This is a genomic window from Corallibacter sp. (genome assembly GCF_048381695.1).
Lineage (GTDB): Bacteria > Bacteroidota > Bacteroidia > Flavobacteriales > Flavobacteriaceae > Corallibacter > Corallibacter vietnamensis.
Genome location: NZ_JBLXHI010000008.1, coordinates 57,672 through 115,342, shown reverse-complemented (window position 1 = coordinate 115,342; position 57,671 = coordinate 57,672). Strand labels below are relative to the sequence as shown.

General features: G+C 34.7%; 57 protein-coding genes (2 of these 57 cut by a window edge). 37 read left to right on the top strand and 20 right to left on the bottom strand.

Annotation, left to right across the window (positions count from 1 at the left end):
* The 7 genes from alaS to ACN5J3_RS11375 all read left to right on the top strand — a co-directional run.
* On the top strand, positions 1-1,295 hold the 3' end of the coding sequence (gene alaS / locus ACN5J3_RS11405; protein WP_418511829.1) for an alanine--tRNA ligase. 1,318 nt of this gene lie to the left of the window's left edge; the window shows 1,295 of its 2,613 coding nt (coding positions 1,319-2,613); its start codon lies beyond the left edge, outside the window; its stop codon occupies positions 1,293-1,295.
* Between the two features lie 31 nt (positions 1,296-1,326).
* The gene (locus tag ACN5J3_RS11400) at positions 1,327-2,277 is read left to right on the top strand and encodes a GSCFA domain-containing protein (protein ID WP_418511827.1); all 951 of its coding nucleotides are present in this window, start codon (positions 1,327-1,329) and stop codon (positions 2,275-2,277) included.
* Between the two features lie 81 nt (positions 2,278-2,358).
* A complete protein-coding gene (locus tag ACN5J3_RS11395; protein ID WP_417289875.1) occupies positions 2,359-2,892 on the top strand; it encodes a DUF6252 family protein in 534 nt (177 codons plus the stop codon).
* A 183-nt stretch (positions 2,893-3,075) separates the two neighbouring features.
* On the top strand, positions 3,076-3,351 hold the full coding sequence (locus ACN5J3_RS11390; RefSeq protein WP_418511826.1) for a hypothetical protein: 276 nt from the start codon (positions 3,076-3,078) through the stop codon (positions 3,349-3,351).
* A 35-nt stretch (positions 3,352-3,386) separates the two neighbouring features.
* Positions 3,387-5,261 carry a tetratricopeptide repeat protein gene (locus ACN5J3_RS11385; protein WP_418511825.1) on the top strand — a complete coding sequence of 625 codons (1,875 nt, stop codon included), beginning with the start codon at positions 3,387-3,389 and terminating at the stop codon, positions 5,259-5,261.
* Between the two features lie 56 nt (positions 5,262-5,317).
* The gene (locus tag ACN5J3_RS11380) at positions 5,318-5,968 is read left to right on the top strand and encodes a response regulator (RefSeq protein ID WP_417289872.1); all 651 of its coding nucleotides are present in this window, start codon (positions 5,318-5,320) and stop codon (positions 5,966-5,968) included.
* 143 nt (positions 5,969-6,111) lie between these two features.
* Entirely contained in the window at positions 6,112-6,726 is a 615-nt protein-coding gene (locus ACN5J3_RS11375) for a DUF4230 domain-containing protein (RefSeq protein WP_418509269.1), read from the top strand.
* Here ACN5J3_RS11375 and ACN5J3_RS11370 read toward each other — a convergent pair.
* Positions 6,721-7,026 (bottom strand): rhodanese-like domain-containing protein, encoded by a 306-nt coding sequence (locus tag ACN5J3_RS11370; RefSeq protein WP_417289870.1) that lies wholly within the window; start codon positions 7,024-7,026, stop codon positions 6,721-6,723. The two genes, ACN5J3_RS11375 and ACN5J3_RS11370, sit on opposite strands and share 6 nt — an antisense overlap.
* Before the next feature lie 49 nt (positions 7,027-7,075).
* Between ACN5J3_RS11370 and ACN5J3_RS11365 the strand changes: the two genes are divergently transcribed.
* The 21 genes from ACN5J3_RS11365 to ACN5J3_RS11265 all read left to right on the top strand — a co-directional run bounded on the left by ACN5J3_RS11365 (position 7,076) and on the right by ACN5J3_RS11265 (position 26,279).
* The gene (locus ACN5J3_RS11365) at positions 7,076-7,654 is read left to right on the top strand and encodes a TetR/AcrR family transcriptional regulator (protein ID WP_418511824.1); all 579 of its coding nucleotides are present in this window, start codon (positions 7,076-7,078) and stop codon (positions 7,652-7,654) included.
* 111 nt (positions 7,655-7,765) lie between these two features.
* Positions 7,766-8,839 (top strand): 2Fe-2S iron-sulfur cluster-binding protein, encoded by a 1,074-nt coding sequence (locus ACN5J3_RS11360; RefSeq protein ID WP_418511823.1) that lies wholly within the window; start codon positions 7,766-7,768, stop codon positions 8,837-8,839.
* A gap of 70 nt (positions 8,840-8,909) precedes the next feature.
* The gene (gene paaA / locus ACN5J3_RS11355; RefSeq protein WP_262733796.1) at positions 8,910-9,866 is read left to right on the top strand and encodes a 1,2-phenylacetyl-CoA epoxidase subunit PaaA; all 957 of its coding nucleotides are present in this window, start codon (positions 8,910-8,912) and stop codon (positions 9,864-9,866) included.
* A gap of 76 nt (positions 9,867-9,942) precedes the next feature.
* Positions 9,943-10,233 (top strand): 1,2-phenylacetyl-CoA epoxidase subunit PaaB, encoded by a 291-nt coding sequence (paaB, locus tag ACN5J3_RS11350; protein ID WP_076620128.1) that lies wholly within the window; start codon positions 9,943-9,945, stop codon positions 10,231-10,233.
* A gap of 67 nt (positions 10,234-10,300) precedes the next feature.
* Positions 10,301-10,645: a four helix bundle protein gene (locus ACN5J3_RS11345; RefSeq protein WP_418509273.1), complete on the top strand. Its 345-nt coding sequence runs from the start codon at positions 10,301-10,303 to the stop codon at positions 10,643-10,645.
* Between the two features lie 35 nt (positions 10,646-10,680).
* Positions 10,681-11,430, top strand: a complete 750-nt coding sequence (gene paaC, locus ACN5J3_RS11340; RefSeq protein WP_418511822.1) for a 1,2-phenylacetyl-CoA epoxidase subunit PaaC — start codon at positions 10,681-10,683, stop codon at positions 11,428-11,430.
* 35 nt (positions 11,431-11,465) lie between these two features.
* Entirely contained in the window at positions 11,466-11,966 is a 501-nt protein-coding gene (paaD, locus tag ACN5J3_RS11335; protein ID WP_418511821.1) for a 1,2-phenylacetyl-CoA epoxidase subunit PaaD, read from the top strand.
* Between the two features lie 47 nt (positions 11,967-12,013).
* Positions 12,014-12,793: an enoyl-CoA hydratase-related protein gene (locus tag ACN5J3_RS11330; RefSeq protein ID WP_418511820.1), complete on the top strand. Its 780-nt coding sequence runs from the start codon at positions 12,014-12,016 to the stop codon at positions 12,791-12,793.
* 46 nt (positions 12,794-12,839) lie between these two features.
* Positions 12,840-13,205: a four helix bundle protein gene (locus tag ACN5J3_RS11325; RefSeq protein ID WP_418511819.1), complete on the top strand. Its 366-nt coding sequence runs from the start codon at positions 12,840-12,842 to the stop codon at positions 13,203-13,205.
* A gap of 74 nt (positions 13,206-13,279) precedes the next feature.
* Positions 13,280-14,434 carry a 3-hydroxyacyl-CoA dehydrogenase NAD-binding domain-containing protein gene (locus ACN5J3_RS11320; protein WP_418511818.1) on the top strand — a complete coding sequence of 385 codons (1,155 nt, stop codon included), beginning with the start codon at positions 13,280-13,282 and terminating at the stop codon, positions 14,432-14,434.
* Positions 14,434-14,838 carry a hotdog fold thioesterase gene (locus ACN5J3_RS11315; protein WP_418511817.1) on the top strand — a complete coding sequence of 135 codons (405 nt, stop codon included), beginning with the start codon at positions 14,434-14,436 and terminating at the stop codon, positions 14,836-14,838. Before ACN5J3_RS11320 ends, ACN5J3_RS11315 begins: the two co-directional genes overlap by 1 nt.
* 109 nt (positions 14,839-14,947) lie before the next feature.
* Complete coding sequence (pcaF, locus tag ACN5J3_RS11310; RefSeq protein WP_418511816.1) at positions 14,948-16,159, top strand: 3-oxoadipyl-CoA thiolase; 1,212 nt, start codon at positions 14,948-14,950, stop codon at positions 16,157-16,159.
* A 379-nt stretch (positions 16,160-16,538) separates the two neighbouring features.
* Positions 16,539-19,076 carry a phenylacetic acid degradation bifunctional protein PaaZ gene (paaZ, locus tag ACN5J3_RS11305; protein WP_418511815.1) on the top strand — a complete coding sequence of 846 codons (2,538 nt, stop codon included), beginning with the start codon at positions 16,539-16,541 and terminating at the stop codon, positions 19,074-19,076.
* Between the two features lie 2 nt (positions 19,077-19,078).
* A complete protein-coding gene (locus ACN5J3_RS11300) occupies positions 19,079-19,837 on the top strand; it encodes an enoyl-CoA hydratase/isomerase family protein (RefSeq protein ID WP_418511814.1) in 759 nt (252 codons plus the stop codon).
* Entirely contained in the window at positions 19,837-20,460 is a 624-nt protein-coding gene (locus tag ACN5J3_RS11295) for a transferase hexapeptide repeat family protein (RefSeq protein WP_418511813.1), read from the top strand. Before ACN5J3_RS11300 ends, ACN5J3_RS11295 begins: the two co-directional genes overlap by 1 nt.
* Complete coding sequence (locus tag ACN5J3_RS11290; RefSeq protein WP_418511812.1) at positions 20,457-20,777, top strand: GIY-YIG nuclease family protein; 321 nt, start codon at positions 20,457-20,459, stop codon at positions 20,775-20,777. The genes ACN5J3_RS11295 and ACN5J3_RS11290 overlap by 4 nt, the downstream gene beginning before the upstream one ends.
* Positions 20,767-22,104 carry a dihydrolipoamide acetyltransferase family protein gene (locus ACN5J3_RS11285; protein WP_418511811.1) on the top strand — a complete coding sequence of 446 codons (1,338 nt, stop codon included), beginning with the start codon at positions 20,767-20,769 and terminating at the stop codon, positions 22,102-22,104. Before ACN5J3_RS11290 ends, ACN5J3_RS11285 begins: the two co-directional genes overlap by 11 nt.
* 66 nt (positions 22,105-22,170) lie before the next feature.
* Positions 22,171-23,238: a branched-chain amino acid aminotransferase gene (locus ACN5J3_RS11280; RefSeq protein ID WP_418511810.1), complete on the top strand. Its 1,068-nt coding sequence runs from the start codon at positions 22,171-22,173 to the stop codon at positions 23,236-23,238.
* A 112-nt stretch (positions 23,239-23,350) separates the two neighbouring features.
* Positions 23,351-25,426 (top strand): alpha-ketoacid dehydrogenase subunit alpha/beta, encoded by a 2,076-nt coding sequence (locus ACN5J3_RS11275; RefSeq protein WP_418511809.1) that lies wholly within the window; start codon positions 23,351-23,353, stop codon positions 25,424-25,426.
* A gap of 117 nt (positions 25,427-25,543) precedes the next feature.
* Positions 25,544-25,798 carry a hypothetical protein gene (locus ACN5J3_RS11270; RefSeq protein ID WP_417289855.1) on the top strand — a complete coding sequence of 85 codons (255 nt, stop codon included), beginning with the start codon at positions 25,544-25,546 and terminating at the stop codon, positions 25,796-25,798.
* Positions 25,799-25,922: 124 nt separating this feature from the next.
* Positions 25,923-26,279 (top strand): hypothetical protein, encoded by a 357-nt coding sequence (locus ACN5J3_RS11265; RefSeq protein ID WP_417289854.1) that lies wholly within the window; start codon positions 25,923-25,925, stop codon positions 26,277-26,279.
* A 59-nt stretch (positions 26,280-26,338) separates the two neighbouring features.
* Here the strand turns inward: ACN5J3_RS11265 and ACN5J3_RS11260 are convergent, their stop codons facing one another.
* From ACN5J3_RS11260 to ACN5J3_RS11250, 3 genes are read right to left on the bottom strand one after another with little or no spacing between them, the layout of a single operon-like run.
* On the bottom strand, positions 26,339-26,878 hold the full coding sequence (locus tag ACN5J3_RS11260; RefSeq protein WP_418511808.1) for a DUF4136 domain-containing protein: 540 nt from the start codon (positions 26,876-26,878) through the stop codon (positions 26,339-26,341).
* Between the two features lie 18 nt (positions 26,879-26,896).
* On the bottom strand, positions 26,897-28,885 hold the full coding sequence (locus tag ACN5J3_RS11255) for a urocanate hydratase (RefSeq protein ID WP_418511838.1): 1,989 nt from the start codon (positions 28,883-28,885) through the stop codon (positions 26,897-26,899).
* 17 nt (positions 28,886-28,902) lie between these two features.
* Positions 28,903-29,064, bottom strand: a complete 162-nt coding sequence (locus ACN5J3_RS11250; RefSeq protein ID WP_161566758.1) for a DUF5522 domain-containing protein — start codon at positions 29,062-29,064, stop codon at positions 28,903-28,905.
* Positions 29,065-29,114: 50 nt separating this feature from the next.
* Between ACN5J3_RS11250 and ACN5J3_RS11245 the strand changes: the two genes are divergently transcribed.
* Positions 29,115-29,438 carry a hypothetical protein gene (locus tag ACN5J3_RS11245; protein WP_417289851.1) on the top strand — a complete coding sequence of 108 codons (324 nt, stop codon included), beginning with the start codon at positions 29,115-29,117 and terminating at the stop codon, positions 29,436-29,438.
* Here the strand turns inward: ACN5J3_RS11245 and ACN5J3_RS11240 are convergent, their stop codons facing one another.
* Positions 29,439-33,227: a T9SS sorting signal type C domain-containing protein gene (locus tag ACN5J3_RS11240; RefSeq protein WP_418511807.1), complete on the bottom strand. Its 3,789-nt coding sequence runs from the start codon at positions 33,225-33,227 to the stop codon at positions 29,439-29,441.
* A 398-nt stretch (positions 33,228-33,625) separates the two neighbouring features.
* Here ACN5J3_RS11240 and ACN5J3_RS11235 point away from each other — a divergent pair, with 398 nt between their 5' ends.
* The 3 genes from ACN5J3_RS11235 to hemL are packed head-to-tail and all read left to right on the top strand — an operon-like array spanning position 33,626 to position 36,650.
* Positions 33,626-34,546, top strand: coding sequence for a 1-aminocyclopropane-1-carboxylate deaminase/D-cysteine desulfhydrase (locus ACN5J3_RS11235; RefSeq protein ID WP_418511806.1), 921 nt, complete (start codon positions 33,626-33,628; stop codon positions 34,544-34,546).
* Positions 34,547-34,592: 46 nt separating this feature from the next.
* Positions 34,593-35,360 carry a glucosaminidase domain-containing protein gene (locus ACN5J3_RS11230; protein WP_418509291.1) on the top strand — a complete coding sequence of 256 codons (768 nt, stop codon included), beginning with the start codon at positions 34,593-34,595 and terminating at the stop codon, positions 35,358-35,360.
* Positions 35,361-35,363: 3 nt separating this feature from the next.
* On the top strand, positions 35,364-36,650 hold the full coding sequence (gene hemL, locus ACN5J3_RS11225; protein ID WP_418509292.1) for a glutamate-1-semialdehyde 2,1-aminomutase: 1,287 nt from the start codon (positions 35,364-35,366) through the stop codon (positions 36,648-36,650).
* A gap of 59 nt (positions 36,651-36,709) precedes the next feature.
* Here hemL and ACN5J3_RS11220 read toward each other — a convergent pair whose 3' ends face one another.
* The 5 genes from ACN5J3_RS11220 to ACN5J3_RS11200 form a co-directional block, all read right to left on the bottom strand.
* On the bottom strand, positions 36,710-37,162 hold the full coding sequence (locus ACN5J3_RS11220) for a hypothetical protein (RefSeq protein ID WP_418511805.1): 453 nt from the start codon (positions 37,160-37,162) through the stop codon (positions 36,710-36,712).
* 156 nt (positions 37,163-37,318) lie between these two features.
* A complete protein-coding gene (locus ACN5J3_RS11215; protein WP_418511804.1) occupies positions 37,319-38,572 on the bottom strand; it encodes a fibronectin type III domain-containing protein in 1,254 nt (417 codons plus the stop codon).
* Between the two features lie 101 nt (positions 38,573-38,673).
* The gene (locus ACN5J3_RS11210; protein WP_418511803.1) at positions 38,674-40,977 is read right to left on the bottom strand and encodes a TonB-dependent receptor plug domain-containing protein; all 2,304 of its coding nucleotides are present in this window, start codon (positions 40,975-40,977) and stop codon (positions 38,674-38,676) included.
* Positions 40,970-41,863: a FecR domain-containing protein gene (locus ACN5J3_RS11205; protein ID WP_418511802.1), complete on the bottom strand. Its 894-nt coding sequence runs from the start codon at positions 41,861-41,863 to the stop codon at positions 40,970-40,972. Before ACN5J3_RS11205 ends, ACN5J3_RS11210 begins: the two co-directional genes overlap by 8 nt.
* A gap of 71 nt (positions 41,864-41,934) precedes the next feature.
* Complete coding sequence (locus ACN5J3_RS11200; RefSeq protein WP_418509297.1) at positions 41,935-42,450, bottom strand: RNA polymerase sigma factor; 516 nt, start codon at positions 42,448-42,450, stop codon at positions 41,935-41,937.
* 107 nt (positions 42,451-42,557) lie between these two features.
* Here ACN5J3_RS11200 and ACN5J3_RS11195 point away from each other — a divergent pair, with 107 nt between their 5' ends.
* From ACN5J3_RS11195 to ACN5J3_RS11185, 3 genes are all read left to right on the top strand, one after another.
* Positions 42,558-44,888 (top strand): LamG domain-containing protein, encoded by a 2,331-nt coding sequence (locus tag ACN5J3_RS11195; RefSeq protein WP_418511801.1) that lies wholly within the window; start codon positions 42,558-42,560, stop codon positions 44,886-44,888.
* Between the two features lie 139 nt (positions 44,889-45,027).
* Positions 45,028-46,356 carry a signal recognition particle protein gene (gene ffh, locus ACN5J3_RS11190; protein WP_344728436.1) on the top strand — a complete coding sequence of 443 codons (1,329 nt, stop codon included), beginning with the start codon at positions 45,028-45,030 and terminating at the stop codon, positions 46,354-46,356.
* Positions 46,357-46,404: 48 nt separating this feature from the next.
* Entirely contained in the window at positions 46,405-47,280 is an 876-nt protein-coding gene (locus tag ACN5J3_RS11185) for a bifunctional 5,10-methylenetetrahydrofolate dehydrogenase/5,10-methenyltetrahydrofolate cyclohydrolase (protein WP_344728438.1), read from the top strand.
* Positions 47,281-47,341: 61 nt separating this feature from the next.
* Here the strand turns inward: ACN5J3_RS11185 and ACN5J3_RS11180 are convergent, their stop codons facing one another.
* The 8 genes from ACN5J3_RS11180 to ACN5J3_RS11145 all read right to left on the bottom strand — a co-directional run bounded on the left by ACN5J3_RS11180 (position 47,342) and on the right by ACN5J3_RS11145 (position 53,791).
* Complete coding sequence (locus ACN5J3_RS11180) at positions 47,342-47,905, bottom strand: hypothetical protein (protein ID WP_418511800.1); 564 nt, start codon at positions 47,903-47,905, stop codon at positions 47,342-47,344.
* 80 nt (positions 47,906-47,985) lie between these two features.
* Positions 47,986-48,738: a 23S rRNA pseudouridine(2604) synthase RluF gene (gene rluF, locus ACN5J3_RS11175; RefSeq protein ID WP_417289837.1), complete on the bottom strand. Its 753-nt coding sequence runs from the start codon at positions 48,736-48,738 to the stop codon at positions 47,986-47,988.
* An 18-nt stretch (positions 48,739-48,756) separates the two neighbouring features.
* On the bottom strand, positions 48,757-49,578 hold the full coding sequence (locus tag ACN5J3_RS11170; protein WP_418511799.1) for an alpha/beta fold hydrolase: 822 nt from the start codon (positions 49,576-49,578) through the stop codon (positions 48,757-48,759).
* A gap of 5 nt (positions 49,579-49,583) precedes the next feature.
* The gene (locus tag ACN5J3_RS11165) at positions 49,584-49,943 is read right to left on the bottom strand and encodes a cupin domain-containing protein (protein ID WP_417289835.1); all 360 of its coding nucleotides are present in this window, start codon (positions 49,941-49,943) and stop codon (positions 49,584-49,586) included.
* Entirely contained in the window at positions 49,940-50,917 is a 978-nt protein-coding gene (locus ACN5J3_RS11160) for a YitT family protein (RefSeq protein WP_418511798.1), read from the bottom strand. The genes ACN5J3_RS11165 and ACN5J3_RS11160 overlap by 4 nt, the downstream gene beginning before the upstream one ends.
* 4 nt (positions 50,918-50,921) lie before the next feature.
* Positions 50,922-51,473 (bottom strand): hypothetical protein, encoded by a 552-nt coding sequence (locus tag ACN5J3_RS11155; RefSeq protein ID WP_418509301.1) that lies wholly within the window; start codon positions 51,471-51,473, stop codon positions 50,922-50,924.
* Positions 51,474-51,504: 31 nt separating this feature from the next.
* Positions 51,505-53,031: a helicase HerA-like domain-containing protein gene (locus ACN5J3_RS11150; RefSeq protein ID WP_418511797.1), complete on the bottom strand. Its 1,527-nt coding sequence runs from the start codon at positions 53,029-53,031 to the stop codon at positions 51,505-51,507.
* A gap of 70 nt (positions 53,032-53,101) precedes the next feature.
* Positions 53,102-53,791: a hypothetical protein gene (locus ACN5J3_RS11145; RefSeq protein WP_418511796.1), complete on the bottom strand. Its 690-nt coding sequence runs from the start codon at positions 53,789-53,791 to the stop codon at positions 53,102-53,104.
* A gap of 113 nt (positions 53,792-53,904) precedes the next feature.
* Here ACN5J3_RS11145 and ACN5J3_RS11140 point away from each other — a divergent pair, with 113 nt between their 5' ends.
* On the top strand, positions 53,905-54,534 hold the full coding sequence (locus tag ACN5J3_RS11140) for a 7-carboxy-7-deazaguanine synthase QueE (protein WP_417289829.1): 630 nt from the start codon (positions 53,905-53,907) through the stop codon (positions 54,532-54,534).
* Between the two features lie 51 nt (positions 54,535-54,585).
* Here the strand turns inward: ACN5J3_RS11140 and ACN5J3_RS11135 are convergent, their stop codons facing one another.
* A complete protein-coding gene (locus ACN5J3_RS11135; protein ID WP_417289828.1) occupies positions 54,586-55,125 on the bottom strand; it encodes a DUF2911 domain-containing protein in 540 nt (179 codons plus the stop codon).
* 46 nt (positions 55,126-55,171) lie between these two features.
* Positions 55,172-56,443, bottom strand: coding sequence for a YCF48-related protein (locus tag ACN5J3_RS11130; RefSeq protein WP_417289827.1), 1,272 nt, complete (start codon positions 56,441-56,443; stop codon positions 55,172-55,174).
* 163 nt (positions 56,444-56,606) lie between these two features.
* Between ACN5J3_RS11130 and asnB the strand changes: the two genes are divergently transcribed.
* Positions 56,607-57,671, top strand: the 5' portion of a protein-coding gene (asnB, locus tag ACN5J3_RS11125) for an asparagine synthase B (RefSeq protein ID WP_417289826.1). Its footprint extends 597 nt past the window's final position; the window shows 1,065 of its 1,662 coding nt (coding positions 1-1,065); the start codon lies at positions 56,607-56,609; its stop codon lies off the right edge, out of view.

Genomic DNA, 57,671 nt, shown 5'->3' with positions numbered 1-57,671 from the left:
AGCAAGCTTCTCAATTAAAATCAGACGATTGGACAATTGTTCTTGAAGATGATGAGCAAGAGTTTATTGGTTATGATGTTACTGAAGCTAATGTTAAGCTTACCAAATACCGAAAAGTAACTTCAAAAAAGGATGGTGAAATGTACCAGCTGGTGTTTAATTTAACACCGTTTTATGCTGAAGGTGGTGGACAAGTTGGCGATAAAGGCTATCTAGAAGATGCTTCTGGTGATGTTGTATATATTGTTGATACCAAAAAGGAAAACAATGTTATTATTCACTTTGCAAAGAGTCTTCCTAAAAATGTACAAGGCACTTTTAAAGCAACTGTAGATGCAAAACAACGTTACAGAACGGAATGTAATCATACAGCAACACACTTATTACATCAAGCATTACGCGAGATTTTAGGAACACATGTTGAGCAAAAAGGAAGTGCAGTACACAGTAAGTATTTACGTTTTGACTTTTCGCATTTCTCTAAACTAACTGTTGATGAATTGCGTGATGTAGAAAACTTTGTAAATGCCAGAATTGAAGGTAAATTACCATTGCAAGAACAACGTAATATTCCAATGCAACAAGCTATTGACGAAGGTGCAATGGCGTTGTTTGGAGAAAAATATGGCGATACTGTTCGTACTATAAAATTCGGTAAGTCTATCGAGCTTTGTGGTGGAACTCACGTGAAAAACACTGCAGATATTTGGCATTTTAAAATTGTATCTGAAGGTGCAGTTGCTGCTGGAATTCGTCGTATTGAAGCTATCACAAACGATGCTGTAAAAGATTTCTATTTTGAAAACAATCGTGCGTATTTTGAAATGAAAGATTTACTTAATAATGCTAAAGAGCCAGTAAAAGCATTACAGAATCTTCAAGAGGAAAATACAAGCTTAAAAAAGCAAATAGAGCAGCTTTTAAAAGATAAAGCTAAAAACTTAAAAGGTGAGCTTAAAAATGAGTTGACCGAAGTTAATGGTATCACATTTCTAGCAAAACAAGTTGATTTAGATGCAGCAGGAATAAAAGATTTATGCTTTGAGTTAGGAAGTCAATATGATAACCTATTCCTGCTTTTTGGTGCTGAAAACGATGGTAAGGCATTATTGTCTTGTTATATCTCAAAAGAATTGGTTGCTGAAAAAAGCTTGAATGCGGGACAAATTGTTAGAGAATTAGGGAAACACATCCAAGGTGGTGGAGGCGGACAACCGTTTTTTGCAACTGCAGGAGGAAAAAATCCTAGTGGTATAAAAGACGCTTTGGAAGCAGTGAAAAGTTATATCGCATAAATTATCATTCTGTTTTTAAGCAGAATTCATTATGAAACTACAAACCCAAATACCGTTACAATCAGAGCCGCATAATCAAATAGATTATCATTCTAAAATAGCGCTGTTTGGGTCTTGTTTTGTTGAAAATATAGGAGAGAAGTTTAACTATTTTAAGCTTCAGAATTTTCAAAATCCATTTGGTATTTTATTTCATCCGCTAGCCATTGAACGTTTGGTTGCTAATGCGATTAATTCTAAAACGTACACCGAAGAAGATATCTTTTTTCATAACGAACAATGGCATTGTTATGAAGCGCATTCCAAGTTGAGTAGTGATAATAAAGATGATTTGTTATATGCATTGAACAATGCTGTTCAGTCAACAAATCAGCAAATACACCAAGCAACACATGTTATTGTTACATTAGGAACTGCTTGGGTTTATAGACATACAGCATCAGATGTTATTGTTTCCAATTGCCATAAAGTACCACAAAAACAATTTACAAAAGAGCTGCTAACGGTTGATGAAATTTCAGAATCATTACAAGCTATAGTTGCTTTAATAAAAAGCGTTAATCCAAAAGCGTCCGTAATTTTTACAGTATCTCCAGTGCGACATATTAAAGATGGTTTTGTTGAGAATACGCAAAGCAAAGCGCATTTAGTTGCAGCTATTCATCAAGTTGTTGAACCAAGAAAGCAGCAGTATTATTTCCCTTCGTATGAAATTATGTTGGACGAACTTCGCGACTATCGTTTTTATAAAGCCGATATGTTACATCCAAACGATGTAGCAGTAAATTACATTTGGGAAAAATTTAAACAGGTTTGGATTTCAGAAAAGGCTCATAAAACATTAAACGAGGTTGATGTGATACAAAAAGGTCTTCAGCACAGACCGTTTAATCCAAACTCTAATAGCCATAAGGCATTTCTTCAATCATTAAAAGACAAGCAAAACCAGTTGCAGCAGTCTTTTTCGCATATCGTATTTTAAAAATACGTAATTCATCGTATTGTCTACGGCTTTATTTTGTGTCAACTTTGCTTCAAGTTAAAAAGCCTAAAACAATTCAAAATGAAAAAATTAAAAAAAATTATGTTACTGGTAATGACGTTTTCATTATCAATTTTCTCATCATGTTCAAGTGATGATGATGCCACGCCAATTGTTCCAATCGGACCAAACTCAAGTGCAGGACAAGGAATTATAGTAGCTAAAGTTGATGGTGTAGATTTTTCGTCTTTAGAGATTACTTCTTATGCTAGTAAATCAACTGGTGGCGGACAAACAACATTGGTTATGCAGGGAAATACGCAATCTCAAGCTATTAATATGATTATTAATGCTTATGATGGTGTAGGAACTTACGAGCTTTCTGATGATAATGTTTTTAGATCAGCTAGTTACATTGAGCCAAACATTAGTGATCCTTTTAATTCACAAACTTGGAATGCACCTTACCAAGACTCAGGACTTGTTGGTGAAATTGTAATTACTGAAGATTCTGATACAAAAGTTATTGGTACTTTTTACTTTACATGTAAAAACGCAAATGATGATTCTATTAAGAATATCACAGATGGTGCATTTGATTTAAATTATCAATAATCAAGTCATTTTAAGTAATACGTTTAATCTTTTTTAAATAAGATTATATCGAAAAATTATTTTGTATTACTACATAAATTGTAAGTTTATAACGCTATTAATCAAATTATAAAAAACACCAAACACCTTTATGTTTCTTTGTGAAAATTAGGTTTTGGTGTTTTTTGTTTTTCTTTCTAAATAATGATTTTTTCAATTTTTATATACAGTTTGGTGTTTCTTTTGATAGTTTGCTCTGTAAAGGTTGGAGTAATAACTGTTACTGAAAATAAGTTAGCTGAAGAGAATAATCAGCTTATCAGTCATAAAATAAAAGTAGAGTTAATAGAAGCAGAAACAAATAAGCAACATATTAAATTGGTAAATGATTTAAATAAATCACTTAACTGGCGTATTTTTAAAGTGTTTGAAGAAATGATTTTGTTGCAAGAATTTGTTTTTAAGAAACATTTCAATTAATCTTATACTTCCAATTCACTTTTTAAAATTTACTTATGAGGCATATTTTAACATTGCTTTTATTGTTTGTTTCAGTAGCTGTATTTTCTCAAGCGCAGGCTCTCAAGTTAAATGATTCTGCTATGAGTTTCTATAAAACCGATTCTAAACTAGCAATAGCACTTTTAGAAGAAAGTTTAACTAAAGCAAGTAATGATAAAGATATTGCTATTATTAAAAATAATTTAGGAATTGTTTATAGAGATTTAGGAGAATTTGAGAAATCAAAGGCGCTTTCTAGCGAGGCTATTTTAAAAACGCAAGATTCTATAACATTAGCTTCAGCCTATAATAATATTGGTGTTACAAATAGAAATTTAGGGCTTTATGACACGTCTCTTGAATATTACTTAAAAGCTTTAGCTATTTATGAGGAAAAGCAAATGGCTAAAGAGATTGCTACAACAAGTAATAACATAGGTTTAGTTTACAGTTATAGCGGTATTAATGATAAGGCGATTACATATCATTTGAAAGCTAAAGCTGCGTTTGAAAAGCTGGATGATAAAAAAGGCATTTCTGAAGTTTATAATAACATAGCAATTATATATGCTAACGACGGAAACTTAAAAGAAGCGTTAGATTATTTTAAGCATTCTTTAAATATAGAATATGCTTTACAAGACAAAAAAGGTATAGCAGAATCTACAAATAATGTTGGAGCGGTTTATTATTATTTAGAAGAAATTGATTCAGCTTTGGTGTATTTTCAAAAATCTGTAATAGTAGAAAAATCTATAGGGAATGTTGTTGGAGTAGGAGCATCATACAACAATATAGCACAAGTTTTAATAGAGAAAAACAGAGCCTCTGAAGCCAAAAAATATATAGATAGCGCTTACCAGTATTCAAGAAAATATAAAACGGTTTCAGATATTGAAGCCTCTTTGATGAATTACTCTGAATATTATGAAGCTAAAAGTGACTCTAAAAAAGCATTAGAGTATTATAAAAAATATACTGCTTTCAAGGATAGTATCTTAAATTTAGATACAAATAGTAAAATATCAGAGCTGGAAATTCAATATCAAACAGAAAAGAAAGAAAAAGAGATTTTACAACAGCGAGCAGATTTAGCAGAGAAAGAGCTGCATATAAATACAAAAAACACACAAATTATAGGTTTGACTATTTTAGCGATAGTGCTATCTGTTTTAGGGTATTTGCTATATAAGCAGCAAAAATTAAGAAACAAACAACTGCAAAAAGAAAGCGAGCTAAAAGAAGCTTTAACCAAAATAGAAACCCAGAATCGTTTGCAAGAACAACGATTAACAATAAGTCGAGATTTACATGATAATATTGGAGCTCAACTTACATTTATTATATCGTCTTTAGATAATTTGAAGTACGGTTTTACGCTTCCGGAAAAGCTAGACTCTAAACTAAAAACAATTAGTGAGTTTACCACAGCAACTATTTATGAGTTAAGAGACACAATTTGGGCAATGAATAAAAGTGAAATATCTTTTGAGGATTTACAGTCTCGAATTTCAAATTTTATAGATAAGGCTAATCATGCTTCAGATGTGGTTAATTTTAGTTTTAAGGTAGATGAAAGTCTGTCTAATACATTGGTTTTTTCATCTGTTGAAGGAATGAATATTTACAGAATCATTCAAGAAGCTGTTAATAATGCCTTGAAATATGCGCATGCAAAAAATATTCAAATAAGCTTTCAAAAGGAAAATAAAAATTTAGTGCTTACAGTAAAAGATGATGGCGTTGGTTTTGATCAAAATGCAATAGAATTAGGAAACGGTTTAAACAATATGAAAAAGCGAGCTCACGAAATTCAAGCAAGCTTTACATTAAAAACAAGCCCGCAACAAGGCGCCACCATAGTAATACAAAAAGAAATAAATACGTAATTTGACGTATTTGGTATTTTGGTTTTAATATCTATTTTTAGAAAAAATATTTATAAATGATAGTAAAAATAGCCATTGTAGATGATAATTCTTTTTTAATAAATACAGTAAAAGAGAAGTTATCCTTTTTTGATGATCTTAAATTCAAGTTTTCAGCAACCAATGGGTCTGATTTACTTACTAAAATAGAAGAAGATCGCCATGTAGATTTAATACTAATGGATATTGAAATGCCAGTGCTTAATGGAATAGAAACTACAGAAATCATCAAGCAAAAATATCCGCATATTAAAATCATAATGCTCACAGTTTTTGATAACGACGAAAACATTTTTAATGCTATAAAAGCAGGTGCAGATGGTTATTTGCTTAAAGAAATAAACGCTAAAGATCTTCACGACGGAATTTTAGAAACTCTTAATGGAGGCGCAGCAATGAACCCATCTATTGCTATGAAAACACTTAAGCTGTTAAGAAACCCTATAGAAATTGAAAATAAAAACGACCAAGACGATATCAAGTTAACTCAACGTGAAGTGGAAGTATTAGAGCAATTAAGTAAAGGGTTGAGTTATAATTTAATTGCAGAAAACCTAATTTTATCACCAGGAACTGTTAGGAAGCATATTGAGAACATTTATAAAAAGCTACAAGTTCATAATAAGTTAGAAGCTGTTCAAAAAGCCAAAAAAAACAAGATTATATAAATTTAATATATAGCTAACATGTAATTAAAGTGTGTTTTACTTTAAAACCATACCTTTGATTTGCTGCTAAATATCAAGGAATTTTAAGCATTGGTTAGGCTTCATTGTCGAAGCAACCAGTGCTTTTTTTGTATTTTAGAGGTATGAGAAAAATTTTATTCGGAATCATAGTCACATTAATAGTGCTTTTTACATTTAAGTATTGTGGAGAAAAGCGCGATAACAAACTTGTACTTCAGGAAAATACTGCGCTTATTCAAGAACAGATAAAAAATGTAGGTAAACTAGTCGTTACAGAAGGACATTTTAGTCAAGTATTTACTTATGAAAATTCTAAACGAATTTTCGGTGACCTAATTCAAGTTGATAAAAAAGCGCTAGTTGTTGTTAATGCTGATGTAACAATTGCTTATGATTTGTCAAAAATTGAATATGCCATTGACTCATCAACAAAAACATTACAAATATTAGATATACCTAAAGAAGAAATAAAAATCAATCCAGATTTTGAATATTACGATATACAAGCTGACTACCTCAATCCTTTTGAAGCAAAAGATTATAACGAAATAAAAAAAACAGTAAACAAGCAGTTGATGAAAAAAATAGAAGCTTCAGACTTAAAAACCAATGCACAAAATAGATTGTTAAGTGAGCTTTCAAAGTTTTATATCCTTACTAATTCCCTAGGTTGGACATTAAAGTTTTCAGAAAACCCAATAGAGTCTCAAAAAGCCATGGAAAATATTAAGCTATAATTTTTTGTTCAAAGAAATCCAGCCGCCACCATTGGTCGCATCAATGTTATTAAGGTTTAAAAATTTAGCAGCTTTAGCAGAACGAACACCACTTTTACAGCAAACAACAAGAGGTTTGTTTAATGTTTTTAATTCATCAACATGATTCTTTAAGTCGTCTAAAGGTATGTGTCTTGAACCTTCAATGTGACCAGAATCCCATTCACGTTGTGTTCTTACATCAATAATTTCAGCGCCGTTTTGCATGTAAAGTTGAACTTGTCTTTTTTTTGCTCCAAAAATAAAATCAAAAAAACCCATAGTTTTACTTTTTCATAAATTTACAATAAAATATATAAATACATAAAAATTGAAACAGGAAACCCGTAAAGACGAAATAATAAGAACAGCTGCAAAGCTTTTTAAAGAAAAAGGATATAGCGCTGTTACTATGCGAGATTTGGCTACAGAAATGGGCATGAAAGCAGCGAGTCTTTACAACCATATAAACTCTAAACAAGAAATTCTTAAGGAGATTATAATTTCTTTAGCCGAAGAGTTTACTTCTGGATTGCAGGAAATTCAAAAATCAAACAAATCAAATATAGATAAGCTAAAAGATGCTGTAGAGTTACATGTCAATATAACGTCTAAAAACACTTACGGCATGGCTTCTCTTAATAACGATTGGATGCATCTTGAAGAAAAGTTGGAGTATTACTTGCAACTACGTTCTAATTATGAAGATGAGTTTAGAAATGTTCTTCAACAAGGTGTTAAAAATAACGAGATCATAAATGGTAATATTGAAGTGATGCTCTTTTCAATTTTATCAACCTTACGCTCTTTATATCTCTGGATTCCTAAAAAAGAAGACTTAAACCCTGAAGAGTTGTCTCAACAATTAAGCGAAGTGTTAATTAACGGTATTAACAAAAAAATAGATTAATTTTTTGTAAATTTGTCAAGTAAACTAACGCTTGTTAGTTTTTTTAATTCGTAAAACGAAAACGTTTTCGGTTTAAGATTACTAACAATTTAGAATAGATAATTACTGTTGATGGCAGATTTTCATAAATTAAGAATAAAAGATATTTACAAGGAAACAAAAGATACATCAGTTGTAACTTTTGATATTCCTGAAGCATTGCAAGACGAATTTAAATTCTCGCAAGGGCAACATTTAACGCTTAAGGCATTAATTAATGGCGAAGATGTACGTCGCTCATATTCGTTGTGTTCTAGTCCATTTGATAACGAATGGAAAGTGGCAGTCAAAGAAATTCCAGGAGGGAAGTTTTCAGCCTTTGTCAATAGCACTTTAAAAGTAGGAGACGAGCTAGATGTTATGGCACCTAGCGGAACATTTGGTGTAGATTGTAATGCTGATAATGCTAAAAACTACTTGTTTTTTGCAGCAGGAAGTGGTGTTACGCCAATTCTTTCAATGATTAAAGCACATTTGGCAGCAGAGCCAAAGGCAACTTGTAAGTTGTTTTATGTCAATAGAACAGCAAAATCCATTATCTTTAAGGAAGAGTTAGAGCAGTTAAGAAACACCTATTTCGGTCGTTTGGAAATCTATTATTTCCTAACCAAAGAAAAGCGAGATATTGAGTTGTTCAATGGTCGTTTTGATGATGAAAAAATGAAAGTGCTCACCAAGACATTTATTGATATTCCAGATACAAGCGAAGTGTTTTTGTGCGGACCAGAAGATATGGTCAATTACGTGAGTAATTATCTGGCTGAAGCCGGTTTACCCAAAGATTTAATTCATTTCGAATTATTTGTAAAAGGCCTCACCGAAGAAGATAAAAAACGTGTTGAGCGTTTATCAGAACAAAAAATTGATGGTGTCGAAGTTGTTATTATCGATGGCGGAAAAGAATTTCGTTTCACAATGCAGCAAGACGATGATAATATTCTAGATGGTGCTTTAACTGCCGGAGCAGATTTACCATTTGCATGCAAAGGAGGCGTTTGCAGTACCTGTAAGTGTCAAGTAATGGAAGGCGAAGTTGAAATGAAAATCAACTACGCATTAGAAGAAGATGAAGTCGCACAAAACTATGTGTTAAGCTGTCAAGCCGTTCCAACTACTAAAAAAGTGGTGGTTGATTTCGACGTATAAATAAAATTTGTCATTCCGCACTTGATGCGGAATCCACTAAACATTAAAACTATTCACTAAATACTAAATTATGAGTGAAGAACAAATAAAAAACCTAGAAGAGCAATTTGAAGCGCGTATTGCTCGCGATGAAAAAATTGAACCTAAAGACTGGATGCCAGAAAAATATCGTCAAACGCATATTAGGCAAATCAGTCAGCACGCACATTCCGAAATTGTAGGAATGTTACCAGAAGGTAACTGGATTACTCGTGCGCCATCCTTACGTCGTAAAGTAGCCTTATTGGCAAAAGTGCAAGACGAAGCTGGTCACGGATTATATCTATATAGTGCTTGTGAAACATTAGGAATCTCGCGAGACGAGTTATACGAGCAATTGCATTCTGGTAAAGCAAAATATTCTTCCATATTCAATTACCCAACTGTGACTTGGGCAGATATGGGAGCTATCGGTTGGTTGGTAGATGGTGCAGCCATTATCAATCAAGTGCCACTTTGTAGCACCTCTTTTGGACCTTATGCAAGAGCAATGGTGCGCGTGTGTAAGGAAGAAAGTTTTCATCAGCGTCAAGGTTACGAAATTATGCTAAAGCTTTGTAATGGAACACCAGAACAAAAAGAAATGGCGCAAGATGCACTTAACCGTTGGTGGTGGCCAAGTTTAATGATGTTAGGTCCAACTGATGATATGTCAGTTCACACCGAACAATCAATGAAATGGAAATTGAAGCGAAAAACCAATGACGAGTTACGTCAGCAGTTTATTGACCAAACCGTGCCACAAGCTGATATTTTAGGATTAACAATTCCAGACCCAGATTTAAAATGGAACGAAGAGCGTCAAAGTTATGATTTCGGAGAAATTGATTGGGATGAATTCTGGCAAGTTGTAAAAGGTCACGGACCAATGAACAAAGCAAGAATGAAAGCTAGAGTTGGTGCTTGGGAACGTGGCGAATGGGTTAGAGACGCAGCTATGGCTCACGCAGAAAAACAACAAGAAAGAAAAAACAAACAAGTAGTATAATCAGAAGGTTAGACTCGAGAAATGAGAAATGATAAAAGTACTCTGATAAAGTCTAACATCTAACATCTAATATCTAATGTCTAATAAAAAGAACTGGCCACTTTGGGAGGTTTTCGTAAGAAGTAAAAACGGATTAGAACATCGTCATTTCGGAAGTCTTCACGCAGCAGATGCAGAAATGGCTTTAGAAAATGCAAGAGACGTTTACACAAGACGTAACGAAGGCGTAAGCATTTGGGTTGTGGAAAGTAAGCATATTACAGCATCAAACCCAGAGCATAATGGCGAATTATTTGAACCAGCACAAGACAAGGTGTATCGTCATCCAACATTTTATGATTTACCAGACGACGTAAAACATATGTAGGATGAAAACGAAAATGAAGTTGAAGCCGAATTCGAAGAATTAGAAAAACATAAATAGTATAGATTTTATGAGTAACTACAATTTAGATAGTCGATTCGAAAATTTTGCAGCTTCAATAGTTTTAGTTTTCAGTAATAAACCTATTTCATATGCAGGCGATTATCTAGCTAAACAACTTATTCGGTCAGCCTGTTCTTCTGCGCTTAATTTTGGAGAGTTTGAGGGAGCAGGTACAAATAAGGATAAGATCAATAAACTTAGGTTAACACTTAAAGAGTTAAGAGAATCACAGCGTAACATTAACATTCAATTAAAATCTGATTTGTTAATTAGAGATAATGTTGAGCAAATTGTAAGAGAAAATGATGAGCTCATTAGAATAGTAGTAACACTAATAAAAAAATATAGCTAAATCGATTTCAATTTCGATTTCAGTTTCGATTTTGTATGAAAAACCTATACAACTACATCCTAGGAATCGCAGATAACAGCCTAATTCTCGGTCAGAGATTAGGAGAGCTTTGCGGTCACGGACCAAGTTTAGAAACCGATATTGCGTGCACTAATATGTCACTGGATTTATTAGGACAAGTACGTAGTTATTATCAATATGCAGCAAAGATAGCTGGAGACGGCAGAACTGAAGATGATATCGCGATGCTTCGTAAAGAACGCGAATACTTCAATGTTTTATTGGTAGAACAGCCAAATACCGATTTCGGGTACACAATGGCAAGACAATTCTTATTCGATGTATATCATTTTTTAATGCTAACCGAATTAGAAAAAAGTACCGATTTAAATCTGTCTGCAATTGCAAAAAAATCCATCAAGGAAGTGAGTTATCATAAGCGTTTCTCATCTGATTGGATCAAGCGACTAGGAGACGGAACTGAAGAAAGTCATAATCGTGTACAAACCGCAATAAATGATTTATGGACGTATACCGATGAATTATTTCATCAAACCGAAGCTGATAAAGCTATGGTTGCTGAAGGCGTTGGAGTAGATGTCACTAAATTAAAAGACGCTTATTACGAAGAAGTAAATGAAGTTTTAGAAGAAGCAACGTTAAGCGTTCCAGAAAGCAAATATTTTCAAAAAGGAGGAAAGCAAGGCATTCATACCGAACATATGGGTTACTTGCTAGCCGATTTACAATATATGCAACGTACCTATCCAAATATGGAATGGTAACAAATTCCTGCGAAGGCAGGAATCTCTTTTAAAACATGACAACAACAGACCAACATATCAACCCAAAACTGGTAAAGGTTCTGGAGTCTATTTCAGATCCAGAAATCCCAGTGTTATCCATTATGGATATGGGAGTTGTGCGTTCTGCTGTTATCGAAAATGATATTGTAAAAATCGAAATCACACCAACTTACAGTGGCTGTCCTGCAATGGATGTTATCGGAGACGATATCAAACGCGCAATGCAAAAAGCAGGTTATAAAGCTGAAGTAGATTTGATTTTACATCCAGCTTGGACAACCGATTGGATTACACCAAGAGGCAGAAAAGCACTCGAAGATTATGGTATCGCAGCACCATTAGATGAAGAAGCCGATAAGTCCGTGTTGCTGGAAGGAAAACAATTAGTAAAATGTCCGCAATGCGGAAGCACAAATACAAAAATGATAAGTCAATTTGGTTCAACGGCTTGCAAAGCACAATTTCAGTGTAACGATTGTCAAGAGCCATTTGATTATTTTAAATGTTTGAAGTGATTTGTCATTCCGCACTTGATGCGGAATCCAAAATAAAAGAAAAAAATATGGAAAGCATTCAGCTTAAAATAGAAAACAACATAGCCTACATCTCACTAAATCGACCAGAAGTTTTTAACAGCTTCAACCGTGAAATGGCATTAAACCTACAGCAAGTTTTTGACGATTGCGAAAGTAATTCAGAAGTAAGAGCAATCGTGCTAACCGGAAACGGAAAAGCATTTTGCGCAGGTCAAGACTTAAAAGAAGTGACAAGTCCGGAACTAAACCCAGGATTCAAGAAAATTCTAGAGGAACATTACAACCCAATCATCACCAGAATTAGAAACATTAAAAAACCAATCATTGGTGCGATAAATGGTGTGGCAGCAGGAGCAGGAGCTAACATTGCATTGGCTTGTGATATCGTTGTGGCTCACGAAAAAGTAAGTTTCATTCAAGCGTTTAGTTTAATAGGTTTGATACCAGATAGTGCAGGAACGTTCTTTTTACCTCGCTTAATAGGTTTTCAAAAAGCATCAGCATTAGCGATGTTAGGAGATAAAGTGTCTGCAGATGAAGCTGAAAAAATGGGGATGATTTACAAAGTATTACCATTAGAAAGTTTTGAAGAGGAAGTAAACAAACTAGCCTTGAAACTCGCTAATATGCCAACATTAGCTTTAGGGAAAATAAAGGAAGCGTTTAATCAATCTTTAACCAATAATTTGGAGGAGCAGTTAGCATTAGAATCAAAATTACAAATCGAAGCAGCTCAAACTAAAGATTACGAAGAAGGCGTTTCAGCTTTTGTAGAAAAACGTAAACCAACTTTTAAAGGAAAATAAAGAATAACGAATAGTTAACCGAAGAATGTTGAATAAAGAAGTATTTATGAAAAATTATAAATATGACATAGAAGAAAGATTAATTCAGTTTTCGGTTGATGTTATTATTATATGTGGAAAGATTGATGGTAATTTTGCATCACAACATTTGTCGAAACAGTTAATTCGTTCGGCAACGGCTTCAGCACTTAATTATTGCGAAGCACAAAGCGCAGAATCTTCTCGAGATTTTCTTCATAAGATGAAAAAATGTTTGAAAGAATTGAGAGAGTCTTTAGTGAATTTAAAAATTCAAAAAGGTGCAAACCTGATTTCAGATTTACAAAAGTTAGAACAACTTTTAAAAGAAAATAAAGAACTCATTGCGATTTTTGTATCGAGTATTCGAACATCGCAAAATAAAAATAAATAGATGGATGTTTATCAGATAATAGAAATTCAACACTTCTAAATTCTGTATTTAACATTCAATATTCGATATTAATTATGAACGTAGGAATAATCGGTTCAGGAACAATGGGAAGCGGTATCGCTCAAGTAGCGGCAACTGCAGGTTGTTCCGTAAAATTATACGATACCAACCAAGCGGCTTTAGACAAAGCTAAAGCAAGCCTTGAAAAAATATTAAATAGACTCATTGAAAAAGGTCGAATAGATACTGAAGAAAAAAACAGAATTCAATCAAATATCACGTACGTCGATAGTCTAAAAGCATTAGCAGATTCAAACCTAACGATTGAAGCTATCGTCGAAAATATTGATATTAAAAAGAAGGTTTTTTCAGAATTGGAAAGCTATGTTGCGGAAGATTGTATTATAGCATCAAACACATCGAGTTTATCCATAGCATCCATAGCATCATCATTGCAAAAGCCGGAGCGTTGTATCGGAATTCACTTTTTCAACCCAGCACCATTAATGAAATTGGTTGAGGTTATTCCAGCAGTGCAAACCTCAAAAGCGGTTTTAGACAAATCTGTTGAAACTATAAAAAGTTGGAAAAAAACAGTAGCTGTTGCAAAGGATACACCTGGTTTTATCGTAAACCGTGTAGCGCGACCATTTTATGGAGAAGCCTTAAGAATTTATGAAGAAGGTATTGCTGATTTTGAAACAATCGACCATAGTTTAAAAACATTGGGAGGTTTTAGAATGGGACCATTCGAATTAATGGATTTCATTGGTAACGATGTCAATTACACAGTAACGGAAACCGTATTTACAGCCTTTTATTTCGACCCAAGATACAAACCGAGTTTCACACAAAAGCGTTTAAGTGAAGCAGGTTATTTAGGAAGAAAAACAGGAAAAGGTTACTATGATTATTCTGAAGGTGCTGTAAAGCAAGAACCGAAAGAAGATAGTGAATTAGCACAAACTATTTTCGACCGTGTTCTAGTAATGTTAATCAACGAAGCAGCAGACGCTTTGTTTCTAAACATCGCATCAGCAGAAGATATAGACAACGCAATGACTAAAGGTGTTAATTACCCAAAAGGATTATTAGCTTGGGCAGATGAAAAAGGCATTGATTGGTGTGTAACCAAACTAGATGAATTATACAACGAGTACCACGAAGACCGTTACCGTTGCAGTCCGTTGTTGCGTAAAATGAATAAAGAAAATAAAACATTCTTTTAATGCAAGGAGAACAAATTCCACATAAAATGTTAAGTCAAGATGCATTTAGCAGTTGGCTAGGCATCGAAATTTTAGAATGCGAAATCGGTCGTTGTCGCGTGGCAATGACGGTTCGCAAGGAAATGCTTAATAGTATGGGAAAAGCACATGGAGGAATCAGTTATGCATTAGCAGATACAGCTTTTGGTTTTGCGACAAATACACACGGAAAATTTGCTGTGTCCATAGAAACTAGTATCAATCATATTGAAGCATTAAATGAAGGAGATTATTTAGTGGCAGAATCTGTGATAGAAAACGTAAAAAATAAACTCGGATTCAATATTATAGAAGTAAAACGAGGAGATGAACTGGTAGCACTTTTTAAAGGTGTTGTTTATCGCACTCAAAAAGATTGGGAGTAAAAAAGACTTGTCATCCTGAACTTGATTCAGGATCTAAAAAAGAATAGAGAAAAATAAAAAGTAAGAAGTTCGACTTCAATTTCGATTTCGGCTTCGATTTCAAAATAATATGGAAGCATACATAATAGACGGCATAAGAACACCAATAGGAAATTACAAAGGCACATTATCGGCTGTGAGAACAGACGATTTAGCAGCTTTAGTAATCAAAGAAATAGTAAAACGAAACCCAAATATCCCAAAAGAAGCATACGACGATGTTATTCTGGGTTGTGCTAACCAAGCCGGAGAAGATAATCGTAACGTGGCAAGAATGGCGTCACTTTTAGCAGGATTGCCATTTGCAGTTCCAGGAGAAACCGTGAATAGACTGTGTAGTTCAGGTTTGTCAGCAATTATTCACGCCAACAGAGCGATAAAAGCAGGCGATGGCGATGTATTCATTTCTGGAGGTGTTGAGAATATGACACGCGGACCATACGTTATGGCAAAACCATCAAGCGCTTTTGGAGGCGATTCAAAACTTTACGATTCTACATTCGGATGGAGGTTTGTAAACCCAAAAATGCACGAAATGTATGGCACAGACGGAATGGGAATGACAGCCGAAAACCTTGTCGAGAAATATAATATCTCGCGAGAAGACCAAGATGCATTCGCATACTGGAGTCAGATGAAAGCGTCGCAAGCTCAAGAAAACGGACGATTAGAAAAAGAGATTCTACCTGTCGAAATTCCACAACGCAAAAAAGACCCAATTGTTTTTGTAAAAGACGAATTTGTAAAACCAACAACATCAAAAGAGATTTTAGCCAAATTACGACCAGCCTTTAAAAAAGAAGGAGGAAGCGTAACTGCTGGAAATTCTTCTGGATTAAACGATGGAGCTGCAGCAACTATTATTGCAAGTGAAGATGCAGTAAAAAAATACAATTTAAAACCATTAGCAAGAATTGTAAGTTCTGCAGTGGTTGGAGTAGAGCCAAGAATTATGGGAATTGGTCCCGTTGAAGCCTCTAATAAAGCATTAGAAAAAGCAGGTTTAACTATGGACGATATTGATATCATCGAGCTTAACGAAGCCTTTGCAGCACAAGCTTTGGCGTGCATTCGCGCTTGGGGATTAGAAGATAACGACCCAAGAATTAACCCAAACGGAGGCGCAATTGCAATTGGCCATCCGCTTGGTGTTACTGGAGCTAGAGTTGCGTATTCGGCAGCTTTAGAATTGCACGAACAAAATAAAAAATATGCATTGGTAACTATGTGTATTGGTGTTGGTCAAGGGTATGCAGCGGTTATTGAACGTGTAGATATGTAAAATAATTTGGGCGTTACCACAAGGGTCACGCTTTCGGCAGTCGCTTTTTTTGAGAAAAACAAAAAAGAGCTTCAACAAAGCCTCAATCACTAACGCACCAGCCAGAGATGGTCAGTGATTAATAAATGTATAGTAATTCCTGCGTAGGCAGGAATCTCATAGTAAGAGATAAAAGAAATTTGATAAATAAACATAGCAAGTAAGTGCGTTAGGGATTGAAGTGGCATCCTTTTTTACGTCAGTTCGAGTGTCCCGACAATAAAGGTCGGGATGTATCGAGAACAAGTAAAAAAGATATAACGGAAAGCCCGACCTTTAGGTAACGTCAAAACAAAAAAAAGTTTAATTTAAATAGATACCCACTTTCGTGGGCATTAAGATGAATAAAATTCAACACTACGTCCAAGGACAATGGACTACAGGAAAAGAAGAAGGAGCACCAATTTACGACGCCATAACAGGCGAACACTTCACAAATTGGGCTGTTGAAGGATTAGATATTCCTGAAGTTCTTAACTACGGACGCACAAAAGGAGGTGAAGTGCTTCGTAAAATGACCTTTCAAGAACGAGGTAATATGCTCAAAAAATTAGCACTTTACCTTACAAAACGCAAAGAACAATTTTACGATTTAAGTTACAGAACTGGCGCAACGCGTGTAGATAGTTGGATTGATATTGAAGGTGGTTTTGGTAACCTGTTTGCCAATGCATCATTACGAAAATTGTTTCCAAACAAACCGTTTCACGTAGAAGGCGACCCAATCGATTTGTCTCGTGGTGGACGCTTTATGGCACATCATATAATGGTGCCAAAAAAAGGTGTTGCGGTACATATCAACGCATTTAATTTCCCGGTTTGGGGAATGTTAGAAAAATGTGCTGTCAACTGGATGGCAGGTGTGCCAGCAGTGGTTTTACCAGCACCATCATCATCTTATTTGGCAGAAGCTGTAGCGAGAGAAATTATCAATTCGGGTATTTTACCAGAAGGCGCACTTCAAATCATAAACGGAACCGTAAAAACTGTTTTAGATACCGTTGAGTCTCAAGATGTCGTAACCTTTACAGGTTCGGCAGCAACAGGTCGTTTATTAAAAGCGCATCCAAGATTAATTGAAGAATCTGTGCCTTTCACTATGGAAGCCGATTCACTTAACGCTTCTATTTTAGGGGAAGATGCAGTTCCTGGAACACCAGAATTCAATTTGTTTGTTAAGGAAGTTCGAAAGGAAATGACCGTAAAAGCAGGACAAAAATGTACTGCCATCCGACGCATTATTGTTCCTGAAAATTTAGTTGAAGATGTTCAAATTGCATTAGCAAAAGAACTCGATAAAGTAACCATTGGAGACCCAAGACTTAAGGAAGTGCGAATGGGCTCATTGGTAAGCAAACAACAAGTTGAAGCCGTTAAAAGTTCTATTGCAGATATCAGCAAAGAAGCTGAAATGGTTTATGGCAATCTCGATAATATCGAAACTATTGGAGTAGATGCCAATAAAGGTGCGTTTATAAGTCCTGTGGTGTTTAGAACTGATAATCCTTTCCAGAATAATGTTGTTCACGAGCGCGAAGCGTTTGGACCAGTAAGTACAATTATGCCTTACAAGTCAATGGACGAAGCTGTGCAATTAGCGCAAATGGGTAAAGGATCGTTAGTGTCTTCTATTGCAACTTACGATGATAACATTGCAACCGATTATGTTGTAAATGCAGCAAGTCATCACGGAAGAATTTTGGTGATTAATCGCGAAATGGCAAAACAAAGTACAGGTCACGGTTCGCCGTTGCCTTACTTGGTTCACGGAGGTCCAGGACGTGCTGGAGGTGGAGAAGAAATGGGTGGAATGCGTGGTATTAAACACTATTTGCAACGAACAGCGATTCAAGGAACACCATCAACAATTACTGAAATTACTGGCATTTATCAGCAAAATGCAAAATATAAGGAAGCCGAAGATCATCCGTTTAAGTACCATTGGGAAGATATTCAACCAGGAATGTCCTTAAAAACGCATAAGCGTACACTTACGGATACTGATATTCAGAATTTTGCCAATTTAACTTGGGACCATTTTTACGCGCATACCGATATTACCTCTTTAGACGGAAGTATTTTTGAAAAACGAACAGCGCACGGTTATTTTATAATTTCGGCGGCAGCTGGATTGTTTGTGTATCCTAATAAAGGACCTGTCGCAGCAAATTACGGTTTGGATTCTATCCGATTTTTAAGACCATTATACCACAATGATACCATTTATGTGCGTTTAACCTGTAAAGAAAAAGTGGATCGAGATGTGTCATCAACCGAGCATCCAAGTGGTATTGTAAAATGGCACGTTGAGGTTTTTGATGCTAATTTTGAAAACCGACCAGAAAGCCAAAAAACAGACAAAGACAGTCCGTTGGTTGCAGTGGCTACTATTTTAACAATGGTTCAGAAAAAGCAAGAAACATTTGTTGAAATGACCGAAGAAAAAATCAACGAATGCTTATCAAAGTTAAAAGCAGACGCCAAACCAAAATGGGGAATTATGACACCTCAACATATGATTGAGCATTTAGAATACACTTATAAAATTGCGTCTGCCGAAATTCAAGATTTTGAAATTGCCACACCAGAAAAGATTTTAGACAAGGTGCACGCAAGCTTGTATAACTATAGAAAGTTTCCACAAAACTCTCAATTTCCACAGTTAGAAAAAGACACGCTAGACGATTTAAAACATCAAGATTTAGAAACAGCGATTGAGAAGTTTAAGGAACAACGCAAAAAATATATCGAGTTTTTCAAGGAAAATCCAGATGCTAAATTGAAGAATTTAGTATTTGGCGAGTTGAATCGTTACGAATCTTACTTACTCGAAAGAAAACATTTAAATCATCATTTTGAACAATTTGGATTAATATAATTATGTCAGAACAACAACCATACGTAAAACAAACCATAGAAAACCAAGTAGGATACATCGAATTTTTTCATCCTGCGCATAATTCATTACCAGGAAATATTCTGGCTGAACTAGCACAGACTATCACCGATGCTGGCAATAATGACGATATCAAAGTCATCGTTCTTAAAAGTGGAGGCGATAGAACATTTTGTGCAGGAGCAAGTTTTAACGAGCTTATCAATATCAATGATGAAGCCACAGGAAAAGTCTTCTTTTCAGGATTTGCTAACGTGATTAATGCAATGCGTAAATGTCCAAAATTTATCATTGGTCGCGTGCAAGGAAAAACCGTTGGTGGTGGAGTAGGAGTTGCGTCGGCAACCGATTATTGTATGGCAACAAAATTTGCAGCCATAAAGTTAAGTGAACTAAACGTTGGTATCGGTCCGTTTGTGGTTGGTCCAGCCGTAGAACGTAAGTTAGGTTTAAGCGGAATGTCACAAATCGCAATAGATGCCAATACGTTTTATCCAGCAGAATGGGCAAAACAAAAAGGCTTATTTACGCAGGTTTTTGATACTACAGAAGCTTTAGACAAAGCCATAAAAACCTTTGCCGAAAATCTTTGTAGCTACAATCCAGAAGCAATGAAAGAAATGAAGAAAATCTTCTGGCAAGGTACCGAAGATTGGGACACGCTTCTAGCCGAAAGAGCAGCTATTAGTGGTCGCTTGGTATTAAGTGATTTTACAAAAGAAACATTAAAACGATTTAAATAGTGATTTACGCATTCCAAGGATACACACCAGTCGTACACGAAAGTAGTTTCGTGCATCCGTTGGCAGCAGTCACAGGTAATGTCATCATTGGCAAAAACTGTTACATCGGTCCAGGTGCTGCCATTCGTGGAGATTGGGGACAAATCATTTTAGAGGATGGTGTTAATGTGCAAGAGAACTGTACAGTGCATATGTTTCCGGGTAAATCTATTACCTTAAAAGAAAGTGCGCACGTTGGTCATGGAGCCATCATTCACGGAGCCAATTTGGGTCGTAATTGCCTCATTGGTATGAATACCGTAATTATGGATGATGCCGAAATTGGAGATGAAAGTATCGTTGGAGCCATGGCATTTGTTAAGGCCGAAACTAAAATTCCACCACGTAGTTTAGTGGTTGGTAATCCAGTAAAAGTCATCAAGCAGGTAAGCGATGAGATGATTGCTTGGAAAACTAAAGGGACGCAGTTATATCAGCAGTTACCGAAAGATTGTCATAACAGTCTAAAAGCCGTTGAGCCATTACGCGAAGTTCCAGAAAATATGAAAATCCAAGAAGGTGCTTATGACACCTTAAGGGAATATTTCCTGCGTAGGCAGGAATATCATAACAAAAAGGAATGAAAGTTTGGTATGTTTACATGATGGCTAATAAGCCAAATGGAGTAATTTATATTGGAATTACTGACGATATAGAAGAACGAGTGAAAGAACATAAGTTAAAGGTCAGACCAGAATCTTTTACAGCAAAATATAATTGTGATAAGCTAGTATATTTTGAAGAATGTATTAGTGTTGAAGAAGCCATAATTAGAGAAAGAAGGATGAAAAAATGGAAAAGAGACTGGAAAATAGACTTAATTGAAGAGATGAATCCAAGTTGGATGGACATAAGTATAAATTGGAATTTAAACTTAAATAAGTTTAGAAATGGAAGATAAAGAGATTCCTGCTTTCGCAGGAAGTTATGAACTAAAAATGCCCAAAATGGGCGAGAGTATCACAGAAGGAACCATCATTAATTGGTTAATCAATGAAGGCGATTCTTTTGATGAAGGCGATATCATATTAGAAGTAGCCACAGATAAGGTAGATAACGAAGTGCCTGCACCAGCAGCAGGAACGTTGCTAGAAACCAAATACCAAGCAAAAGATGTGGTAAAAGTTGGTGAGGTTATCGCTCTTCTAGAAATAGAAAAATCGAAATCGAAACCGAAATCGAAAAATGATGTCACGTCGAGCGCAGTCGAGACATCAAAAAAGAAGACCAAAAAGAGTCCTTCAATAGCATCTAGTATTAACAAGGAATCTCATTCGGTTTCAACTTCAGCTTCAACTTCGAATTCAAAGTTCTTCTCACCATTAATCATTTCCATTGCAAAGGAACATCACATTAGTTTTGAAGAACTTGCAAGAATACCAGCAACCGGAAACGAAGGACGATTAAGAAAAAGCGATGTCTTTAATTATATCGAAGATGGCAGACCTTATAAGTTTGCGCAGCCAGTGGTTGAAGATCCAACAGCTTATCGCATTCCGCAATTAACGTTCGATAAAGGCAAAGGAAAGATTGTAGAAATGGATCGTATGCGTCAAATGATTGCCGATCATATGGTGTATTCCAAACACACGTCACCACACGTAACAGCATATGTTGAAGCCGACTTAACCAATATGGTAAACTGGCGAAATGAAAATAAAGTTATTTTTCAGGAAAAATATGGCGAAAAACTAACCTTTACACCATTGTTTGTAGAAGCAGTAGCTAAAGCGGTCAAGGATTTTCCAAATATCAATGCGTCTGTTGATGGTAATAATATCATCGTAAAAGAAGACATCAATATTGGTATGGCAACAGCATTACCAAGTGGAAATTTAATTGTGCCAGTCGTTAAAAACGCTGACACTAAAGACTTAAAAGCGTTAGCCGAAAACGTAAACGAGCTCGCTGGAAAAGCAAGAGAAAACAAGTTGAGTGGCGACGATATCAAAGGAAGCACGTTCACTATTTCTAACGTTGGGACGTTTGGTAGCGTAATGGGAACACCGATTATTAACCAACCGGAAGTTGCCATTTTAGCATTAGGAATTATTAAAAAGCGAGCCGAAGTCATTGAAACTGAAAAAGGCGATGAAATCGCTATTAGAAGTATGATGTACTTATCACTGTCTTTCGATCATCGTGTCGTTGATGGTTTCCTAGGTGGAAGCTTTGTGCGAAGAGTTGCCGATTATTTAGAGCAATTTGATACCAATAGAAAAATATAATTTTTTGAACTGTCCCCTTGAGGGGACTTTAGGGGTGTTTTTTAACCCTCAAAAAAATGTGTAATTATGAAACATAATATATCCATTCAAAAAGTAGAAAAATCAAAAGTCGATACTATCGACTTCAACAACATACCATTAGGAACCTCTTTCACAGATCATATGTTTATCTGCGATTATAAAGATGGCGAATGGCAAAACCCAAGAATAGAACCTTTAGCTTTAATTCCAACGCATCCAGCAGCAATGGCGTTGCATTACGGACAAGCCATTTTCGAAGGAATGAAAGCTAATGTAGATGAAGACGGAACACCAATGCTATTTCGTGCCGATAAAAATGCAGCGCGTTTAAACTTTAGTGCAGACAGAATGGGAATGCCAAATGTTCCAGAAGAGTTGTTTGTAGAAGGTTTAAAACAGCTTGTAGCTATGGACAAAGCGTGGATTCCACCACAAGATGGTAGTGCATTGTACTTACGTCCGTTTATGTATGCCGATGAAGCTTTTATTGGAATGCGTGCAGCCACAAGTTACAAGTTTATCATTATGGCATCACCAGCAGGTCCGTTTTTTAGCAAGCGCATAAAATTGTGGGCTGAAAAGAAATTCGTTCGTGCCGTAGATGGTGGTACAGGCGAAGCAAAAGCGGCTGGAAATTACGCAGCAGCAATTCGTCCAACGGAATTGGCAAAAGCAAAAGGCTACGATCAAGTATTGTGGTTAGATGCTGTTGAGCACGAGTACATTCAAGAGGTTGGAACAATGAATATTTTCTTCAAAATTGATGGAAAATTCATCACACCACGTCGCGATGGCGCCATTCTCGATGGCATTACCAGAATGAGTGTTATCGCTATTTTAAAAGATAAAGGTTTTGAAGTTATTGAGCGTCCAATCACGCTTACCGAAATCCGTGAAGCATCAGAAAAAGGCCTTTTAGAGGAAGCTTTCGGAACAGGAACAGCCGTTGGTATTGCTTACATTCAGAGCATTGGCACAGAAAATGGCGACATTCACGTCTCTGACGAAAGTCCGGTAGGATTAGAGGTTAACGACACGCTAAATGCCATAAAAACAGGAAAAATTGAAGATAAATTCAACTGGATGATAAAGGTTGAAGAAGAGCTAGCTTAAAATAATTTGGGCGTTACCACAAGGGTCGGGCTTTACGCTATATCTTTTTTGCTTTTAATGGCAAAAAAGGATGCCGCTGTAATCCCTAACGCAGAAATAAGTTCAGAAAACAATGAATAAAGACATATTAAAAAAAGGGTTTACCAATTTAGTAACCGCCAAAACAATGGCAGAATTGTATGAAGCCAACTTCAAAGTAGTTTCAAAATACGTGCACGCTACATCACGTGGTCACGAAGCCATTCAGACCGCTTTAGGAATGCAATTGTTACCTCAAGATTATGCATTTCCGTATTATAGAGACGATGCAATGTTGTTAGCTTTTGGCATGACGCCTTACGATTTAATGCTTCAGGTGTTAGCTAAAAAAGACGATCCATTTTCTGGTGGAAGAACCTATTATTCACATCCAAGTTTAAAAGATGCGGACAAGCCAAAAATTCCACATCAGTCTTCTGCTACAGGTATGCAAGCCATTCCTGCAACTGGTGTCGCGATGGGAATGCAATATTTGGAAAAGCAAGGACTTCAAAATTCAAATGTTGTTCAAAATGATAGCAAAGAATCGCAATTAAATCCAATTACGGTTTGTAGTTTAGGCGACGCATCAGTTACCGAAGGTGAAATTGCAGAAGCCTTTCAAATGGCAGCGTTAAAGCAAATGCCAATTCTATATTTGGTGCAAGACAATGGTTGGGATATTTCAGCCAATGAAGCCGAAACCAGAGCTCAAAATGCTGCAGAATATGCAAAAGGTTTTCACGGATTAGAAGCCATTTCTATTGATGGTGCTAACTTTATTGAAAGCTATGAAGCTCTAGAAAAAGTTATAAAAACCATCCGAGAAGAACGTCGTCCGTTTTTAGTACACGCTAAAGTGCCGTTATTAAATCATCATACGTCTGGTGTTCGTATGGAATGGTATCGTGATGATTTGGAAGAAGCTAAATCTCGTGATCCATATCCTGTTTTAAAACAGCAAATGTTAGACAATGGTTTCACTCAAAAGGAACTTATTGAAATCGAATCCGAAATCGAAAGTGAAGTCGAAAAAGCATTTCAAAAAGCCTTAAAAGCAGAAGACCCAACACCAGAAGATTTATTTACGCACGATTTTGCACCAACACCAATTACCGAAGAGAAAGGCGAGCGTTCGCCAGAAGGTGCAGAAAAAGTAGTGATGGTAGATTGTGCCTTATTCGCTGTGGAAGAATTAATGCGCAAGCATCCAGAGTGTTTGCTTTACGGACAAGATGTTGGTGGACGACTTGGTGGTGTATTTAGAGAAGCCGCGACATTAGCACAGAAATTTGGTGACGACCGCGTTTTTAATACACCAATTCAAGAAGCTTTTATCGTGGGTTCTACGGTTGGTATGAGTGCGGTTGGATTAAAACCTATTGTTGAGGTTCAGTTTGCTGATTATATTTGGCCAGGACTCAATCAATTATTTACCGAAGTGAGCCGTAGCTGTTATTTAAGTAACGGAAAATGGCCTGTAAGTATGATTTTGCGTGTGCCAATTGGTGCTTATGGTAGTGGTGGACCATACCATTCATCTTCTGTAGAAAGTGTAGTCACTAACATTAGAGGTGTAAAAATTGCTTACCCAAGTAATGGTGCTGATTTAAAAGGCTTAATGAAATCCGCATATCACGATCCTAATCCAGTAGTTATTTTTGAGCATAAAGGTTTGTATTGGTCTAAGGTTCCAGGCACGCAAGGCGCAACTTCTGTAGAACCTGCTGAAGACTACGTATTGCCTTTTGGAAAAGCTTGGGTATTACAAGAAATTTGGAAGCAAGACGATGTAGAAACCTGCACGATTGTAACCTATGGGATGGGTGTGCATTGGGCAATGAATGCTTCAGAAGAATTGGGTTTAAAAGACCAAATAGAAGTTATCGATTTAAGAACATTGTATCCTCTAGATAAAGCAACGATAATGAAGTCGGTTAAGAAAACAGGTAAGTGTTTAGTGGTAACTGAAGAGCCAAGTAACAACAGTTTTGCAAGAGCATTATCTGGGAAAATTCAGGAAGAATGCTTTAAATATTTAGATGCACCAGTAATGACAATTGGTAGTGAAAATATGCCTGCAATTCCATTGAATTCAACATTAGAGCAGACCATGATTCCTTCAACAGAAAAGTTGAAAGCTAAAATAGAAGTGTTATTGAAATATTAAAATTTACGAATATCTGTATTTTTGTGTTAAAAAACAGCTGATAATTTAACAAAACTAGTTTTTTGATTAATATGTTTTATAGTTTAGAGTATTATTAACCTTTAAAAATTAGAAATCATGAAACGATTAATTTATATAGTAGCCATATTTACTTTAGTAACAGTAGCTTTTACTTCTTGTAGAGATGATAAAAAAACCGAAAAAGAAGAACTTATTGAAGAAATGCAAGAAGAAGGTGCAGATGTTAAAGTAAAAGAAAAAGGAGATAAGACTAAAATTAAAATGGAAACCGAAGAAAAAGAGGTGAAAATTAAAGAAAAGTCAGATGGAGATACAAAAATTAAAGTAGATGACAACTCTACAGAACAGTAATATCGAATTACGTTTACTACAAAAGCGGCATTTTATGTCGCTTTTTATTTTTATTTAAAAAACTATAGATATATTTTGTATATTTAGCCTTTAATCAACATGTAAATATTAATATAAAATTATTATGAAAAAGTATATATCACTTTTTAGCTTTATAGCAATGTTTTTTTTAGGGATGCAATTCTCTAGTGCTCAAGCATCAAGAACTACTCAAAGAACTCCTGAAGCGATTGCAAAACAGAAAACATATGAAATCCATGAGTTGGTTGTTCTTACAGGAGAGCAACAAAGTGGTGTTTTTAGAGCTTTGGTAGATGCTGAAGAAAATATAAAAGCATTAAATGAAAAGAGCGATATTGAAGCTATTCAAAAATATAAAGCAGAGATTTTAAGTCGTTTAAATGATAAGATTAAAGGTATTCTTACTCCAGATCAATACAAGACTTATTTAACGTCTTTAGAGGAAAAAAATAAAAAGTAATTGTTGATATAACAATCACAAAAAAAGCGACTCATTTGAGTCGCTTTTTTTATAAGTAATTATTCTTTTTCTTCAGGAGGATATTTTTCTAGTATTTTAAAAACAAACTCTTTAATGCGTTCATCTTTCTCTTTCATATTATGTGTGAGATATCCAACTCCTTGACCTTGCCATACTAGTTCTTTTCTTTTGGCATCAATAAGATCTATGTATAGAATGCCTTCAGTATTGGTTGAAACAGAGTTAAAGTTATTCCAATACCAAGGGCTCCATCCCCAACCATAACCGTATGGGCCAAAGCCGTTATTGTATACATTTACTTGTTCTCGTTCTTTAGTGAATATACTAACTAACATATCAGGAGTTTCAGATTTTGTCATTCCTTTGGCTAGTAACTCGGCTTCAATAGCTCTTAAAATTCTTCTTTTATCTAAATCACTAATTTCAGCCTTATCAATCCCGGGCTTAAAAAAAGCAAAGGATTTATATTGATTGAAATTTACTTCTTTGTCATAGTCAGCTGCAACCCTAACTGAACTACAAGAAGATAATAGAATAGCGAGAATTAAAACAGGTGATAATTTTAGTAGCTTTTTCATAGTTCTTTTTTTTTATTGTTATTCCAATAGTTTCTCATCTACAAAATTAGGAACCGTAACTTTTAGATTAGGTTCTTGTTCCATAGCGCGTTTTATAGCAAAAACAGCACCTTCATTTCTTGCCCAACTTCTTCTGGAAATACCATTGTTTACATCCCAGAAAAGCATTGATTTTAAGCGTGTTTCTGCTTCATTAGTACCATCAAGAACCATACCAAATCCACCATTTATAACTTCTCCCCAGCCAACGCCACCACCATTGTGGATACTTACCCAAGTGGCTCCTCTGAAGCTATCTCCTATAACATTGTGTATAGCCATATCTGAAGTGAAACGAGAACCATCGTAAATATTACTGGTTTCACGATAAGGTGAATCTGTACCTGATACATCATGGTGATCACGACCTAGAACAACGTAACCTATTTCGCCTTTTGCAATGGCATCGTTGAATGCTTTAGCGATTTTCATTCGACCTTCAGCATCTGCATAAAGAATTCTGGCTTGTGAGCCTACTACTAATTTATTTTCTTGAGCACCTTTAATCCACTGAATATTGTCAGCCATTTGCTGTTGGATTTCTTCAGGTGAGTTTTTCATGATTTCTTCTAAAACTTCACAAGCAATAGCATCTGTTTTTGCTAGATCTTCTGGTTTACCCGAAGTGCAAACCCAACGGAATGGCCCAAATCCATAATCAAAACACATTGGTCCCATAATATCTTGCACGTAACTTGGATACTTAAATTCACGACCTATAGTTGGGTTTTCAGACATAACATCAGCACCAGCACGAGAAGCTTCGAGCAAGAAGGCATTTCCGTAATCAAAGAAATAAGTACCTTTCTTTGTGTGTTTGTTAATAGCAGTTGCATGACGACGTAAACTTTCTTGAACTTTAGTCTTGAATAAATCTGGATTATTTGCCATCATGTCGTTAGCATCTTCAAAAGATAATCCAACAGGATAATAACCACCAGCCCAAGGATTATGCAATGAGGTTTGGTCACTTCCTAAATCGATATGAATATTAGATTCATCAAATTTTTCCCAGACTTCAACAACATTTCCTAGGTATGCTATTGATATTGTTTCTTTGTTTGTTTGCGCTTTTTGTACTCGTGCTACTAATTCATCTAAATCGGTGATTTTTTCATCAATCCAACCTTGATCTAATCGAATTTGAGTGATTTTAGGATTCACTTCTGCACAAATCGTAATACAGCCAGCAATGTTACCTGCTTTTGGTTGCGCACCAGACATTCCGCCTAAACCAGAGGTAACAAAAATGTGCCCTTTAGGTGATTTTTTTATTTTTCTAAAACCGTTTAAAACGGTAATTGTTGTGCCGTGAACAATGCCTTGAGGTCCAATATACATGTAGCTTCCGGCTGTCATTTGTCCGTATTGTGTAACGCCAAGAGCGTTGAATTTTTCCCAATCATCTGGTTTGGAATAATTAGGAATCATCATGCCGTTGGTAACAACTACACGAGGCGCGTTTTTATGCGATGGAAATAAACCCATAGGATGACCAGAGTACATAACAAGCGTTTGCTCATCTGTCATGGTTGCTAAATATTGCATGGTTAATAAATACTGCGCCCAGTTAGAAAACACAGCGCCATTGCCACCATACGTAATTAATTCATGTGGATGTTGTGCAACAGCATAATCCAAATTGTTTTGAATCATTAACATGATAGCTGCAGCTTGCTTTGATTTGGCAGGATATTCATCAATTGGGCGTGCATACATTTTGTAATCTGGACGAAAACGATACATGTAAATGCGTCCATAAGTTTCTAATTCTTCTTTGAATTCAGGAAGAAGTGTTGCGTGGTGTTGTGGTTCAAAATAGCGCAACGCATTTTGAAGTGCTAATTTTTTTTCTTCATCAGAAAGAATCTCCTTACGTTTAGGTGCATGATTAATAGAAGCTTCATAAGGTTTAGTGTTAGGTAATGTGTTTGGTATTCCTTGTAGTATTTGTTCTTTAAAAGATATGTTAGTTGTTGTAGACATTAGTTTCTTTTTAATTGTTTTTTATTGAATCCGTATGGGCAGTGTCTGCATCCACTTTCGCAGCAATAGCCTCGTTTTAGGTGGTATTGCTCTGTGAAACAGCGATAGCCTTCAGGAGTTAAGTAATAATCTCCTTCTTCAATAGGAATGATTTTTTTCATAATCTAACAAAGATAATGTAATTTGGATTGATTTTTGAAGTTTCAAGACGATGATATTGGTTTCAAAATATATAGTGCCAAAAGGTTATGTGGGAATTACAATTTATCCCTTTGTGTTTTTAAAGTATAAAGCTTTGAAGAAAGATGCCGTGCTTTTAAATCATGAAAAAATTCATTTAAAGCAGCAGTTGGAGCTGTTGATTATTCCGTTTTATTTATTGTATCTAATTGAGTTTTTTATAAGATTAGTTCAATATAAGAATATGTATGCTGCGTATAAAAATATCTCTTTTGAGCGTGAGGCTTATGTAAATGAAAAAGACCTCGATTATTTAAAAACGAGGCCTTTTTATACTTTTGTTAGTTATTATTAGTTATTGTCTTAAAACTACTTTTTGAGTTTTTTGTAGTCCATTTTTAAGTGTAGCTTGAACAATATAAGCACCATCAGAGTACGGTAAGTTTTCAATAGTTGTTTCTAATGAATTAATCTCACTTTTGTTTATTAATGTGCGCCCTAATAAATCATATACAATAACAGAGTTTATATTGCTTGTTGCGGATTTTACTTTGATATACTTACTGTTTGGGGCTGATATAGTAAATCCAGTGTTACTATCAAACTCATGAGTAGATAATGAGTTGTTAGTATATCTTAATATAAAGCGATTGTTATGAGTACCATTTTCAATATTAAAAGTATATGGAGAAACTCTTAAATCATGAATAATGTTTAAGTAAGTGTCTTCAAGGTATATGTTTTGATTTGTTGAAAGAAACAAGCCGTCTAAAGTGTTTAAGCCAATAGAATGAGTGCCGCTTTCAGGGGTTTTAAAGCCTAAAGGAACAAGGTCAGTGTCTGTAAAAGGTAAAGTTCTTCCTTGAATAGACATTTTGTCTTCTCCAATAAGCGAGTAAAAGCTTGTTGGGTTTCCTTCAAATTCAAAACCGTCATATAATCTGTCAGTGTCATTTGTGGCACCATCAATATAACCTACTAAAATAGAAGCAGCTGTATTGCTAGGAGTCACAAGGTCTAGCCAAAGTCTGTGGCGCTCAATAGTGTTTCTTGATTCTGAAATGGTACCTCTGTAGAACTGATCATTAGGAATTGTAGCATTTCTCATACTGTTATTGAAGACAACTTGTTCTGATGTTGAAGCATTGTCAAGCATTAGAACAAAGAAAGCTTGCCCTGAAGCTATGCTGCCGTTGAAGCCTGGAGGATTGGACCCAGTGTAATTGTTGTCAATATAATCATCACTGTAATTGTATACAAAATCTTCATAAAAAGGGCTGGCAATTGCGGCAGGAGTATTTTCATGTGTCCATAAATAAATAGTGCCATCAATATAAGGATTAGCAGAAATGAAGTCTGTATACGAAATCCCTGAAGGGTATGGATTACCTATTAGGTTCCAATTATCATCTTGAGGAGTAGTGCCATTAGCAACACCATTATCGCCTTGATAGTTTCCTGTTGTGTGGGTGCCTCGCGTTATATTAACGCTAACATTGCCATTGTTTGGTCTACCTGTAAACTCCGCTGTTGTATAGGGAACAGCCGGTGTGTCTGGATAAGGAGTTGTTCCTGTTAGGTTTCTAACTATGTAGCCTGTGCCTAGACTCATAAGTTCATTAGGGGCTGGATGTCTCCAGTCTCCGTGATTTCCAATACCACCTCCAGTAGCTTGAGTTGGAAGCCATTTCCAGATTAAGTTAGGGTTTGTGTTAGGGGAAATATTTTCAACATCAAAACTTTCTACAGGAGATGACCAATAAATGTAGTCATAAGGATCATCAAGGTTGTTTACACTTCGCTGTGCAGAAATTTCACCAATGTTATTATTTATAGTTTCTGTGGGGTCTTGAATTAAGCTTGCGCTATCACGTAAAAGAAAGAAACCGTCATTGTCTACATTTACCCAATCAGTGATTTCAATTACACTGTTGTTTTCAATCTCTAAAAAGCCATTAGCAAGTATTGTTAAATTTCTTCCTAATGCGGGTGACGGAGGTGTTGGAGGTGTAAAAATAGCATAGTCAGCTATAGGAGACCTATTATTACTAGTTGCAACATCAGGAATAATTACACAGTCTGAAGCCGTTGGAATACCTGTAGGTACCCAGTTGTTATCGTTATACCAGTTAGTATCTACAGAACCGTTCCATACTTTACCAATAATGTAGTCTGCTTGAAATCTGGTTCCTGGCGAGTCAGGGCATGCGCCCCAAAAAGAGTAAATCCCTGGTGTATTGGTATTTGATAAAGGAGAGCCAGTAACTCCGACAGGGTCAAAAGAAGATCCAGAGCCAATAGGAGAACCTCCAGTTGCAGTAGTATACCAATCTATGTCTCTAGGTGGGCCTGAAACGTTCCATGTAAAAGGTCCAGTGTGTGTGGTGCTACTAAAATCAAATATAGTTGTTACCAATGTGTATGTTACTCCGGTAGTTAGGTTTGCTGTGATTAAAGGGTCTAAATTAGGGCCATCATCATCATCACCAGCAATATATCCTGCAGAACAAGTTCCGGGAGTAAAACCAGACGCTGTTTCATAAATATATCCCATAGCGTCAAAATACGGAGTAGGAGTTTCAGCTGCAAAAGTGTAAACTCCAGATGTGTCAACAGTGAAATTAACAGATGTATAATTTGCAGTGTCAGTAGTATCAAATTGACAAGGGTCAGAACTGGATATAAAAATTATAGGTTGTAAAGCAACATTGTCAGTAGCAGCATTTAGGTTTCCATTGATGGTGTTGCCAATACTCAAAGAGCCTTGACAACCTATCGTTGATGTTAAAGGTTGGCTAGGTTCTCCAGGGCAAGGCAAGTATACACCATATACATCAGGAGGTGTTGGTGAGGTAGCACATATTCCAAAGGTGCCTTGGTTGTAGTTTCCATATTCCCAAAAACGAATATAAATGGTTTCACCTGGAGTTCTACCGGTTAAAGTTATTGAAGACATTAAGGCATTAGCGCTATCATCATCATCACATTCAATTAAAGATAAGGATCCGCATGTTCCAGAGTAAGCTGCAATTCCACTATCAGTTAAAGCTGCAGATTGTGTGTCTATAGTTACTTCTCCAGTAGAGCCTATTACTACTGAAAACCAAACATCACCACCAGAATAGCTTGCACAACCAGGAGCAGGAGCTCCAGTGCTAGCTGTAGCAGCTTCATTGGTGTAAAATGAGTAGTTACATATAGAATTAGATGATAAAGGAATAGCTCCTGAACAATCGTCATTAATTGGTGGAGCAGGTGGTTCAGAGACACAAATGCTAAAAGTGCCTTGGTCATCATTTCCATATTCCCAAAAACGGATATATAAGGTTTCGCCAGGCGTTCTTCCTGTTAAATCAATTGAAGACATTAATCCATTATCACTATCATCATCATCGCATTCAATTAAGGTTAAACTAGAACATGTTCCTCCAGAGTAAACAGCCATTCCACTATCTGTAAGACTTCCTGAGTTGGAATCTATGATAATAGCTCCGCTTGTACGAACAATAACTGAAAACCAAACATCACCACCAGAATAGTTTGCGCAGCCAGGAGCCGGAATTCCAGAGCTATTTGTTGCGCCTGCATTGGTAAAACTAGTGTATATGCATCCAGTGTTAACATTTAGGTTTGTTGCGTTGCATGGGTTGTCATTTGGCAATGACGCAACTGAAGAATCAAAAACACAAATAGTTCCGTTCATACTTCCGTTTCCGCCAGCTCGCTGAATGCGTACTCTGTAGCGTTGGCCAACAGTTGTGTTGTAGGTTATAGTTTCCTCATTGTTGGCGTTAGAGCTTCCATTATCATTTGCACATGAAACTGGGGACATATTTGTATTGCAAGCTCCTTCAAAAAGCGTTAAAATTACGTTGCCGTTTTGTATTGGGTTGTACGTAATGGTTGTAGATGTACTGATGGCATCAAACCAACCCCAAGCATCGTCTCTTGGGTTTTCTCCGCAACTAGCACCATTGTAATTCCATGAGTTGTCTGTGTTGCTTGTATTGTTCCAATTTTGTGTATTGCATGTGGTGTTTACAATCAATTCAGCGCTAGCAATATTACCGCAATCATCAGATTGACTAAATCCATAAAAAAAAGAAAGAAAAATACATCCTGAAAAAAGTAGTTTTTTCATCATAAAGTCTATTTTAATCTATTAAGCAGAGTGTCCTTAAATACAACGTGAGCAGGTTAATTTGGGTAGACTTTGGGGTGTCTTTGTGATTTTGAGTATTGTTCAATAAATTATGTTAAAAAAAATGCATAATTTATTTTATTTGGTTTAATGCGTGTTTTATTTCTTAAAAAATCAATTTTATTTGAAAAATAATCAATATAAATTTAATGTTTTTTTTTGTAGGAAAAAGAGGGTGTTAGGTTTTTCGATGAAACACATTGTTTTATAGATGAATAAGTCTGTTTTGTAGTGATACAGTGTGTTAGATGAAAAATAATGATTTGATTAAACGTCTGCTATTCTGTGTGTTATTGATGAGTTTTTTTAATTGTATTTTTGTGCTTCTATAATTATAAAGAATGGCATCAGTATTTAGTCTAAATAATGTTTTAAACGAAGATGTGATATCGTCAAGTTTAAAAAATGTTTCGTTGTCTTTGAAACGAGAAGATGTTATTCATGAATATGTTTCAGGTAACAAATACCGAAAATTAAAATACAACATACAACAAGCGCAAAAAGAAAAAAAAGAGATTCTTTTAACATTTGGAGGAGCTTTTTCTAACCATATTGCTGCAGTTTCAGCTATAGGTAGTTTGTTTGGTTTAAAAACGATAGGAGTTGTTAGAGGAGAAGAACTTAAAGATTCGTATGCTTCAAATGCCACATTGCTATTTGCAAAAAGTCAAGGCATGCAATTTGAATTTGTTTCTAGGAGTGTTTACAGAGAAAAAAATACCGAGTCATTTGTAAGAAAACTAAAGGAAAAGTTTGGTGATTTTTATTTAATTCCAGAAGGAGGAACAAACAATTTAGCTGTTAAGGGTTGTGAGGAGATTCTAACCGATAATGATAATAGTTTTGACTTTATTTGTTGTCCTGTAGGAACAGGAGGAACCATTTCAGGGTTGATTAATTCTAGTTTATCTCATCAAAAAATAATTGGTTTTCCTGCTTTAAAAGGTGATTTTTTACGAAAAGATATTAGTAAATTTGCAAATAAATCAAATTGGGAGCTAATTTCGGATTATCATTTTGGTGGGTATGCTAAAATAAATACCGAATTAATAAGTTTTATTAATCAATTTAAAGTTGAAAATAATATACAGCTAGATCCTGTTTATACAGGAAAAATGATGTTTGGTATTTTTGATTTAATTAAAAAAGAATATTTCCCAAAAGACTCGAAAATTTTGGCAATTCATACAGGTGGATTGCAAGGAATAGAAGGTATGAATGCTAGGCTTAAACGTAAAGGAATGCCATTAATACAATTATAAAATGATATATAGATTATTGATTACATGTTTGTTTATTTTTACTATAATGAGTTGCGGTTCCCGTAAGCGTGTTACCACAAAAAAAACAAGCAAGCCAAGAACAGAGCGTGTTACTAGAACAGTACCTCCTAAAACACATGTGCCAGAAACACCATCTGAACCAACAACACCAACAGTACCTGTAAAAACTTACGCCAATAGTACGGAACAGTATATAGCAAATTATGCTGCTATAGCTCAAGAAGAAATGCAGCTCTATAAAATTCCAGCAAGTATTACTTTGGCTCAAGGGATTTTAGAATCTGGTTCAGGAAAAGGGAGATTGTCAGTAGAGGCTAATAATCATTTTGGAATAAAATGTCATGAATGGACAGGAGCAAGAATTTATCACGATGATGATAAATCACAGGAATGCTTTAGAAAGTATAAAGACCCAAAATATTCATTCAGAGATCACTCATTGTTTTTAAAAGAAAGAAAACGTTATTATAAATTATTCGATTTAAGGATTAGCGACTACAAAGGCTGGGCAAGAGAGTTGAGAGCAGCAGGTTATGCAACCGATAAGAAATATCCAGACAAGTTGATAAGTCTTATAGAACGTTATCAATTATACAAATATGATGATATTGCTTCAGGAAACACTCCACAAGTAACTGTTTCAAACAATATATCACATCAAGTAGTAAAAGGAGATACATTATACTCCATTTCAAAAAGGTACAATACAACTGTTGATGTCTTAAAAAGGCTTAATGGTTTAACAAATAATAATTTAAGCATCGGTCAGGTGCTAATTGTAAAAACAAAATAATACATGCTGTATAAAAGAAGTAGTGCTTTATTTGCAGAGGCAGAAAAGGTCATTCCAGGTGGTGTAAACTCTCCAGTTCGTGCTTTTAAAGCAGTAGGAGGAACTCCTATTTTTGCTAAAAGTGCAAAAGGAGCCTATGTTTATGATGAAGATAACCGTAGATATATAGACTATATAAATTCTTGGGGTCCAATGATTCTTGGCCATGCATTTGAGCCTGTGGTAAATGCGGTTATTGAAAAAACAAAGCTTGGAACCTCCTTTGGAATGCCTACAGAAATAGAGACTAAAATAGCTGAATTAGCTGTTTCTATGGTTCCTAACATAGATAAGATAAGGTTTGTTAATTCTGGTACAGAAGCTTGTATGAGTGCTGTGAGATTAGCTAGAGGATATACTTCAAAAGATAAAATAATTAAATTTTCTGGATGTTATCATGGGCATAGTGATGCATTTTTAATTCAAGCGGGTAGTGGAGCTGTTACATTTGGTAGTCCAAATAGTCCTGGAGTAACATCAGGTACTGCAAAAGATACACTTTTAGCAGTATACAATGATTTGGAAAATGTAAAAGCACTTTTTGAAGCAAACAAAAATGAGATTGCCTGTGTGATTTTAGAGCCAGTAGCAGGAAATATGGGGTGTATTCCTCCTAAAGAAGGCTTTTTAGAAGGGTTAAGAGCACTATGTGATGAACATAATGCACTTTTGGTTTTTGATGAAGTAATGACTGGTTTTAGGCTAGCAAAAGGAGGTGCCCAAGAGTTATTTAATATTAAAGCAGATATTGTTTGTTTTGGTAAAGTTGTTGGTGGCGGATTGCCGGTAGGAGCTTTTGCTTCTCGTAACGAAATAATGAATCACCTAGCACCTTTAGGAGCTGTTTACCAAGCAGGTACTTTAAGTGGAAATCCTCTGGCAATGGCTGCTGGATTGGCAATGCTTTTAGAGTTAAGTACTGATGAAGCTATTTATAAAAGGCTAGAAGAGAAAACGGCTTATTTGCATAAGGGAATAGAGGATGTTTTGGTAAAGCACCATATTGTACATACGATAAATAGAGTAGGCTCAATGATTTCTGTGCATTTTTCAGAAAATAGTGTTCAGGATTTTGATTCAGCTACAAAAGGCAATAATGATACTTTTAAAAAGTTTTTTCATGGCATGTTAGAGCAAGGTGTTTATATAGCACCTAGTGCCTTTGAAACATGGTTTATTTCTGATGCTTTGACTTATGAAGACTTGGATGAAACAATAAAAGCAGTAGAAAAAGTTGCTGTAAATCTTTAAAAAAACAAAAGGGCTTTTGAAATAACTTCAAAAGCCCTTTTTAATTAACAAAAACTAAACTAATTCAATTCTTTTCTGGCCATTTTTCTTTGACCTTTTCTTTTATACATGCTTCGTTTTTCTAAACTTTTTTCCCATTTGCTATATTGTTCTTCGTTTAGAATATCTTTCATTTTTCGTTTTGTAGCTATTTGCTGATCAAGCTTATCGTTTTTATACTTTAGCATAGCTTCTTTAGACGGTCTTTCTGCATTATTTTCTTTCATTTCGCGTCTTTTATCCATGGCTTGTTTGCGTAGTTGGGCGTTTTCTAAATTTATTTTCTGAACATCTTTTTGTTGAGCATCACTTAAATCTAATTCTAAAGTCATTTGTTTAGTTTGTAGTTCAGCAATTTGTTCAGGAGTATATTGTGCCATCTTATCTTGTCTATCTCCGTTTCTGTGTTTTCTGTCTTGAGCCATAGCTTGTACACTTACAAAAGCTAAAGCGATAATTACTAATTTTTTCATATCTGTTTATTTAGGATTATTTGTTATTAGGACTTTATGTGTTACTAAAGGTTTAATTGTAAAATGCTTTTTAACAACATCTTAGTTATAAATGATGAGTAATAAAAAAAAGGCTTTAGTTCTACTAAAGCCTTTGTAATATGGAGTTTTTAAGAATTATAGGGTGTCAACATAATCCTCTATTAATGTGTAGCCTTCAGGATGTAAAATTGTTGTTCCTATCAATGGCATTGAGTAATCTTGAATTAACGATTGTGTTCTTGTTTTTATAGATGGGCCATGCTCTGTAATATTGCTATCTCTAAGGCTTGTTTCGTATCTAAAGTCTAGATTAGATTCTGGGTAGCAGTCGCCGCCAGGTGAATGACAATGTGCGCAATTCACATCAAAATAGGCTCTCGCGCGTTCCTCTAAAGAGTAGCTGGTGTCTTCCCAGTTAGGTAATACAGAAACAGTTGAAGGGTTTGATAGATTAGTTAATAGGTTTTGATCTATCATATTTTGAAGTTGATTACTCATATTCATAGTTCGCAATTTTGGACCAATTGGAGTAGCAACATCATTACTGTTATGGCATTGTAAGCACTGTGTGCTAGTAGGAATTTTGTAATCTAAATTTTGAGTGCTGCCAGAATTGTCAATATAACTGAAAGTGCTGGTGCCTCCATCTCCAGAGCTGTCTAAAGTAGCTTCGGTTTGACTGTCATTCCAAATGTAATTACCAAACTCCCAAGAGCCATTTTTCTTTATTAAAATTCGAGTTTCAATAATCTTTTTTCCTAATGATGCGTCTCGCTCATCATTGTTGTAGTAAAATGTTTTTGATATTAAAGTGTTATCAGGAAAATCAGGTAAACCATCATTTACGTAGGTCATTGAAGTGCTTGGAGGTAAAACAATAAGGCGCTGTTTATGCGCGTAATCTGTAAATAACGGTGTGTTTAGTTCGTATTCAAAAGCATGAACACTAGGTGTTAGGTTTTCTAAATCTCCAGCAAATAAATTGAAATCAGATAGATTTGGTAAAAAATCTGTAGCAACCAAAGGAGCGATTGTTGTGAAGCTTGTAACATCAGAAAAAACACTAACGTTAGTTGGGCTACAAACAGCTTGTATATAAACATCGTAGCTTGTGTTAGATGCTAGGTTTTCAAGTGTTATTGTAGTGTTTGAGTTTGTTATGCTTGTACCATTGCCTTGAGAAAAACCAGAAACACCATATTCTATTGTGTAACTAGCAGATGTGTTTGTGGCTTCCCATGAAATAATTGCACTGTCAGAGGAGATATCACTAACTTGAATATTTTCAGGTGTATTACAAGTTGGAATTGTTATTATACCGCCTTCGTCGTCTTTAGAGCAGGATATGGTTAATAGTAATAAAACAATTGGAAATAGTGTTTTTTTCATAAGATCTAATTATAGCTGAGTGAAAAATAGTAATTTTAATTTGTTAGATGCAAAAAAAATCGATAAAAATCTGATTGTCATATGCTTTTAACGATGCTTTTTTAAAAATGTATTCTTAAACTTACATTTGGTGTTATACCTAAAGAAGTGTTCTCTAGTTTATTTAAACCGCCAGAGGTATTACTTGTGTAATATGTGTTTATGATATTTTTTTTATCTAACAAGTTCCAAACGGATGCGCCTAAAATTGCTTTCTTGTTTTTAAAAATAGTGCAAGTGTAAGTTGCAGAAATATCGGTGCGTAAATAATCATTTAGATTATTACCATTGGGTGATTGATATTGAATTATCGGTTCTTGAGTATTGTGAGATTCATTAGGCGATGTATAAGGTTTTCCAGAATGCCAGTTTACTCCTAAAGCCAGTTTTAAATTATTTATGCTGTAAGATCCAGCAAAAGTTAACTGATGTCTGATGTCGACATTATTAGGGAAACTCTTCTTGTTATTAAGAGTTTTAAAAGTATAATTGTTTTTGCTATAGCTATAACTTAACCAAGTGCTTAAATTGTTGAAGTGCTTGTTTATTAAAAAGTCAATACCGTAGGTTTTGTAGTTGCCTATGGCGTTTATAAATTGAAACTGATTTTGAAACCCTTGACTTCGGGTAGTAATGCCGTCAACCTGTTTTATAAATGCTTCGGTGCTTATTAAAAGCTCATTTTTATTAAAATGAATACCAAGCGAAGCTTGCTTACTTTTTATGATAGGAATGGTGCTATTGTTAGATAAAACCCAACGGCGCTTTTCTATACCTAGAAAATCCTTTTGTAAATCAATGATTTGAGAGGTTGTTTGACTTTTTAATTCCCCTAAAAGTTCTACTTTAAAATTCTTTAAAAATGTTTGATTAAAACGTATTCTTGGTTCAATAAGTAACGTGTTAAATTTTGGAATGTAGTTAGCGCGTGCGCCAATTTTTAAAAGTGTTTGCTCGTTTTTTGATGAAAATTGCCCTTCAATATATCCTGAATGCGTTCTAATAACTTCTTTTATATAACTACTAAATGTTGGGTTATTCACGTCTTCTAAATTGCTAATACCTACTTCAAAAAATTGATAGCCAGATTCTAGTTTTAGACTTTTTGAGATACGGTAATCTGTATGCAGTTTTATGGTGTTTTCAAATACTTCGTTCTCTTGTTTCAGTTGCTGTTCGTTAATTAAATCAACATTATTGGCGTTTAGGTTATAGTGTGAAATGTAGCCTTGAACAGATGTTGTGATTTTGTTGTTCCAGGCTCTGCTATAATGAATGCCTCCTGCAATATTTGCCTGTTTTAAAAAGCTGTTAGAGGCTGATGTTGTTTCGTTTATTATAGCGTGTTCTTTGTAGTTTAGAGAATTCTCTGTAGTTAACCCATAAACTCTAATCTTGTCTTTACTAGATATGTCGTATAAAAATTTGGCTGAAATATCATAAAAGTAAAATGTTTCGTCACTAGCAATACTATTGCTATTAGATAAATCGGAGTCCTGAAAAACACGTTTAAAATATTGATTATAAGTTGGTGTGCTAGCAATGTCTGTAAGAGAACGTCTAGCAGATATTTGAATTTCAGATTTTTTTGAAATAGGTGTTTTTACAAAACCGTCAGCGTTTATTAAATTAACTCCAAAACCATAGTTGGTTTCGTTTTTGACACTATCAGATAGTTGCATATCTATAACGCTTGAAATTCCGTCACCATATTTAGCGCTACTACCATTTTTAGAAACTTGAATATTTTCAGTTAAATAAGGATTGAAGGCAGAGATTAACCCAAAGAAATGTCCGGATTGATACATCTTTATTCCTTCCCAAAGTATTAGATTTTGATCGTGAGTGCCGCCTCTTATGTTTATGTTAGATACGGTTTCATCTACACTTAAAACTCCAGGAAGCGCTTGTATGGTTTGTAGTACGTCAGGTTCAATTAAACCGGGAAGTATTCCGAATTTTTCAGGGTTTATTATAACATCACCTTGTTTTGCAATGGATAATCCAGAGGTTAAATAATTTGTGATAAAAACTTCGTCAAGCTGTTGTAGCGATTCATTGTCTGGTTGTTGTAATGTGTTTTTAATTACAATGAATCTATCGTTTAAAATGTCAAAATTTAATGAAGTGTTTTTTTCTAAAACCGCTAATGATTCTTCAAGAGGTAGTTCTTGATTAGGTACTAAAGAGAATATGTTTTTTATAGTATTGTCAGCATAAGAAAAACTTATGTTGTAGCGAGACTCTAGAGTTTTTAAAATAGAAACAAGCGGTTTCTGTTCTTGTTGAGTGTTTTGAGAAAATCCGCAAAAACTATGCAACAAAAATAGATACGTAAAAAGAAAAAACGCCTTTGCTTTACTCACGTTTTAGCGTAATTGTATCATTGGTTTTACTATAAGATAAATGCATTGGTTGCGTGATAGATTTTAAGGCAATTTCTAAATCGGTATGAGTAAAATTACCTGTAAAAAGAGCATTTACATCTATCTCATTGGTTATTATTTTTACTTGATATTGACGCTCAAATTCTCGAATAACGTTTTTTAAAGGCATGCTTTTAAAAGCACTTTCGTTATTAAGCCATTCAGGAATTTGAGCAGTTTCTTTTTCAGTAGCAATGTAATTCCCATCAAGTATTAAAAAGCGATCACCCGCTTGTAATTTTGTTTGTTTCAATTTATGAGTCACACTAACAGAACCTTCGTAGCAAGTAACTTCAAAATAGTTTTCACGTGCTTTAACATTAAATTGAGTTCCAAGTACGGTTACGGTTCCAGCGCTTGTGATAACGTCAAATTGTGAGCCTTTAGTAACTTTAAAAAAGGCTTCTCCTTCTAGAAAAATATCTCTGTTGTCACTCCAAGAATGCTTGTTGTACTTTACAGAAGAATAGGCGTTTAGTGTGGTTTCAGAATTGTCTGGTAATAGTATTTCTTGTTTTTCAGCAAGGTAAGTATTGTAAGTTTTATCTAATGTTGTTGTATAAAAATATGTGCAAAAACAAATGGCAAGTAATGCAGCTATACGTAATAAAGGCTTTATCCATTGGTTTTTTTGTTTGTGAGTATTTCTGTTTTTTAGAGCTGTTTCTAAAGCTTGATTTGTATTAAATTCAGGAGCTTTAAACTGTTTTAAAGAGTCAGATAAACGTACAAGACTCGTGTAGTCTTCACGCTGTTTAAAAGCCTGAAGTTCTTCTGGAGAAAGCTCGTGATTGAGCCATTTTTTTAATAATTCGTCTTTTTCCATAATCTATCTAACATGTATATAACAGTTAAGGTTTAATATTTCCTACCTTGTTTTTAATTTTTTTTAAAAAATTATAATTCATCAATCTCTTCTCGTAATTTTTTGAGAGCTCCATAAATACGTTTTTCAACAGCTTTTGTTGATATATCTAAAATAGAGGCAATTTCTTTAAATGTTTTTCCTTCAACTCTATTTAATAAAAAAGCAACACGTTGAGCTTCGGTTAAGTTTGATATAGCAGTTTCTAACTTGTTTAAATATTCTTTTTCCTGTAATAAAAATTCAGGAGATTCATTGGTGTGTGTTTTGGGTTTTTCCTGTTGGTGTTTCCAAACAATTTTTTGATGAGCAACTTCATTAAGCATTAAGTTGTTTGCAACTGTAAACAAAAAACTTTTAGCTTTTTGAGGCGGTACTTTTGCACAGTTTTGCCATAGTTTAATAAAAGCTTCCTGTACTTTGTCTTGCGGATTTAATTGTGAGCCATATTTATAAAACAAAAAGTCATGTAAGTTCTTTGCATGCGTTTTAAAGGCTTTAGAAAACAAAGTCTCATTACAAATATTATTGTCTAAATTTTTTGGCATTTTAGCTTTTTAGGAATGTAAATGTAAAAAAAAATGAATACCAAGGTAGGAGTTTTTATCTTTTAGCTGTTTCATTAATAAATCATGTTTAATTAAAATTACCAACTATGAAACCACTTTTTAAATACGCATTCATTATGGCATTTTTTGCACTATTTATGGTGTCTTGTCAAGATGAAGAAGTTCGTATTAATAATCCTTCAACAGATGAAGTTGTAGATTCAAACTCGTCATTAGCAAGTTTAATGCGCTCTACCGTAACTTATGATGGGTCAAGAGATAACATTTTAGATAACTCAAGTTGTATAGGTGTTAATTTACCAGTAACTGTTACTGCAAATGACACAACAATTACTATAGAAACCCTAGATGATTTAGACTTAATTCAAGAAATTTTTGATGCGTTTAATAATGATGAAGATGTTTTAGAATTTCTTTTTCCAATAACAATCACGTTAAGTAATCATACAGAAGTTGTTATTGAAGACGCTGAAGCTTTAGAGACTTTTGTTAATGCCTGTGTTGAAGAACCAAATATAATTGAGTGTGTAGATTTTGTTTACCCAATTGTATTCTCTATTTACAATACAAACTTTCAAATTATAGATACGGTTGAAATAGAAAGTGACCTTGAGATGTATGTGTTTTTAGAAGGTTTAGAAACAGGAAATCAAGGAGCGGTTTTAGCTAGTATAAATTTTCCTATAAGTTTAGTTTATGCAAACGGAAATACGGTTGAAGTATTGAATAATCAAGAACTAGAGGAAGCTATTAATGCAGCAGATGAAGATTGTAATTATATTGAATGTGAAGAAGAAGAGATACATGTTTCTTTAAAGGAGTGTCATTGGACTATTGCAGAGTACACAGCTAATGGTGATTATTTGGGATTTGATTTCTATTTTGATGAAAATAATAATTTGCAAATTATTTATGGTACAGGAGCATTAACAGTAAGTGGTAATTGGGACGTTTCAGAAGTAGATGGACATATCATAGTCGAAATAAGTGAGTTAAGCGATTTTAATGCTTTAGAAGGAAATTGGATTGTGCAAGCTTGTGAAAATGACCGTTTAGTGCTATCTCAAGCGTCTAATTCAAGTGTCGTTGAAATGGTTTTAGAGCAAGACTGTAGTATGCAGCCAAGCCCTTTTAATTGTTTTGAAAACTATGTAATTGAAGCTTGTGAATTAGATACAACAACACCTGTTCAAGATGCCGTATTTAACTTAAACGCAGGAACTGTTGATTTGGTTGATTGTGATGTTGAGTTTACCGCATCATTTTATGTTAGTGTTACAGAAGCCGAAAATCAAACAAACCCTATAACAACTCCAGAGGCTTACCAGTCTGTTTCTACAACAGTTTACTTACGTGTTGATAGTTTAGGTGGAGACTTCCAGATTTATGACGTTCAGTTGCAAGTTCAAGAATGTGTGTCAAATTGTTCAGAGTCTGATATTAATATGTATCTACAGGAATGTGTTTGGAACGTAGTAAGATTTAATAACGATGATCATTTAATATCTTATGATTTTGAATTCACATCAAATACAGATGTTGTTATAACAGGAGCAGGTTTAACTATCAATGCAAATTGGTCTACATCTGTTGTTGCAAACGAAACTGTTTTACAGTTGTATAATGTAGCTGGACCTAACATTCAAGCGGTAAATGATTATTGGTTAATTCAAGAATGTGAGCCAGGACGACTTCAAATGATAAGTGGAAATGACATAACAATGGTTATGGAGCGCATATGTCAAACATGTGATAATCCAGGTTTTTTAACAAACGATTTAGTAATATATATGCCTTTTTCAAATGAAACGGTAAATTTAATGAGCGACACTACTGATATAATTCAAGGCACAGGAGTTTATGTAGAAGATAGAGCTGGAAATGCGTCTTGTGCCACAGCTTTTAATGGTAGTCAATCAGTATCAATACCTGTATCAGTTTCTAACCAAATAGTACAAGGTGATAACTTTTCTGTAAGTCTTTGGTTTAAAATGCAAAATGATAATTTAGGTAACCTAGAAATATTATTTCAAAAAGGCGAAGTAAATTCAGAAGGTTTTCAACTAGCCGTTTATGATGGTAACACGCCGTTGGTGAGTGATACTACAAATGGTTATGGATTATGGGATAATGATTGGAATCAAGAAGTTGATGTTCAGTGGGAGAATACAGATTGGCATCATCTAGTAGTTACAAGAGATTCAAATAATACAATTCGTCTTTATAGAGATGGTCAATTACGTAATACCGAAGAAAACTACAATTTTGATGTAGATTCAGATCCGTTATATAATTACATTTTAGGTCAAGGTTTTACAGGACATCTTGATGACTTAAGAGTTTATAAGCGCACATTAAGTGCAAATGAAGTTGGTGATTTATACCAATTAGAAGCCGACTGCAATACCTGCTTATAATAGCCGATTTCTAGTTTAATTGATAAAAAGAGCTACCATTTTTAAGGTAGCTCTTTTTTAATATGTATTTTATTACATGAAACTTTATAAATAGGTGACAAATCATTAAATTTGCATTTCTTAAAATTCAAAGAATCTTATGTTTAATAATTTAAGTGATAAGTTAGATAAAGCGCTACACGTATTAAAAGGTCATGGTAGTATAACTGAAGTTAACGTTGCTGAAACCCTTAAAGAAGTACGAAGAGCACTTTTAGATGCCGATGTTAATTTTAAAATTGCTAAAGAATTTACAAATAGAGTAAAGGAAAAAGCATTAGGTCAAGACGTATTAACAACGTTACAACCAGGACAGTTAATGGTTAAAATCGTTAAAGACGAATTAACCGAGCTTATGGGTGGAGATGCCGAAGGTATTAACCTTTCAGGAACACCAAGCGTTATATTAATGTCAGGTTTACAGGGTTCAGGTAAAACAACTTTCTCTGGAAAACTTGCCAATTATTTAAAAAACAAAAAAACAAAAAAACCTTTATTAGTAGCCTGTGACGTGTATCGTCCTGCAGCAGTAGATCAGTTGCATGTAGTAGGTGAACAAATAAATGTTGAGGTATATAGTGATAAAGGTAACCAAGATCCTGTAGCTATCGCACAAGCTGGTATTGCTCATGCAAAAGCTAATGGACACAATGTGGTTATTATAGATACTGCTGGTCGTTTAGCTGTAGATGAAGCGATGATGACCGAAATATCAAACATTCACAAAGCCATTCAGCCACAAGAAACATTATTTGTCGTAGATTCTATGACAGGTCAAGATGCTGTTAACACAGCAAAAGCCTTTAATGATGTTTTAAATTTTGATGGTGTAATTCTTACCAAGTTAGATGGTGATACTCGTGGTGGAGCAGCAATTTCAATTAAGTCTGTAGTAAATAAACCAATTAAATTTATTGGTACAGGTGAGAAAATGGAAGCGATTGATGTGTTCTATCCTTCTCGTATGGCAGATCGTATTCTAGGAATGGGAGACGTTGTGTCACTTGTAGAAAGAGCTCAAGAGCAGTATGATGAAGAGGAAGCAAGAAAACTTCAAAAGAAAATTGCAAAAAACCAATTTGGATTTGATGATTTCTTAAAGCAAATTCAACAAATCAAGAAAATGGGTAACATGAAAGACCTTATCGGAATGATTCCTGGAGCAGGAAAAATGATGAAAGGTATTGATATAGATGATGACGCTTTTAAAGGTATTGAAGCTATTATTCACTCTATGACTCCCAAAGAGCGTGCTAACCCGGCAATTATAAACGCCAGTAGAAAAAAACGTATAGGTAAAGGTTCAGGAACTTCTGTTCAGGAAGTGAATCAACTGCTTAAGCAATTTGATCAAATGAGTAAGATGATGAAAATGATGCAAGGCGGCGGCGGAAAACGTATGATGCAAGCTATGAAAAACATGAGGTAACTCATGTTTTTTTATTTCAAATAATAATTCAACATAACTAACAACAACATGACAATTTTAGACGGAAAAAAAATCAGTAATGACATTAAAGATGAGATTGCTGAAGAAGTGAAAAAAATGAAAGACAAAGGCGAAAAAGTACCGCATTTAGCAGCAGTTATTGTTGGTAATGATGGCGCTAGTTTAACTTATGTCGCGAGTAAAGTTAGAGCTTGTGAGCGTGTTGGGTTTGAGTCTACAATGGTTAGAATGTCAAATACCACAAGTGAAATTGAATTGTTAGACAAAATAGAAGAATTAAATGAAAATCCTGAAATAGATGGGTTTATTATTCAGTTGCCATTACCTAAACAAATAGATACTCAAAAGGTATTACTAGCTGTAAACCCAGATAAAGATGTTGATGGTTTTCATCCTATGAATTTTGGTAGAATGGCTTTAGATATGAGTACTTTTATTCCCGCAACCCCATTTGGTATTCTAGAGCTTTTAGATAGATATGGAGTTGATACAAAAGGAAAGCATACTGTGGTAATAGGTCGTAGTCATATAGTTGGTAGGCCAATGAGTATTTTAATGGGGCGTAAAGGTTTTCCAGGTAACTCAACCGTAACATTAACTCACAGTCATACAAAAAACATAACTCAAATAACCTCTCAAGCAGATATTATTATATCGGCACTTGGTGTGCCTAATTTCTTAAAAGCAGAAATGGTAAAAGATGATGCAGTTATTATTGATGTAGGTATTACTAGAGTTCCTGATGATAGTACCGAAAAAGGTTATAGAATTACAGGTGATGTTGATTTTGAAAATGTTAGTAAAAAAGCAAGTTTTATTACACCTGTTCCTGGCGGCGTTGGGCCAATGACTATAGCAATGTTGCTTAAAAACACATTGTTGGCAAGAGAACGTCATATGTAATAAAATATTAATGTATATAAAAAAAGCCCTTAATGAAAGTTAAGGGCTTTTTTGTTATTTATTAGTCTATACCAAAACAGTATATCCTTACATTATTGTTTGTTGCTAAAATATTAGCAGCTTGTTGTCCTTTGTAAATAGGTTGAAAAGCATATTCACCAGGAACTAGTGGCTTTTTAAAAACCATTTCGTAAAGGTTTTCTTGTCCTTCAACAGGTTTTAATTCTGGAATAGTTAAATGTTCACTCAAGTCTTTAGCGCCACCCATATTGTGACCTTGTTGCACAAATCTTCGGTATGTTTTTCTTTTTTTAACAACATCAGCTTTAGATATAATTACTAAATCTAACGGATCAATTCCTGGGTCTAACTTCATTAAGAATTTAGGAAGACTTCCAGATTTAAATCTTGTAGGAGAGTTTTTACTATTAAAAACAGTTAGGTATTGGTTAACGCCACCGTAACCAAACCCAATGGCTTTAGCTTCAATTTTTGAGCTTACTCGTTCAAACTCTTGTATGCCATCTTCAGTTTGATAATATGGTACAAAAGTTTTTTCGATTTCTTGAGACATAGAAACTACAGAGTAGCTTGCCAGTAAGATAAAAAGGAATAAGTTTTTCATGACTATTTAAGATTAGTTATTTAATACACCAAACTTAAATAATAACGAAACTCAATAAAATACCTAATGTAGGGTATTCTTTACTTTTTTGAGTGTTTAGATTTTGGTACGTAGTTTTTGGTAGAGTCCTCTAGAAGGTTATTTAATTCTTCCATTTCGGTTTTTGTAAGCTCTCGGTATTTGCCTATAGGTACATCAAGGTTTATATTCATTATACGAACACGTTTTAGCGTTTGTACTTCGTAATTTAAATACTCACACATTCTGCGTATTTGGCGGTTTAGTCCTTGGGTTAGAACAATTTTAAACTCATAAGTGCTTAATTTTGTAACACGACATTTTTTTGTAACCGTATCTAGAATAGGAATGCCGTTTGACATTCGCTCAATAAAGGTTTGAGATATAGGTTTGTCTACACTTACTATATATTCTTTTTCGTGATTATTGCTGGCGCGCAAAATTTTATTTACAATATCACCATCATCAGTAAGAAGTATGAGTCCTTCACTTGGTTTGTCAAGTCTACCGATTGGGAAAATGCGCTTGTGATACCCAATATAGTCTATAATATTGTCTTTTTCAACGCGTGTATCTGTTGTGCATACAATACCAACAGGCTTATTGAATGCTAAATACGTGAAAGCATTTTTTGTATTAATTACTTCTTTTCCATCTACGCAAACAATATCGGTTTTAGCGATTTTAGTTCCCATTTCAGGAACTTCACCGTTTATAGTAACGCGTCCAGCATCTATAAGTTTGTCTGCTTCACGACGTGAGCAATAACCAACTTCACTTAAGTATTTATTAATACGTTTTAATGTCTCTTCCATGTTGCAAAGATAATAACTTTAGCTGGCTAAAAAGCTATAAATATGATTTGCTACAACGTCGCCTTTTAAAGAGTGACCTAAACCTTTGGTTGTAATTAAGGTGCTGTTTTTGAAATGCCTTTTTATAAGAAGGGCATCATCATAAGGAATGATTTTGTCATCTTCATCATGTATAATGAGGCCTTGTTGCGTAATTTTTTTTATAGATGATGCTGTAGAGAATTTTTCAGGGCTAGCTCCAAAACGTTTTACTATTGTTGAGTTTATTGAGTTAATAGTTCGTTTGTTATAGCCTAGCATGTTAGTGTATCGCTTTAAGACATCTTTAAACTCTGATGGCGCTCCTAATAGAATTAATTTTTTAATGCTGCTATTTTGATATTTATGTTGGTAAAAAACTGAAGACATGCCGCCTACCGAATGACCAATTATGATTTCAGGATTATAGCGCTTGGCAACCACGTTTATAAATTCTGAATACAGCAAGGCATTAAATCTATCTCCACCAGAATACCCATGAGCAGGAGCATCTAATGCAACAACATTATGTCCGACTTTTTTTAAATTTAGTATTAAGTCTTTCCATCTAGCAGAGTTGCTTTCCCAGCCATGAACAAGTAAGATAGTAGGTTTGTTTCCTAGCCATCTATATGTCATTATAGATGAGTTGTTATATGTTAATTCGTCTTTAAAGGCTGTGTCTAAAAAATCGGCTTGTTTTTCAGATACTTTGCCTCGCATAGGTTTTGTAAATAAAAATAAAGCAATACGAGCTGATAGTTTTGGGGAAACCAAACTTAATGTGTTAATGCTTAATCCAATAAGTTTATGTATGATCATGGTATTTATTCTCTGTTTACAGAATCTATTGAAAAAGCAGGCAGGCAAATGGCCAAGTAAACACATGGTTCTGTAAACGGGTTTGAGTATTGAACCCGAGTGTTTTTGTTTATTTTTATAGATTGACCAGCTTCAAGAACAATAGTTTCATTTTCTATAATAAACTGTTTTTTGCCTTTTATTATAAATGTATACTCGTCAAATTCTGGGGTTTGAAAAGGTTCGCTCCAATCTGGAGGCGCTATCATGTGAGCAATACTTATTTCAGAATTGCCATCGCTTGCTAATCCAAAATGCTCTTTAATGGTTTTTCCGTCTGTTGTAGGAACAATAAATGGATTGTCTTGAATTTTATATTTTTTCATTTTTTCTCTAGCGGTTTACGTTTTATCATGCCTCCTTTAAGATCTTTAACAAGCCCCATAACAATGAATGCTTTGTTGTCTATTTTATCAATTTCTGTATGGAGTTTTGCTAGTTCTAAACGGGTAACAATGGTGTAAATAATATCTTTGTCATAGGCTGTTTTGTGTTCGCCGTATCCGCCTTTTCCGGCATATATAGTACAAGCTCTACGTAGTTTTTCAGTAATCATAACTCGTAAAGCTTCGTGTTCTTTTGATATAATAGTTACGCCTACATATTCTTCAACGCCGTCAACTACAAAATCTACAGTTTTAGCAGCAGCTAAATAGGTTAGTATAGCATAAAGCGCTGTTTCTATTGATAGTATATAAGCGCCAAAAGAAAAAATGATAATATTTATAAGGAGAAGTACATCGCCAACAGTAAGTGAAAATTTTCGACTTAAATAAATGGCTAGAACTTCAGTGCCATCAATAACACTTCCGCCTCTCATAGACATGCCTATTCCTAATCCTAAAAAGAAACCGCCAAAAACTGCTATTAATAATTTATCATTTGTGATAGTTGGATAGTCTACATAATGTACAACAAAGCCTAAAAAGGCTATAGCAACGATGCTTTTTAGAGCAAATTTTACGCTAAATGTTTTAGCTCCTAATATTAAAAAAGGAAGGTTGACTAAAATTAAAAGAAAGCTTAATTGGATAGAGGTAATGTTTTCTAATAGTAATGAAATACCAGTAGCACCACCATCAATAAATCTGTTAGGTAATAAAAATCCTTTTAGTCCAAAACCAGCAGAAATAACTCCAATAAAAATTAAGAAGTATTCCTTTATAGCATGAGTTGCTTCAATTTGTAAGTTTCTTACAAGTGGAACAAGTTGTTTTTTTGATATAGGAGCATTTGGAGCCGCAGCTTTCAGTTTTTTGCGCGCTATATCAACAAGTATTTTAGAAAAAAAAGGGTTCATATGTTTACCAGCCTATCATAAAGTATTTTATTTTCGCTTTGTCAGGGATTTGAATAGCTTCTATTTTAGCATTGATGTCAAATCGTAATTCAGCTGGAAGCTCTTCTTTATCAATAGTAAAAAACGCATTGATTTCGTTTACAAAAACTACCACGTTTTTTAGAGTGTTTTGTATGCTTGATATTTTATAGTTGTTTTTAATGTCAGCAAAAGTACTAGCTGTTGAAATACCTTTTTCAGTTTTAAATCTTGAGTCTAATATTTTTACCGTTTCTATAGTAGAAAGAGAATCTAGCATTCTTTTAGGACTCAATACAAGTAGCTCGTTACCTGTTTTGTCATATATTTCTATATCGTAGTTGGCTCTCATAAAGGCGCCTTGATTTGTTTGGCGTACAATAGAGTCGTTACTGTATATGGCTTTAAGGTCTTTTACTTGAGTTGAATCGGTAAGTAAGCCTATATGTTGTTTGCTTATTTGAAAAGGGTCTTGTTCTTTTTTGCAACTTACCGCTGCTATTGCTATTATAAAAAGACTTAATAGGGTTTTGTTCATAAGTGTTTAATCTAAAAAATTAATGGTTTTGTTATTTTAACATTTTTGTAAGTATACCTAAAACGCTTCTAATAACAGTAGGACTTGTCAATACTTTAACAATTGGATTTTGTCTGGTGCTTTTTCTTGATGATTTTCTTGAAGCAGCTTTTTTTATAGCTTCCTTTTCTTCTCGAGCTTTTTCTCTGGCTTCTTCAGCATCGGCTAACTCAATTTTTTTATTAAGCAATTCATAAGCACTTTCTCTGTCTATTGTTTCATTGTATTTTTTTACAAGTTTAGAGTTTGCTAATAAATTACGTAATTCGGTGTCAGTTAAAATATCCATACGACTCATAGGAGCTCGCATCATAGTAGCAGCTAAAGGAGTTGGTCTTCCTTTTTCATTAAGCGCAGATACTAATGCTTCTCCAGTTCCTAAAGATGTTAAAACATCAGCAGTATCGTAATATTCAGTGTCAGGATAGTTTTGAGCTGTTAGTTTTATGGCTTTTCTGTCTTTTGCAGTAAAAGCTCGTAAGGCATGTTGAACTTTCAGGCCTAGTTGACTTAAAACGGCTTCAGGAACATCGGTAGGGTTTTGAGTAACAAAATACAAGCCAACACCTTTGCTTCTGATGAGTTTAACAATGCTCTCTATTTGATTTAAAAGCGCTTTTGAAGCTTCGTTAAAAATTAAGTGAGCTTCATCAATAAACATAATTAACTCTGGTCGTCCAGAGTCACCTTGTTCTGGAAAAGTAGAATAGATTTCTGCTAGCAAACTCAACATAAAAGTTGAGAATAATTTAGGTTTATCTTGAATATCTGTTAGTCTTATGATGTTGATGTACCCTTTTCCATTTTCGTCTACACGAAGTAAATCTTCTGTGTCAAATGACTTTTCTCCAAAAAATAGGTCGCCGCCTTGTTGTTCTAGTTCTATAATTTTACGCAATATGGCACCTGTTGAAGCTGTTGATATACGTCCATAGGCTTCTTGGAACTCCGTTTTACCTTCGTCTGTAGCATATTGAAGAATTTTCTTGAAATCTTTTAAGTCTAAAAGCGGTAGCTTATTATCATCACAATATTTAAAAATAACAGCAATAATACCGGCTTGAGTTTCTGTAACATCTAATATTCTAGATATTAAAACAGGCCCAAACTCACTTATTGTAGCTCTTAACCTTACACCATCTTGTTCTGATAATGACATAACTTCAACGGGAAAAGACTTTGGGTTAAAAGGGAGACCTATTTGTTCGTGACGCTCATCAATTTTAACATGGCCAGGACTAGGTTGTGCTAAGCCACTTAAATCACCTTTTATGTCCATTAATAATACAGGAACTCCTTTTTCGCTTAAGTTTTCAGCTAATACTTGTAGTGTTTTGGTTTTTCCTGTTCCTGTTGCTCCGGCTATCAAGCCATGACGATTCATGGTTTTTAGAGGGACGTTTACAAAAGCCTCTTTTACTGTTTTGCCACCAAGCATAGCAGCACCTAGTGTGATGTACTCGCCTTTATTGGTATTGCCTTCAGTAATATGTTTAAAAAAGGACGCTTCTTTATTCATTGGTTGATAATTTTAGTAAAAATACTGCAAATAAAAAGAAGAAAAAAATGTCCTTTTTCAACAGAAAACTTTAATTGAGTTGTGTAATGCCAATGTTTATGAACTTTGCGCTCAATGGTGTGTTAGCATTATTTAAAACGTATTCTAGCTTTATATTGTCACCAGCATTTACAGGATACATAATATTGCCGCTTGTACCCCAATAATCTTGATTAGGCGAGCTAGAAAATCCTCTGCTTAAGTAGCCTACAAGCTGATTGTTTATTGTAAGAGCTAAAATATACTTTTTATTTCCGCTAGGCATATTACTGGTTGATAATGATGCACTAAAAAGATAATTTCCAGTTTGGTTTATAGTTATTGCTCCGTTGCCTGTGACATTAAATATGTTTGTATTTGTTACAATAACATCGTTAATCCCTATGGGGAAATCAACATAGGTGTTGTCTGGTGTGCTTAAAGCAGTGTTTCCGTTGTTGTAGCTTTTGTTAATTATTAAAGTGTTGTTTTTTAAGTTAGTCCAACGATTGTTCTGAAAAACACAATGAGATTTTGTTGTTGTGTTGTAAACCATAGCTCCTTCAAGTGGAGTTGGTATGTTTAGCATTTGGTTGTTTGTCATTCTTGGAGGAATAAAAGCTCCAGTAGTGCTATCAATTTGTAAAGACGAACCATCGTCAGGGTTGGTAGTTCCAATTCCAACCTGACTGTAATTATTATAAACGACAAACAACATCAATAAGGCTATTAACTTTTTCATAGTAGGGAGATTAAAAAGTGATGTGCTATTGTTGTTATGTGCGAAAATACATATAAAAAATACAAGTCCAAAACATTTAATAATCACTTAACTATTGTTTATCTTTGCAGGCTATGAAGAAAGATATTCAATCGTTAGTTGATAAAGGTGAAATGTTGCCTTTGATGGAGGAGTTTTACACCATTCAAGGAGAAGGCTATCATAAAGGAACAGCTGCTTATTTTATAAGAGTTGGAGGTTGTGATGTAGGTTGTCATTGGTGCGATGTAAAAGAAAGTTGGAATGCAGATATTCATCCGCCAACAGAGATATCAAAGATTGTTGATAATGCCGCTAAATATAGTGATACTATAGTTATTACAGGTGGAGAGCCATTAACTTGGGATATGACATTACTGACAAAACAATTAAAAGATAAAGGACTTCAGGTTCATATAGAAACTTCAGGAGCTTACAAACTTTCAGGTACTTGGGATTGGATTTGTTTGTCTCCAAAAAAATTAAAACTTCCAACGCAAGAAGTTTATGATAACGCTAACGAGTTAAAAGTAATTGTTTACAATAAAGATGATTTTCGCTTTGCAGAAGAGCAAGCATCAAAGGTTAATAAAGACTGTATCTTGTATTTGCAACCAGAATGGAGTAAGCGAGATAAGGTAGTGCCAGAAATTGTAGATTATGTTATGAAGCACCCTAAATGGAAAGTTTCATTACAAACACATAAATATTTAAATATACCATAAAAAAAAGCCTTGAGAAATCAAGGCTTTTTTGTGTTTAGAATAGTTGATTAACTATTGTTTTTTTATAGGAACAGCAATACGCAAAGTATCCCAAGCTAAATACATTGTAGCATTTTCGTCAAAAGCGATAGAGAAAGCTTCTAGAGATTCTTTTCCTTCGGTAACAGGAACTTTTACTCTAGCAACATCATTGGCTTCATCGTATGAATAAGCGCCCCACATATCTGTGTCATAGTTTAAAATGATTGTCCACTCTTTTTCTCCAGGAATTGTAAATAAAGAATAGGTTCCGGCCTTAACTTTTTTGTCGCCAAATAAGACATGAGAAAAGAAAGTAATTTCTGAAGCCTCATTAGCACCTGTTCTCCAAACTTTTCCATTAGGAGTTAGAGATTCTATGGTTCTGCCTCGAAGTTGAGGTCTGCTGTAAGTTACTTTTACAAGTTTGTAAAATTCGTTATGACTGCTAGGGTATGCTGCTGCATCCATAGGGCTAACATCAAGTTTTTTAAAATCTTGAGCAAAACTATTTGTGGTGAAAAATAAAATGCAAATTGTTGTCAGTGTTAATAGGTAAGATATTTTCTTCATAAATTTTTATTTGATTTTAAATATAGTAGAATTTAATAAAACAGGATTATTGCTTTACAAATTTTAACGATTTACGTTGAAAATTATTATGAAAATTAACAAAGTAAACACCAGAATTTAACTCGTCTACAGCAAAAGAATATGCTTTTGTTATATCATTTTTTAGAATGCGTTCTCTGCAAAGTTTTTTTACAAAGCGTCCTTTACTATCATAAAGTTCAATAAGAATATTGTCGCTAGTTGGATAGTAAATGCTAAATGCTAAATTATTTTTTACAGGATTGTTTTTCAATTGAATATTTAGTGATTTTGAAGGACTGTTTACCGAGTTTTTAATGCTTAAAGTTTCATCTGTAAATTTGTAAATGGATGTGCCTGAAGCATAAGCTAAACTAGAGTTTATAACAAAAATTCTATTTAGGTTAGAGCCTGTGTTCAGGTTTGTCCAAGTTTGTCCGCCATCATTGGTTTGGTGAAATCCAGTTGTGTGACCGCCCATCCAGCCGGTATTTTCATTAATAAATCCAACAGCTTGTATTGATGTTTCTGGAGCGTTATTACTTGACCAGCTAATGCCTCCATTTGTTGTTTTTATTAGTTTGCCAGGGTTTGGGGCTACAGATTCTATAGCGCCAAATAAAACATCGGTATTGCTGTCAAGCACTTGAAGTTTCCATACATACTCACCAGCTATATTAGAGTTGTATATTTCTGTCCAGTTTTGTCCGCCATCAATAGTTTTTAAGATAGTAGCGCCAGAGCTGTTATTGCCAGCAGCAAATCCTATGTTTTCTGTAATGAATTTTATTTCAACAAGTGCATCGGCGTATGCAGACATATCAATGTAATCCCAAGATAATCCGCTATCAGTAGATTTTATAACATAGGCAGGTGTAAAATAAGCGCCACAACCATAAATGGTTGAATTTCCTACGGCGCTAAATCCGCAAATAGCAGCAGGGTTTGGAGAAATGTTTGTGATTTCCGTCCAAGTAGTTCCACCATTATCTGTACTAAAAATCTTGCCGTTTAAGGTTCCAAGAAAACCGATATTAGCATTCAAGAATTCAATGTTTCTAAAGTAGTAATTGCCTCCTAAATCACTTTGGTTTAATTGTTCAGTCCATGTTTGTCCGCCATCAATGGTTTTGTAAACAGCTGCATAGTAGCCGTTAGCTGCCCATCCAGTGGTTTCGGTTAAAAAAAAGACATCATCAAATCGTTGGCCTCCAGTATTGTCAGGGATATTGGTGGTTTGCCATGTTTGTCCATACATAGAAAAGGCAAACAGCAAGTAGGTAAGTTTTATAAATTTCATATTGTAAAGATAAATAAGAAATTTTACAATGTTAGGTTCTATTTTATACTTTTTGTTTGTTTTTAAGTTTTAATTTGTAATCAAAATTAATTTATTGTTTTTAATTTAATATTGTGAAGTGATATTTGTGTCATAAATTAGAATTTAAAAAACTAAATATATTATGTGTGGAATTGTATGTGCGTTTGATTTAAAACAAAAAGCTGAAGATTTAAGACCTCAAATATTAGAAATGTCAAAAAGAATCCGTCATCGTGGTCCAGACTGGAGCGGAATTTTTGATAACGATAAAGCGATTATGGCGCATGAGCGGTTAGCGATTGTTGATCCTGCTTCAGGAAAGCAACCTTTGTTTTCGGAGGATAAGAGGTTTGTTTTAGCGGCTAATGGTGAAATATATAACCACAGGGAGCTACGTAAACAATTTCCTGATTATAAGTTTCAAACTGAAAGTGATTGTGAAGTTATTTTGGCGTTGTATCAAGAAAAAGGAACTGATTTTGTTGATGAGCTTAATGGTATTTTTGGTTTTGCGATTTATGATGTTGAAAAAGACGAATATTTTGTAGCTAGAGACCACATGGGAATCATTCCATTATATATTGGATGGGATCAAAACGGAACCTTTTATGTGGCATCAGAGCTGAAAGCACTTGAAGGTGTTTGCACAAAAATTGAGCTATTTCCTCCAGGTCATTATATGTCTAGTAAAGATGGTGAGTTTGTGCAATGGCATAAACGTGAGTGGACTGATTATGATACAGTAAAAGACAACGAGACAAGCATTGCAAAAATAAAAGAAGCGCTTGAAGCAGCTGTTCACAGACAGTTAATGAGTGATGTACCTTATGGTGTTTTGCTTTCAGGAGGATTAGATTCTTCGGTGACTTCAGCAATTGCAAAAAAATATGCTCAAAAACGTATTGAAAGTGATGATACTTCAGATGCTTGGTGGCCACAATTGCATAGCTTTTCAGTAGGACTTGAAGGATCACCAGATTTGGCTGCAGCACAAAAAGTGGCAGACCATATTGGAACTGTTCACCACGAAATAAAATTTACCATTCAAGAAGGATTAGATGCTGTGAGAGATGTGATTTATCAGCTAGAAACCTATGATATTACAACTATTCGCGCGAGTACGCCAATGTATTTAATGGCAAGAGTTATTAAGTCTATGGGAATAAAAATGGTGTTGTCTGGTGAAGGTGCTGACGAATTATTTGGT

What these genes read in the sequence shown, in the direction of transcription:
- ACN5J3_RS11400 (WP_418511827.1), top strand. Translation starts at nt 1,327, where the DNA reads ATGAAACTACAAACCCAAATACCGTTACAATCAGAGCCGCATAATCAA.
- ACN5J3_RS11395 (WP_417289875.1), top strand. Translation starts at nt 2,359, where the DNA reads ATGAAAAAATTAAAAAAAATTATGTTACTGGTAATGACGTTTTCATTA.
- ACN5J3_RS11390 (WP_418511826.1), top strand. Translation starts at nt 3,076, where the DNA reads ATGATTTTTTCAATTTTTATATACAGTTTGGTGTTTCTTTTGATAGTT.
- ACN5J3_RS11385 (WP_418511825.1), top strand. Translation starts at nt 3,387, where the DNA reads ATGAGGCATATTTTAACATTGCTTTTATTGTTTGTTTCAGTAGCTGTA.
- ACN5J3_RS11380 (WP_417289872.1), top strand. Translation starts at nt 5,318, where the DNA reads ATGATAGTAAAAATAGCCATTGTAGATGATAATTCTTTTTTAATAAAT.
- ACN5J3_RS11375 (WP_418509269.1), top strand. Translation starts at nt 6,112, where the DNA reads ATGAGAAAAATTTTATTCGGAATCATAGTCACATTAATAGTGCTTTTT.
- ACN5J3_RS11370 (WP_417289870.1), bottom strand. Translation starts at nt 7,026, where the DNA reads ATGGGTTTTTTTGATTTTATTTTTGGAGCAAAAAAAAGACAAGTTCAA.
- ACN5J3_RS11360 (WP_418511823.1), top strand. Translation starts at nt 7,766, where the DNA reads ATGGCAGATTTTCATAAATTAAGAATAAAAGATATTTACAAGGAAACA.
- paaA (WP_262733796.1), top strand. Translation starts at nt 8,910, where the DNA reads ATGAGTGAAGAACAAATAAAAAACCTAGAAGAGCAATTTGAAGCGCGT.
- paaB (WP_076620128.1), top strand. Translation starts at nt 9,943, where the DNA reads ATGTCTAATAAAAAGAACTGGCCACTTTGGGAGGTTTTCGTAAGAAGT.
- ACN5J3_RS11345 (WP_418509273.1), top strand. Translation starts at nt 10,301, where the DNA reads ATGAGTAACTACAATTTAGATAGTCGATTCGAAAATTTTGCAGCTTCA.
- paaC (WP_418511822.1), top strand. Translation starts at nt 10,681, where the DNA reads ATGAAAAACCTATACAACTACATCCTAGGAATCGCAGATAACAGCCTA.
- paaD (WP_418511821.1), top strand. Translation starts at nt 11,466, where the DNA reads ATGACAACAACAGACCAACATATCAACCCAAAACTGGTAAAGGTTCTG.
- ACN5J3_RS11330 (WP_418511820.1), top strand. Translation starts at nt 12,014, where the DNA reads ATGGAAAGCATTCAGCTTAAAATAGAAAACAACATAGCCTACATCTCA.
- ACN5J3_RS11325 (WP_418511819.1), top strand. Translation starts at nt 12,840, where the DNA reads ATGAAAAATTATAAATATGACATAGAAGAAAGATTAATTCAGTTTTCG.
- ACN5J3_RS11320 (WP_418511818.1), top strand. Translation starts at nt 13,280, where the DNA reads ATGAACGTAGGAATAATCGGTTCAGGAACAATGGGAAGCGGTATCGCT.
- ACN5J3_RS11315 (WP_418511817.1), top strand. Translation starts at nt 14,434, where the DNA reads ATGCAAGGAGAACAAATTCCACATAAAATGTTAAGTCAAGATGCATTT.
- pcaF (WP_418511816.1), top strand. Translation starts at nt 14,948, where the DNA reads ATGGAAGCATACATAATAGACGGCATAAGAACACCAATAGGAAATTAC.
- paaZ (WP_418511815.1), top strand. Translation starts at nt 16,539, where the DNA reads ATGAATAAAATTCAACACTACGTCCAAGGACAATGGACTACAGGAAAA.
- ACN5J3_RS11300 (WP_418511814.1), top strand. Translation starts at nt 19,079, where the DNA reads ATGTCAGAACAACAACCATACGTAAAACAAACCATAGAAAACCAAGTA.
- ACN5J3_RS11290 (WP_418511812.1), top strand. Translation starts at nt 20,457, where the DNA reads ATGAAAGTTTGGTATGTTTACATGATGGCTAATAAGCCAAATGGAGTA.
- ACN5J3_RS11285 (WP_418511811.1), top strand. Translation starts at nt 20,767, where the DNA reads ATGGAAGATAAAGAGATTCCTGCTTTCGCAGGAAGTTATGAACTAAAA.
- ACN5J3_RS11280 (WP_418511810.1), top strand. Translation starts at nt 22,171, where the DNA reads ATGAAACATAATATATCCATTCAAAAAGTAGAAAAATCAAAAGTCGAT.
- ACN5J3_RS11275 (WP_418511809.1), top strand. Translation starts at nt 23,351, where the DNA reads ATGAATAAAGACATATTAAAAAAAGGGTTTACCAATTTAGTAACCGCC.
- ACN5J3_RS11270 (WP_417289855.1), top strand. Translation starts at nt 25,544, where the DNA reads ATGAAACGATTAATTTATATAGTAGCCATATTTACTTTAGTAACAGTA.
- ACN5J3_RS11265 (WP_417289854.1), top strand. Translation starts at nt 25,923, where the DNA reads ATGAAAAAGTATATATCACTTTTTAGCTTTATAGCAATGTTTTTTTTA.
- ACN5J3_RS11260 (WP_418511808.1), bottom strand. Translation starts at nt 26,878, where the DNA reads ATGAAAAAGCTACTAAAATTATCACCTGTTTTAATTCTCGCTATTCTA.
- ACN5J3_RS11250 (WP_161566758.1), bottom strand. Translation starts at nt 29,064, where the DNA reads ATGAAAAAAATCATTCCTATTGAAGAAGGAGATTATTACTTAACTCCT.
- ACN5J3_RS11245 (WP_417289851.1), top strand. Translation starts at nt 29,115, where the DNA reads ATGATATTGGTTTCAAAATATATAGTGCCAAAAGGTTATGTGGGAATT.
- ACN5J3_RS11240 (WP_418511807.1), bottom strand. Translation starts at nt 33,227, where the DNA reads ATGATGAAAAAACTACTTTTTTCAGGATGTATTTTTCTTTCTTTTTTT.
- ACN5J3_RS11235 (WP_418511806.1), top strand. Translation starts at nt 33,626, where the DNA reads ATGGCATCAGTATTTAGTCTAAATAATGTTTTAAACGAAGATGTGATA.
- ACN5J3_RS11230 (WP_418509291.1), top strand. Translation starts at nt 34,593, where the DNA reads ATGAGTTGCGGTTCCCGTAAGCGTGTTACCACAAAAAAAACAAGCAAG.
- hemL (WP_418509292.1), top strand. Translation starts at nt 35,364, where the DNA reads ATGCTGTATAAAAGAAGTAGTGCTTTATTTGCAGAGGCAGAAAAGGTC.
- ACN5J3_RS11220 (WP_418511805.1), bottom strand. Translation starts at nt 37,162, where the DNA reads ATGAAAAAATTAGTAATTATCGCTTTAGCTTTTGTAAGTGTACAAGCT.
- ACN5J3_RS11215 (WP_418511804.1), bottom strand. Translation starts at nt 38,572, where the DNA reads ATGAAAAAAACACTATTTCCAATTGTTTTATTACTATTAACCATATCC.
- ACN5J3_RS11205 (WP_418511802.1), bottom strand. Translation starts at nt 41,863, where the DNA reads ATGGAAAAAGACGAATTATTAAAAAAATGGCTCAATCACGAGCTTTCT.
- ACN5J3_RS11200 (WP_418509297.1), bottom strand. Translation starts at nt 42,450, where the DNA reads ATGCCAAAAAATTTAGACAATAATATTTGTAATGAGACTTTGTTTTCT.
- ACN5J3_RS11195 (WP_418511801.1), top strand. Translation starts at nt 42,558, where the DNA reads ATGAAACCACTTTTTAAATACGCATTCATTATGGCATTTTTTGCACTA.
- ffh (WP_344728436.1), top strand. Translation starts at nt 45,028, where the DNA reads ATGTTTAATAATTTAAGTGATAAGTTAGATAAAGCGCTACACGTATTA.
- ACN5J3_RS11185 (WP_344728438.1), top strand. Translation starts at nt 46,405, where the DNA reads ATGACAATTTTAGACGGAAAAAAAATCAGTAATGACATTAAAGATGAG.
- ACN5J3_RS11180 (WP_418511800.1), bottom strand. Translation starts at nt 47,905, where the DNA reads ATGAAAAACTTATTCCTTTTTATCTTACTGGCAAGCTACTCTGTAGTT.
- rluF (WP_417289837.1), bottom strand. Translation starts at nt 48,738, where the DNA reads ATGGAAGAGACATTAAAACGTATTAATAAATACTTAAGTGAAGTTGGT.
- ACN5J3_RS11170 (WP_418511799.1), bottom strand. Translation starts at nt 49,578, where the DNA reads ATGATCATACATAAACTTATTGGATTAAGCATTAACACATTAAGTTTG.
- ACN5J3_RS11165 (WP_417289835.1), bottom strand. Translation starts at nt 49,943, where the DNA reads ATGAAAAAATATAAAATTCAAGACAATCCATTTATTGTTCCTACAACA.
- ACN5J3_RS11160 (WP_418511798.1), bottom strand. Translation starts at nt 50,917, where the DNA reads ATGAACCCTTTTTTTTCTAAAATACTTGTTGATATAGCGCGCAAAAAA.
- ACN5J3_RS11155 (WP_418509301.1), bottom strand. Translation starts at nt 51,473, where the DNA reads ATGAACAAAACCCTATTAAGTCTTTTTATAATAGCAATAGCAGCGGTA.
- ACN5J3_RS11150 (WP_418511797.1), bottom strand. Translation starts at nt 53,031, where the DNA reads ATGAATAAAGAAGCGTCCTTTTTTAAACATATTACTGAAGGCAATACC.
- ACN5J3_RS11145 (WP_418511796.1), bottom strand. Translation starts at nt 53,791, where the DNA reads ATGAAAAAGTTAATAGCCTTATTGATGTTGTTTGTCGTTTATAATAAT.
- ACN5J3_RS11140 (WP_417289829.1), top strand. Translation starts at nt 53,905, where the DNA reads ATGAAGAAAGATATTCAATCGTTAGTTGATAAAGGTGAAATGTTGCCT.
- ACN5J3_RS11135 (WP_417289828.1), bottom strand. Translation starts at nt 55,125, where the DNA reads ATGAAGAAAATATCTTACCTATTAACACTGACAACAATTTGCATTTTA.
- ACN5J3_RS11130 (WP_417289827.1), bottom strand. Translation starts at nt 56,443, where the DNA reads ATGAAATTTATAAAACTTACCTACTTGCTGTTTGCCTTTTCTATGTAT.